The 57,671-nt window shown below is 71.7% G+C and carries 47 protein-coding genes and 1 pseudogene (1 of these 48 cut by a window edge); 21 read left to right on the top strand and 27 right to left on the bottom strand.

What is annotated here, in order from left to right; genetic code table 11:
- Positions 1-1,188, top strand: partial view of a class I adenylate-forming enzyme family protein gene (locus JAO81_RS20120; RefSeq protein WP_199549271.1) — the 3' portion only. 357 nt of this gene lie to the left of the window's left edge; only the last 1,188 of its 1,545 coding nucleotides appear in the window; the start codon falls outside the window, past its left edge; the stop codon is at positions 1,186-1,188.
- Positions 1,189-1,279: 91 nt separating this feature from the next.
- Here JAO81_RS20120 and JAO81_RS20115 read toward each other — a convergent pair whose 3' ends face one another.
- Positions 1,280-1,801 (bottom strand): EF-hand domain-containing protein, encoded by a 522-nt coding sequence (locus JAO81_RS20115; RefSeq protein ID WP_199549270.1) that lies wholly within the window; start codon positions 1,799-1,801, stop codon positions 1,280-1,282.
- Between the two features lie 164 nt (positions 1,802-1,965).
- Between JAO81_RS20115 and JAO81_RS20110 the strand changes: the two genes are divergently transcribed.
- On the top strand, positions 1,966-2,430 hold the full coding sequence (locus JAO81_RS20110) for a hypothetical protein (RefSeq protein WP_199549269.1): 465 nt from the start codon (positions 1,966-1,968) through the stop codon (positions 2,428-2,430).
- Positions 2,431-2,443: 13 nt separating this feature from the next.
- Here JAO81_RS20110 and JAO81_RS20105 read toward each other — a convergent pair whose 3' ends face one another.
- The gene (locus tag JAO81_RS20105) at positions 2,444-2,818 is read right to left on the bottom strand and encodes an STAS domain-containing protein (protein WP_199549268.1); all 375 of its coding nucleotides are present in this window, start codon (positions 2,816-2,818) and stop codon (positions 2,444-2,446) included.
- Positions 2,819-3,150: 332 nt separating this feature from the next.
- Between JAO81_RS20105 and JAO81_RS20100 the strand changes: the two genes are divergently transcribed.
- Entirely contained in the window at positions 3,151-3,738 is a 588-nt protein-coding gene (locus tag JAO81_RS20100; protein ID WP_199549289.1) for an RNA polymerase sigma factor, read from the top strand.
- Positions 3,735-4,994, top strand: coding sequence for a maleylpyruvate isomerase N-terminal domain-containing protein (locus tag JAO81_RS20095; RefSeq protein ID WP_199549267.1), 1,260 nt, complete (start codon positions 3,735-3,737; stop codon positions 4,992-4,994). Before JAO81_RS20100 ends, JAO81_RS20095 begins: the two co-directional genes overlap by 4 nt.
- Before the next feature lie 86 nt (positions 4,995-5,080).
- On the opposite strand, the gene JAO81_RS20090 is transcribed toward JAO81_RS20095, so the two are convergent.
- A complete protein-coding gene (locus JAO81_RS20090; protein ID WP_307813503.1) occupies positions 5,081-5,842 on the bottom strand; it encodes a CPBP family intramembrane glutamic endopeptidase in 762 nt (253 codons plus the stop codon).
- A 119-nt stretch (positions 5,843-5,961) separates the two neighbouring features.
- Here JAO81_RS20090 and JAO81_RS20085 point away from each other — a divergent pair, with 119 nt between their 5' ends.
- Complete coding sequence (locus JAO81_RS20085) at positions 5,962-7,710, top strand: alpha/beta-hydrolase family protein (protein WP_199549266.1); 1,749 nt, start codon at positions 5,962-5,964, stop codon at positions 7,708-7,710.
- An 87-nt stretch (positions 7,711-7,797) separates the two neighbouring features.
- Here the strand turns inward: JAO81_RS20085 and JAO81_RS20080 are convergent, their stop codons facing one another.
- Genes JAO81_RS20080 through JAO81_RS20065 form a run of 4 tightly spaced genes read right to left on the bottom strand, consistent with a single transcriptional unit; the run spans position 7,798 to position 12,170 of the window.
- Positions 7,798-8,244 (bottom strand): SRPBCC family protein, encoded by a 447-nt coding sequence (locus tag JAO81_RS20080; RefSeq protein ID WP_199549265.1) that lies wholly within the window; start codon positions 8,242-8,244, stop codon positions 7,798-7,800.
- 32 nt (positions 8,245-8,276) lie between these two features.
- The gene (locus tag JAO81_RS20075) at positions 8,277-9,371 is read right to left on the bottom strand and encodes a chemotaxis protein (protein ID WP_199549264.1); all 1,095 of its coding nucleotides are present in this window, start codon (positions 9,369-9,371) and stop codon (positions 8,277-8,279) included.
- Between the two features lie 37 nt (positions 9,372-9,408).
- Entirely contained in the window at positions 9,409-10,668 is a 1,260-nt protein-coding gene (locus tag JAO81_RS20070; protein WP_199549263.1) for an arginine deiminase, read from the bottom strand.
- Positions 10,669-10,715: 47 nt separating this feature from the next.
- Positions 10,716-12,170, bottom strand: coding sequence for a basic amino acid/polyamine antiporter (locus JAO81_RS20065; protein WP_199549262.1), 1,455 nt, complete (start codon positions 12,168-12,170; stop codon positions 10,716-10,718).
- A gap of 196 nt (positions 12,171-12,366) precedes the next feature.
- Between JAO81_RS20065 and JAO81_RS20060 the strand changes: the two genes are divergently transcribed.
- Positions 12,367-12,993: an FxLYD domain-containing protein gene (locus tag JAO81_RS20060; RefSeq protein WP_199549261.1), complete on the top strand. Its 627-nt coding sequence runs from the start codon at positions 12,367-12,369 to the stop codon at positions 12,991-12,993.
- A gap of 77 nt (positions 12,994-13,070) precedes the next feature.
- On the opposite strand, the gene JAO81_RS20055 is transcribed toward JAO81_RS20060, so the two are convergent.
- Positions 13,071-13,871, bottom strand: a complete 801-nt coding sequence (locus JAO81_RS20055; RefSeq protein WP_199549260.1) for a putative protein N(5)-glutamine methyltransferase — start codon at positions 13,869-13,871, stop codon at positions 13,071-13,073.
- Positions 13,872-13,948: 77 nt separating this feature from the next.
- On the opposite strand from JAO81_RS20055, the gene JAO81_RS20050 reads away from it, so the two are divergent.
- The 3 genes from JAO81_RS20050 to JAO81_RS20040 are packed head-to-tail and all read left to right on the top strand — an operon-like array spanning position 13,949 to position 20,610.
- Positions 13,949-17,950 carry a tetratricopeptide repeat protein gene (locus tag JAO81_RS20050; RefSeq protein WP_199549259.1) on the top strand — a complete coding sequence of 1,334 codons (4,002 nt, stop codon included), beginning with the start codon at positions 13,949-13,951 and terminating at the stop codon, positions 17,948-17,950.
- Between the two features lie 54 nt (positions 17,951-18,004).
- Complete coding sequence (locus JAO81_RS20045) at positions 18,005-19,177, top strand: hypothetical protein (RefSeq protein ID WP_233415635.1); 1,173 nt, start codon at positions 18,005-18,007, stop codon at positions 19,175-19,177.
- Between the two features lie 56 nt (positions 19,178-19,233).
- Complete coding sequence (locus tag JAO81_RS20040; RefSeq protein WP_233415634.1) at positions 19,234-20,610, top strand: ABC transporter substrate-binding protein; 1,377 nt, start codon at positions 19,234-19,236, stop codon at positions 20,608-20,610.
- 12 nt (positions 20,611-20,622) lie between these two features.
- Here JAO81_RS20040 and purU read toward each other — a convergent pair whose 3' ends face one another.
- Both purU and JAO81_RS20030 read right to left on the bottom strand, forming a co-directional pair.
- On the bottom strand, positions 20,623-21,495 hold the full coding sequence (gene purU, locus JAO81_RS20035; protein WP_199549257.1) for a formyltetrahydrofolate deformylase: 873 nt from the start codon (positions 21,493-21,495) through the stop codon (positions 20,623-20,625).
- 89 nt (positions 21,496-21,584) lie between these two features.
- Positions 21,585-22,031 carry a hypothetical protein gene (locus tag JAO81_RS20030; RefSeq protein ID WP_199549286.1) on the bottom strand — a complete coding sequence of 149 codons (447 nt, stop codon included), beginning with the start codon at positions 22,029-22,031 and terminating at the stop codon, positions 21,585-21,587.
- Positions 22,032-22,202: 171 nt separating this feature from the next.
- Here JAO81_RS20030 and JAO81_RS20025 point away from each other — a divergent pair, with 171 nt between their 5' ends.
- Complete coding sequence (locus JAO81_RS20025) at positions 22,203-23,513, top strand: ABC transporter substrate-binding protein (RefSeq protein ID WP_199549256.1); 1,311 nt, start codon at positions 22,203-22,205, stop codon at positions 23,511-23,513.
- A 26-nt stretch (positions 23,514-23,539) separates the two neighbouring features.
- Here the strand turns inward: JAO81_RS20025 and JAO81_RS20020 are convergent, their stop codons facing one another.
- Both JAO81_RS20020 and JAO81_RS20015 read right to left on the bottom strand, forming a co-directional pair.
- Positions 23,540-25,303 (bottom strand): hypothetical protein, encoded by a 1,764-nt coding sequence (locus JAO81_RS20020; protein ID WP_199549255.1) that lies wholly within the window; start codon positions 25,301-25,303, stop codon positions 23,540-23,542.
- 286 nt (positions 25,304-25,589) lie between these two features.
- Positions 25,590-26,999, bottom strand: coding sequence for a transcriptional regulator (locus JAO81_RS20015; RefSeq protein WP_199549254.1), 1,410 nt, complete (start codon positions 26,997-26,999; stop codon positions 25,590-25,592).
- Positions 27,000-27,246: 247 nt separating this feature from the next.
- On the opposite strand from JAO81_RS20015, the gene JAO81_RS20010 reads away from it, so the two are divergent.
- Positions 27,247-27,915 (top strand): bifunctional DNA primase/polymerase, encoded by a 669-nt coding sequence (locus JAO81_RS20010; protein WP_199549253.1) that lies wholly within the window; start codon positions 27,247-27,249, stop codon positions 27,913-27,915.
- A gap of 13 nt (positions 27,916-27,928) precedes the next feature.
- Here the strand turns inward: JAO81_RS20010 and JAO81_RS20005 are convergent, their stop codons facing one another.
- Positions 27,929-28,801, bottom strand: a complete 873-nt coding sequence (locus JAO81_RS20005) for an alpha/beta fold hydrolase (RefSeq protein WP_199549252.1) — start codon at positions 28,799-28,801, stop codon at positions 27,929-27,931.
- Between the two features lie 681 nt (positions 28,802-29,482).
- Entirely contained in the window at positions 29,483-30,175 is a 693-nt protein-coding gene (locus JAO81_RS20000; protein WP_052579321.1) for a metal-dependent transcriptional regulator, read from the bottom strand.
- 323 nt (positions 30,176-30,498) lie between these two features.
- Between JAO81_RS20000 and JAO81_RS19995 the strand changes: the two genes are divergently transcribed.
- Positions 30,499-31,263 (top strand): SIS domain-containing protein, encoded by a 765-nt coding sequence (locus tag JAO81_RS19995; RefSeq protein WP_199549251.1) that lies wholly within the window; start codon positions 30,499-30,501, stop codon positions 31,261-31,263.
- Positions 31,264-31,491: 228 nt separating this feature from the next.
- On the opposite strand, the gene JAO81_RS19990 is transcribed toward JAO81_RS19995, so the two are convergent.
- Positions 31,492-32,928: a PAS domain-containing protein gene (locus tag JAO81_RS19990; protein WP_199549250.1), complete on the bottom strand. Its 1,437-nt coding sequence runs from the start codon at positions 32,926-32,928 to the stop codon at positions 31,492-31,494.
- A 166-nt stretch (positions 32,929-33,094) separates the two neighbouring features.
- Between JAO81_RS19990 and JAO81_RS19985 the strand changes: the two genes are divergently transcribed.
- The 3 genes and pseudogenes from JAO81_RS19985 to JAO81_RS42585 all read left to right on the top strand — a co-directional run bounded on the left by JAO81_RS19985 (position 33,095) and on the right by JAO81_RS42585 (position 34,623).
- Positions 33,095-33,667 carry a GNAT family N-acetyltransferase gene (locus JAO81_RS19985; protein WP_199549249.1) on the top strand — a complete coding sequence of 191 codons (573 nt, stop codon included), beginning with the start codon at positions 33,095-33,097 and terminating at the stop codon, positions 33,665-33,667.
- A 162-nt stretch (positions 33,668-33,829) separates the two neighbouring features.
- A pseudogene (locus JAO81_RS43995) lies at positions 33,830-34,069 on the top strand (RRXRR domain-containing protein); the annotation flags it as partial.
- Positions 34,070-34,386: 317 nt separating this feature from the next.
- Positions 34,387-34,623, top strand: a complete 237-nt coding sequence (locus tag JAO81_RS42585; RefSeq protein WP_233415633.1) for a hypothetical protein — start codon at positions 34,387-34,389, stop codon at positions 34,621-34,623.
- 297 nt (positions 34,624-34,920) lie between these two features.
- Here JAO81_RS42585 and JAO81_RS19975 read toward each other — a convergent pair whose 3' ends face one another.
- From JAO81_RS19975 to JAO81_RS19965, 3 genes are all read right to left on the bottom strand, one after another.
- Positions 34,921-36,546 (bottom strand): transporter, encoded by a 1,626-nt coding sequence (locus JAO81_RS19975; protein ID WP_199549247.1) that lies wholly within the window; start codon positions 36,544-36,546, stop codon positions 34,921-34,923.
- Positions 36,543-37,328, bottom strand: a complete 786-nt coding sequence (locus JAO81_RS19970; protein ID WP_307813500.1) for an ABC transporter ATP-binding protein — start codon at positions 37,326-37,328, stop codon at positions 36,543-36,545. The genes JAO81_RS19975 and JAO81_RS19970 overlap by 4 nt, the downstream gene beginning before the upstream one ends.
- Before the next feature lie 153 nt (positions 37,329-37,481).
- The gene (locus JAO81_RS19965; RefSeq protein ID WP_199549245.1) at positions 37,482-38,573 is read right to left on the bottom strand and encodes a citrate synthase 2; all 1,092 of its coding nucleotides are present in this window, start codon (positions 38,571-38,573) and stop codon (positions 37,482-37,484) included.
- A 341-nt stretch (positions 38,574-38,914) separates the two neighbouring features.
- Between JAO81_RS19965 and pdxH the strand changes: the two genes are divergently transcribed.
- The gene (gene pdxH, locus JAO81_RS19960; protein ID WP_199549285.1) at positions 38,915-39,538 is read left to right on the top strand and encodes a pyridoxamine 5'-phosphate oxidase; all 624 of its coding nucleotides are present in this window, start codon (positions 38,915-38,917) and stop codon (positions 39,536-39,538) included.
- 39 nt (positions 39,539-39,577) lie between these two features.
- On the opposite strand, the gene JAO81_RS19955 is transcribed toward pdxH, so the two are convergent.
- The 8 genes from JAO81_RS19955 to JAO81_RS19920 all read right to left on the bottom strand — a co-directional run bounded on the left by JAO81_RS19955 (position 39,578) and on the right by JAO81_RS19920 (position 49,967).
- Positions 39,578-40,180 carry a TetR/AcrR family transcriptional regulator gene (locus tag JAO81_RS19955; RefSeq protein ID WP_199549244.1) on the bottom strand — a complete coding sequence of 201 codons (603 nt, stop codon included), beginning with the start codon at positions 40,178-40,180 and terminating at the stop codon, positions 39,578-39,580.
- Positions 40,168-40,902, bottom strand: a complete 735-nt coding sequence (locus JAO81_RS19950; protein WP_199549243.1) for an enoyl-CoA hydratase family protein — start codon at positions 40,900-40,902, stop codon at positions 40,168-40,170. Before JAO81_RS19950 ends, JAO81_RS19955 begins: the two co-directional genes overlap by 13 nt.
- A 19-nt stretch (positions 40,903-40,921) precedes the next feature.
- Complete coding sequence (locus tag JAO81_RS19945; RefSeq protein WP_199549284.1) at positions 40,922-42,493, bottom strand: 4-coumarate--CoA ligase family protein; 1,572 nt, start codon at positions 42,491-42,493, stop codon at positions 40,922-40,924.
- 57 nt (positions 42,494-42,550) lie between these two features.
- Entirely contained in the window at positions 42,551-43,714 is a 1,164-nt protein-coding gene (locus tag JAO81_RS19940) for an acyl-CoA dehydrogenase family protein (protein ID WP_199549242.1), read from the bottom strand.
- On the bottom strand, positions 43,711-45,723 hold the full coding sequence (locus tag JAO81_RS19935; protein WP_199549241.1) for a biotin carboxylase N-terminal domain-containing protein: 2,013 nt from the start codon (positions 45,721-45,723) through the stop codon (positions 43,711-43,713). The genes JAO81_RS19940 and JAO81_RS19935 overlap by 4 nt, the downstream gene beginning before the upstream one ends.
- Positions 45,724-45,740: 17 nt before the next feature.
- A complete protein-coding gene (locus tag JAO81_RS19930; RefSeq protein ID WP_199549240.1) occupies positions 45,741-47,339 on the bottom strand; it encodes an acyl-CoA carboxylase subunit beta in 1,599 nt (532 codons plus the stop codon).
- A gap of 124 nt (positions 47,340-47,463) precedes the next feature.
- Positions 47,464-49,170, bottom strand: coding sequence for an acyclic terpene utilization AtuA family protein (locus tag JAO81_RS19925; RefSeq protein ID WP_199549239.1), 1,707 nt, complete (start codon positions 49,168-49,170; stop codon positions 47,464-47,466).
- On the bottom strand, positions 49,167-49,967 hold the full coding sequence (locus JAO81_RS19920; protein ID WP_199549238.1) for a TIGR03084 family metal-binding protein: 801 nt from the start codon (positions 49,965-49,967) through the stop codon (positions 49,167-49,169). Before JAO81_RS19920 ends, JAO81_RS19925 begins: the two co-directional genes overlap by 4 nt.
- 203 nt (positions 49,968-50,170) lie before the next feature.
- Between JAO81_RS19920 and JAO81_RS19915 the strand changes: the two genes are divergently transcribed.
- The gene (locus JAO81_RS19915; RefSeq protein WP_199549237.1) at positions 50,171-50,743 is read left to right on the top strand and encodes a dihydrofolate reductase family protein; all 573 of its coding nucleotides are present in this window, start codon (positions 50,171-50,173) and stop codon (positions 50,741-50,743) included.
- Between the two features lie 72 nt (positions 50,744-50,815).
- On the opposite strand, the gene JAO81_RS19910 is transcribed toward JAO81_RS19915, so the two are convergent.
- Positions 50,816-51,592 carry an alpha/beta fold hydrolase gene (locus JAO81_RS19910; protein ID WP_199549236.1) on the bottom strand — a complete coding sequence of 259 codons (777 nt, stop codon included), beginning with the start codon at positions 51,590-51,592 and terminating at the stop codon, positions 50,816-50,818.
- A gap of 161 nt (positions 51,593-51,753) precedes the next feature.
- Here JAO81_RS19910 and JAO81_RS19905 point away from each other — a divergent pair, with 161 nt between their 5' ends.
- The 4 genes from JAO81_RS19905 to serC all read left to right on the top strand — a co-directional run bounded on the left by JAO81_RS19905 (position 51,754) and on the right by serC (position 57,615).
- Positions 51,754-52,350 carry a PadR family transcriptional regulator gene (locus JAO81_RS19905; protein ID WP_199549235.1) on the top strand — a complete coding sequence of 199 codons (597 nt, stop codon included), beginning with the start codon at positions 51,754-51,756 and terminating at the stop codon, positions 52,348-52,350.
- Between the two features lie 94 nt (positions 52,351-52,444).
- Positions 52,445-55,255, top strand: a complete 2,811-nt coding sequence (locus JAO81_RS19900) for an FAD-binding and (Fe-S)-binding domain-containing protein (protein WP_199549283.1) — start codon at positions 52,445-52,447, stop codon at positions 55,253-55,255.
- Positions 55,256-55,389: 134 nt separating this feature from the next.
- Positions 55,390-56,355 carry a DMT family transporter gene (locus JAO81_RS19895; RefSeq protein ID WP_199549234.1) on the top strand — a complete coding sequence of 322 codons (966 nt, stop codon included), beginning with the start codon at positions 55,390-55,392 and terminating at the stop codon, positions 56,353-56,355.
- Positions 56,356-56,496: 141 nt separating this feature from the next.
- A complete protein-coding gene (gene serC / locus JAO81_RS19890; RefSeq protein WP_199549233.1) occupies positions 56,497-57,615 on the top strand; it encodes a phosphoserine transaminase in 1,119 nt (372 codons plus the stop codon).
- Positions 57,616-57,671: the final 56 nt, after the last annotated feature.

The following is a 57,671-nucleotide window of genomic DNA, read 5'->3' as shown; positions in this document are numbered from 1 at the left end:
TCGCCCGGCGTGTGGCGGGACTTCGACCACAGCGAGATGGCCCGCCGCCTGGGCGCGCGCGGCATCTTCGAGGCGTACGAGACGCTCCCTGACGGCGACCCGCGGATCCTGCCCCCGCCACCCTCCGAGGGCACGTCGGTGCGCTGGATCTACTGGACCTCGGGCACGACCTCCGACCCCAAGGGCGTGCTGCACACGGACCGTTCGCTGATCGCGGGCGGGTCGTGTCTGGCGCACGCGCTGCACCTGTCGCCCGACGACGTGGGCTCGATCGCCTTTCCGTACGCCCATATCGGCGGGCCGGACTATCTGGTGATGCTCTTCCTGTACGGGTTCCCGGCCGTGCTCTTCGAGAAGTTCGCGCTGCCGGGCGCGCTGGACGGTTACCGGCGGCACGGGGTGACGACCGCGGGCGGTTCGACGGCCTTCTACTCGATGTTCCTCGCCGAACAGCGCAAGAACCCCGACGAGAAGCTCATCCCCACCCTCCGTCTGCTCGCCGGCGGTGGCGCCCCCAAACCGCCCGAGGTCTACCACGCCGTCGTACGGGAGATGGGCTGTCAGCTCACGCACGGGTACGGCATGACGGAGGTGCCCATGATCACCATGGGCGCTCCCGACGACAGCGTCGACAACCTCGCCACGACCGAGGGCAAGCCGCCCTCCGCGATGTCCGTCCGCATCACGGACGCGGACGGCAAGGAGCTGCCGGCCCGGGTGGACGGCGAGGTGCGGCTCAAGGGCGAGGCGGTCTGCCAGGGCTATCTGGACCCGGCCCGGACGGCCGAAGTCTTCGACGCGGACGGGTACTTGATCACGGGCGACCTGGGGCATGTGACGGAGACGGGCCATCTGGTCCTGACGGGCCGCGCCAAGGACGTGATCATCCGCAAGGGCGAGAACATCTCGGCCAAGGAGATCGAGGATCTGCTGCACCAGCACCCGTCGGTGGGCGACGCGGCCGTGATCGGGCTGCCGGACGAGGTGCGGGGCGAGCGGGTGTGCGCGGTGGTCGAACAGCGCGCGGGATCCGGGCCGTTGTCGCTGGCCGAGCTGACGGACTATCTGCGCGCGAAGGGCCTGTCCACCCACAAGCTGCCGGAGCAGCTGGAGGTGGTGGACGCGCTGCCACGCAATGAGACCTTGCGGAAGGTCCTCAAGTACAAGCTGCGGGAGCGGTTCTCCTAGACGGGGAGCAGTGCTCCTGGACGGGAGCGGTTCTCCTGGAACGGCATCGGGGCGGGTCCCGTGCGAGACCCGCCCCTCCCGTACAGAAGCTCTACGCCTCCGGAGCCGGAGTGGTGAAGTACGCGGCGAACGCGGCGAGCAGCTGCTCCTCCGAAGGGACGCGGCCCGTTCCGTCCGGGTCGAGCGCCGCGGTGGCCAACGGGAGCACGTCCGGCGCGACACCGAGGACCCGCAGCACCCGCTCCGCGGCCGGCACCGTCACGCCCGAACCGTCCGTGTCCGCCACCGCCACCACCGCCCGCAGGAACGGCCGCGCGATCTCGGCGAACCGCTGCGGGCTGTCCCGCAGCCGCTTCACCGCCCCGGTCACGAACTCCTCGCGCGTCACCCGCTGGTCCCCGTCGACATCCGCGATCCCGGCCATGCCCTGCCAGAACGCCTCGGCACCGATGTACAGCGCCTGCCCCTTGTCGCAGCGCGCGGTCACATCGAACTCGGCGAGCAAGGCCTTGGCCGCGGAGGAGAAGTCCTCGCGGTCGATATAGCCGTTGCCGTCCTGGTCGAAGCTGGCGAAGCGGGCGGCAATCCTGCGCTCGTACTCTGCGCTCTCCATCTCGGCGGCCTCACTCGTGATTGGTCGGGGCGGTTGCCATCTCGTCAGGGGCGAGCGTACGTCGGCGTATGGGCCGAGGACCCGAAAAGTTCCCCTCCGTATCAGGACTATTGAGAATCTGCGACATGCCGCAGCGGTGCGTGTCTGCGTGATCGACTGTGCGTATGGAGGCAGTCACCAGTGTCATAGCCGTGCTGGGAACTCTGCTCGGCGTCGGGGTCTCGCACCTCTTCCAGGGCCGCTCGCTGCGACGCGCCGAAGTGTTCTCGCGCGGCGAGCGGTTGCGGCAGGAGCGGATGGAGGCGTACACGGCGTTCGCGGCGGCGCTGGTCGCGTTGCGGCGCGCGCAGACGGAACGCTGGTTGCTCGACCGCGGCAAGCCCTTCGACGAAGGCGAGCCCGCCATGCGCGCCCGCGCCTTCGATCTGCGCAACGAGGCGTACGACGCGTTGTTCCGCGTGCAGCTCGTCACCGAGCGGCCCGAACTGGTGCGTCGGGCGGAGGAGGTCCTCGAAGGGGTCGGACGCATCAAGCAGGCCTGCGACGAAGCGGAGTTCGACGTGCGTCGTGCCGAGGCCAAGCAGCAGATCCACGCGTTCGTGGCAGAAGCCAAAGGGCACCTCGACTGAAACGTCCGCTCCGTTACGCCGACAGCGGCTGGGCCGCGTCGTCGGAGGCGGAGACCGCGTCCGGGTAGACCTCGAAGAGGCGGCGTACGCCGAGGGCCGCGAGGACCCGGTTGACGTGGGAGCCGTCCTCGGCGCCGCGGGCCGGCAGGATCAGGCGCAGCCGGCCCGAGCAGGAGCGCAGCAGCCGGCGGGACGCGATCAGGACGCCGACGCCCGAGGAGTCGCAGAAGAGGACCTCGGACAGATCGAGCACGACGTTGCGCCGGCCGTCGGCGACCGCCTCATGGACACGCTGACGCAGAGCGGGGGAGGTCACCAGGTCCATTTCACCGCTGACCTGGATGACGGCCCAGCCGCCCCGTTCTGCCTCGGTCACTTTGAGCGCCACGCCATGCCTCTCGTTCGCTCGCCCGGGCTTCGGTCCCGTACAGCTTCGGAAAACGGGAAGCCCCGAAGATCCGGAAGCACTTCCTTCGCTTCCTGTTCTCGCGGCTGCCCCGCACCTTCCTGCTGAAACACAGGAAAGCCCTATCACAATTCGCCGGATTCGATCTATCTAGATCGACTTCGATCAGGTTCGTTCAGTTGCTCTGCGCAAGGGAAGGTGACGCATTCGTTACCATCCCCGGCCCGCGCGTGGGCGCACATTGCCGCAAAGGGGCGTACGCCGACCGCGCCTGCGACTACATTCGAAGCTCAGGGAAGCAAGGCGGAGGGGGCCTGATGGCGAAGGACGCACCACCCCGCTGGGACCGCAGGATGCAGCAGCGGCTCGCGCGCGGGGAGGCCGCGGCGCTCGGCGAGCTCTACGACCGCTTCGCCTCACTCGTCCACAGCCTCGCCCACCGCGTACTCGACGACGAGGACGCCGCCGACCGGGTCACCCGCGAAGTCTTCGCCCACGTCTGGGAGAACCCGGAGGCGTACGAGCCCAAGCAGGGCTCGATGCGCTCGTGGATCGCATCGCTCGCCCACCGCCAGGCCGTGCAGCGGCTGCGCAAGCAGGGCGCGGCGGCGCTCGCCGAGGGCGGCGAGGGCAGCGCCGAGGACCTGGAACGCAAGGTGCGCGAGGCATCGGCGGCCGCGCGCGCCGACTACATCGTGACCTCGATGCCCGCGCCGCTGCGGGCCGCCCTCGAGCTCGCGTACTTCCAGCGCCGCGACTACCGCCAGACCGCCGCCGACCTCGGCGTCACCGGGGACGAGGCGCGGCGCCGGCTGCGGCTCGGGGTGCAGCTCCTGTCCTCGGGCCACGACCAGAAGAACGCCGGCAGCCCCTGGCGCCGGGGGTACGGGAGAGCCACATGAATCCCGATCCGTTCGGCCCGGGCGAGGCCCGCCCGGGGGACGACGAGCGTCCGGGGGCCTCGTCCCAGGCGCGGATACCGTCCCCGCGCGAGTCCGTCGAGGACAGCGGGCTGCCCCTGCCCGAACCGGAGGCTCCCCCGCCCCCGGTCCTCGAACACGACGTGCTGAAGTCGCTGCTCGGCGCCTGGGCCCTCGCGGCCTGCGCGCCCGAGGAGGCGGCCGCGGTCGAGCTGCACCTGGGCACCTGCGGCCCCTGCGCCGACGAGGCGCTGCGGCTGCGGGACGCGGTGGGACTGCTGCAGCCGGAGGAGAGCCTCGACCTCGATCCCGGGCTGCGCTCGCGGGTCCTGGCCGGCTGCCTCGACAAGCGGCCGCCTCGGATACCCGTACCCGACTGGGCCGTTGCGTACGACGCGGAGACCGCGCGGCTGGACGCGCTGCTCCAGGACATCGGCGACGGCGAGTGGCACGCCCCCGTACGTCTGAAGTGGTACGACGGCGAAAGCGACCGCCCCGTGAACCGGCGGACCACCGTCGCCGGGGTGATCGCGCATCTGCTGACCGTGGACGGTCTGGTCGCGGTCGCGCTCGGCCTGGAGGATCCGCTCGGGGAGCTGGCACCCGAGGAGCCCTCGCCGCGGGCACGGACCGAGACGTACTGGAAGGCCTCGCACTTCCCGCCGACCCGTACGGTGCGGATGCCGTGGCGGGAGCAGTCGCACGCGCTGGTGCGGACGGTGTCGTTCGCGGGTGGTGGATCCGGCCAACTCTCGGTGCCGTACGGGGCGTTCAGCCTCCCGCTGCGCGACTCCCTGGTGGACCGCGCCTTCGAGTGCTGGGTGCACGCCGGGGATATCGCGGATGCAGTCGACTACCCGTACGAGCCGCCGGCGCCGCGCCATCTCAACCGGATGATCGACCTCGCGGCCCGCATGCTGCCCTCGGCCCTGGCCGAACGCCGCCGCGAAGGACGTGCCGCGCCGCCCAAGAGCCTGGTCCGCGCGGGCTCCCCCGGCCGGAGCCTGCGGCTCGAGGTCGAGGGCTCGGGCGGCGGCGAGTGGCTGATCGCCCTGGACTCACCGGGCGCGGTGGGCTCCGCCGAGCACGAAGTGGCCCATGTCGCCCTGGACGGCGTGGAGTTCTGCAGACTCGCGGCGGGGCATGTGCTGCCGCAGGAGGCCGCCGCCGGTCAGGACGGGGACCGGGAAGCGATCAGAGATGTGCTGTCCGCCGCGGCTTCTTTGAGCCGGATGTAGAACGCCGCGGCCTCATTGAGCCGGATGCAGCACGGGCCTCAACGGCGCGGCAGGGCGCGGATCGCACGCCGCTCACGGCCTCCTGGTCATCTCAGGAAGAAGCCGAAGAGGTGCCCGAGGGCATTGGTGGCCCAGTGCAGCCCCATAGGTGCGAGCAGGCTGGTGCTGCGGCGGCGCAGCTCGCAGAAGAGGCAGCCCGCCGCCGCCGTGAACAGCACCGCACCGGCGTCGATCAGGATCATGCCGAGGAGGGTGTCGCCGAAGGCGCTGCCCAGGGCGGGCTTGGCGTCGGCGAGTCCGAGCGAGGGCAGGATGTGCCAGACGCCGAAGAGCCCGGACGAGATCAAGGTCGCGGCCAACGGCCCCCGGCTGCGCAGGATCAGTCCGTACAGGACGCCCCGGAACGCCACTTCCTCCAGGAGTACGGTCCCGAGCGGAACGGTGAGCAGGACGCGCACGGCCACCTCGCCGCCGCTCGATCCGCTGGTGCGCTGGTCGGTGAAGAACTGGCGGGTGAACGGCAGCAGAGCGCCGACCAGATAGACGAGGGCCACGACGGCGATCAGCGCGAGCGCCCAGCGCAGTCCGCGGGCGAGCGTGTCACGCGCGAGACCCACCTCGGACCACTGTCCGCCGGACCAGGGGACGATCGCGAGCAGCACCCCGGTGGCGGCGAGGGAGAGCAGCAGCGTCCACGGCTGGGACCACTGGTGGGCGGCGACATTGGTGAGCAGCAGGACGAGGAGTACCGCGGCGACGGCCGTCGGCGTGGGGACGGGACGCCGCAGCGACCAGCGCCGGGGCTGCGGACCGTACGGCACGGAGGTGCGGCCTCCCAACGTGCTCACCTGCACGGACAAGTGCTGACCTGCCCATCGTGAGCCCTGCGGCGGGCCGGGGCGAGCGCACGCGGGCGCCCCGGCCCGCCCGAAGGGCCGACCGTCCGGTGCTCGACTAGCGTGAGATCATGCACCGCGCCATGCCGCGCTGGACCGCCGTCCGGGAGCGGCTCGCCCGTATCGCCAAGGAGCCGTACTGGGACCGGCCCGACAGCTCCTACCTGGTCCGGCGCTGGCCCGACCTCACCGCGCTCTGCTGCGCGACCGTCTTCTTCTGGCTGTCCCTGACCCCGTCGCTCGTGCCCCGGCCCTGGCTGCTTCAGGGCGTGGTCGGCGGGATCAGCGCGGCGCTCGGATACGGGTTCGGCGCGGTGGTGAGCACCGTATGGCGGGCTCTTTCCGCCCGTCGGCCCACCGAGCGCGTGCGGGCGCATCTGTGGCAGGCGTACTGGGTGCTCGGTCTCCTCGTCACCGTGTGGCTGATCACCCGCAGCGCCCACGCGCAGATCCGGCTGCGTGAACTCCAGGGCCTGCCACCCTCGTTGACCTGGCACGTGCCCGCCATCATGCTGATCGCCCTCGTCCTGTGGGCTCTTCTGCTGCTGTGCGCCCGCGGGATCCGGCTCGGGACGCGGACGCTGATCCGGAGGCTGCACCGCTACGTTCCGCGGCCGGTGGCCATCGCCGTCGGGGTCGTGCTCAGCGCGCTGATCGTCACGGTGGGGCTGCGCGATGTCGTCTTCCAGCGCGGCGTCATCGGTCTCGCGGACCGCATCGCGTACGCGACCAACGGCGGTACGAGGGAAGGGATCCGGCCGCCGGTCTCCCCGCTCGTGTCGGGCGGTCCCGGATCGCTCATCTCCTGGGACGACCTCGGATTCCAGGGGCGTGTCTTCGCGGGGTCCACGCTGACCAAGGAGCGGATCGGCGCGTACACCGGCAGGCCCGCCAAGGATCCGGTCCGCGTCTACGTCAGCGCGTCGGTGCCGGAGGTCTTCGGCAGCGACACCCCGTTCGAGACCAAAGCCCGGCTCGCCGTACGGGAGTTGGAACGCACCGGTGCCTTCGACCGGGACGTGCTCGCGATCGCCGGGACCACGGGGACGGGCTGGGTCAACGCCGACATCGTCGAACCGCTGGAGTACATGCACGACGGCGACACCGCCACCGTCGCGGTCCAGTACTCCTACCTGCCCAGCTGGGTCTCCTTCCTCGTCGACAAGGAACGGGCCGGTCAGGCCACCCGCACCCTCGTCGAGGCGGTGCTCGCCAAGGTGTCCGCGCTGCCCGAGGAGGACCGGCCCAAGGTCGTCGTGACCGGGGAGAGCCTGGGCGGTTTCGCGATCGAGTCGTCCTTCGACGGCCTGCGGGACCTCCTGGCCCGTACGGACGGGGCCCTGCTCGTCGGTACGCCGAACTTCGCGCCGATCTCGCAGGAGATCCGGGACCACCGCGAGTCCGGCAGTCCGGTCTGGCGCCCCGTGCTCGACGCGGGCAGGAACGTACGGGTCGGGCAGTTCGTCCCGCAGGACCTGAAGCAGCCGCCCTCGGCCTGGGGGGACCCACGGGTCGTCTATCTGCAGAACGCCTCCGACCCGGTCGTGTGGTGGTCGAGCGACCTTCTCCTGCACCGGCCGCAGTGGCTGCGGGCTCCGCTGGGCCCTGACATCACCCCGGCGATCCGCTGGTTCCCCCTCGTCACCTTCTGGCAGACCACCATCGACATGGCCGTCTCGTACGGCGTGGAGGCGCCCCACGGGCACCGGTACGGGGCGGCGCCCGTGGACGCCTGGGCGGCGATCGTGCCGCGCGCGGGCTGGACGGACCAGGACACCGATCGGCTGCGGGCGCACATCACCGCACGTCCGTCGCCCTGAACGACGGGTCGGGTTCTGAACGACCGGTCGGGTTCTGAACGAGCGGCCGGGTTCTGAACGGGCGGTCGGGTGGGGCCTCGCAGCGGATCAAACGGCGTCGCTGTGCTCGCGCTCGGCGATCCGGGCCAGCTTCGTCAGCATCATGCCGTTGCGGACTTTGACGAGGTAGTCGACGGGCATGCCGTGCATCCGGCTGCCGGGGCCCCTGATGGGGTGCCAGTCGAGGATGAACAGCGTGTTCTCGCCCCACGGGATCAGCTTCATGGCGATACGGGCCGCACCGAACTGACCGGCCTGCGCCTCCAGTTCGAGGCGCCGCAGCGGTTCGCAGACGCGGACGGTGCTGGTGTCGTCGAGGGTCACGGGACCCATGCCGACCCGGACCTTGAGCTGGGCGCCGACGTCCGGCCAGTGCGGGTCGGCGGCCAGGACCTGCTGGGTTCCGGTGACCCACTCCCCGTAGCGCGGGCCGCTGGACAGCAGGTCCCAGACCTCCGGCGGCGAGCTCAGGATCAGACAGCGATTGCGGGCCATGGGGTGCTCCTGGTGCTGGTGGTCGGCGCTGCTCAGTAGCGCAGGACGCCGGCGATCCGGCCCGCGTCCGACAGGGTGCCGTCGGGGACGAAGCGCACTTCCGCTCCGGTCTCCAGGGCCTGCTCGACGAGTTCGTCCACGATGTCGTCGCGGGCGTCGAGGTCGGTGGGCTCGGCCGGTTCCAGATGGTCGAGGTAGTCGCGTACGACGGCACGGAAGTGCTCTTCCACCGCGAGCAGCCGGATCCGGCCGTCCCGCGCGGCCTGGGCGACCTCGTCGAGACCGCCGGCGAACTCCCGTCGGCCCCGGGCCGCGTCGAGTTCGGAGACGGTCGCCGCGCGGTCCGCCGCCGCCTTGTCCGCCCGCAGCGGTTCGACGGCCCGCCACACCTGGGCGGCCGGTCCTGCGGCGAGGCCCTCCTGCTGCACGGTCGTCGTGTCCTTGCCCAGCGGTCCGGTCTCCTCCAGGAGGGAGAGCGCCGCGGACCCGCCGAGCACGTACAGCGGGCGGGGGGACGAAGCGAGCACCACGCGCAGCGCCTCGTGCGCCTGACGCAGGAACTGGCGGGTCTGCTCGTCGCGGAAGGTGCTCGGCAGATCGCCGATGCGCTCCTTGCGCTCCGCGTCGGGATCCTCCAGGCTCCGCTCCATCGGAAAGCCGTCCCCCGTGTGCTCGGTGACCTGATCGCCCTCGCCGCTCCACAGCGAGACCCGGTCGGCCGCCACGGCCAGCGCCCAGAAGGGCTGCGCGGCCGCGCGGGCCGCGACGAGGTTGCGGGTGAGGAAGGTGTCGGAGAGCACGACGCGCTCCGGCACCTCACGGGCCACGGACCAGACCTGGTGCTCGCCGGGCGCCGCGTAGATCACGAGGCCGTCGCGTGCGTGGACGAGATCCACTTCCGCCGCGGCCTGGTCCAGCTGGTCCAGGACGTCCGCACGCCGTTCGCGGGTCACGGCCGGGTCGGCCTGGAGCAGGTCGCGGGCCCGGGCCAGGAGGTTGCGCAGCCGTACGGGGTCCTGGGCGTTGTCGGGCTCTCGCCGGTGGGTCGGCATGAGCAGGGACACGGCCGGATACGGGCGGGGCTGGCGCAGCTTCGCCAGCGCACCGCTGCTGTGGGCGGAATCCATGGGACGGCCTTTCGGAGTGCTCAGGGGTGCCTCGACGTCAGAACGCGACGGGCTCGCGGATGATCGGGCAGGTCATGCAGTGGCCGCCGCCGCGGCCGCGGCCGAGTTCCGCGCCGACGATGGTGATGACCTCGACCCCGGCCTTGCGAAGGAGCGTGTTGGTCTGGGTGTTGCGGTCGTACGTGAAGACCACGCCCGGCTCCAGGGCGACGGCGTTGTTGCCGCTGTCCCACTGCTGGCGCTCGGAGGCGTAGACGTCGCCGCCCGTCTCGATGACCTGGAGCCGCGGCAGCCCCAGGCCCTTGGCGACCACGTCGACGAAGGGGGTGCTGCCCTCGTCGGTGATGTCGAGGCCCGGCGCCTTGTCGCTCGGGCGCAGCGAGAACGTGTGCACCGAGTCCATGATCCGGGGGTAGAGCGTGACGATGTCCCGGTCGGCGAAGGTGAACACGGTGTCGAGGTGCATCGCGGCCCGCAGTTTGGGCATGCCGGCGACGATGACCTGCTCGGCGGCCCCCTGCTCGAACAGGGCCTTGGCCACCTGGGTGACCGCCTGGCGCGAGGTGCGTTCGCTCATGCCCATGAGGACGACGCCGTTGCCGACGGGCATGATGTCGCCGCCCTCGAACGTGGCCTGCCCCCAGTCGTGTTCGGGGTCGCCCCACCACACCCGCGATCCCACGAAGTCCGGGTGGAACTGGTGGACCGCCTTCATCAGGAGTGTCTCGTCGTGGCGCGCGGGCCAGTACAGCGGGTTGAGGGTGAGGCCGCCGTACAGCCAGCAGGTGGTGTCGCGGGTGTAGAGGGTGTTGGGCAGCGGGGGCATCAAGTACTCGCGTACGCCGGTCGATTCACGTGCGAGCGATACGTATCCGGAGCGGAACTCGTCCGGCAGGTCGGTCGTGGCGAGGCCGCCGATGAGGTACTCGGCGAGCTGTCGCGGCTCCAGGGTCTCCAGGAAGGCGCGGGTGTCCTCGATGAGGCCGACGCCGACCTGGTTGGGCACGATCTTCCGGTCGAGCAGCCAGGATCTCGCCTCGCCGATGGCCATGGTCTGCGCGAGCAGCTCGTGCAGTTCGACGACCTCCACGCCGCGCTGCTGCAGCTTGTTGACGAAGTCGGCGTGGTCGCGCTGGGCGTTCTCCACCCACATCACGTCGTCGAAGAGCAGGTCGTCGGAGTTGGTCGGGGTCAGCCTGCGGTGCGCGAGTCCCGGAGCGCAGACGAGGACCTTGTGGAGACGTCCCACCTCGGAGTGGACGCCGTAGGCCTGGGACGGAGTGCTCGGACCGGTCATGGTGACCTCTCTGGGAGGAGTGCGCTGGGGACGGGAGCGGTGCGACGTCAGAGGCTGATCCAGCCCGCGGCCAGCGCGATGACGCCGATGACCGCGCCGATGACGGAGACGGCGAGGATGACGAGCTCACGGGGCGAGAAGAGGCGTCGGCCCTGCTCACGGCGGGCCATGACGAACAGGATCGTGGCGGGCGCGTACAGGATGAACGACATGAGCAGGAACCTCAGCCCGGCCGCGTAGAGCATGAACGCCGTGTACACCAACGCGATGATCGCCATGGTGAGTTCGCGGTTGGAGGTCTTGCCGCCGCCGGCCGTGAGGGGGTCGGTGCGCGTGCCGATCTTCACCGCGAAGGCGGCGGCCAGCAGGTACGGGATGAGCGACAGGGCGCTGGTGAGGTCGAGCGCGAAGTTGAACGCGTCGTCCGAGAACGCGGTGACGACCAGGACCACCTGCGAGAGCGCCGTCGTCATGATCAGCGCGGGCACGGGCACATCGGCGTGGTTCGCGCGCCCCAGGAAGCGGGGCATGTCGTCGTCCTTGGCGGCGACGTACAGGACTTCGGCCGACATCAGCGTCCACGCCAGATAGGCGCCTAGCACGGAGACGATCAGGCCGACGCTGATGAAGACCTTGCCCCAGGTGCCAACCGCCGCCTCGAGCGCTCCCGCCATGGAGGGCTGGCGCAGTTCGGCGAGCTGTTCCATCGGCATGATCCCGTACGAGACGACCACGACGGACGCGAAGACGGCGAAGACGCTGAGGAAGCCGAGGATCGTGGCCCGGCCCACGTCCGAGCGCTTCTTGGCGTGCCGCGAGTAGACGCTCGCGCCCTCGACGCCGAGGAACACGAAGACGGTGGCCAGCATGGTGCCGCGGACCTGGCTGAACAGGGAGCCCGCGTAGTCGGCGCCGCCCCAGTTGTCCGCGAACACCTTGGGGTCGAAGTAGAACAGCGCCAGGACGATGAAGACCAGGATGGGCACGATCTTCGCCACGGTCACGATCTTGTTGATCGCCGCGGCTTCCTTCACCCCGCGCCGGATCATGAAGTAGAACGCCCACAGGCCGGCCGAGGACAGAACGATGGCCAGGGCGGTGTCGCCGTCGCCCAGTGCGGGCCAGATCGCGCCCACCGTCGACATGATCAGCACCCAGTACGTCACGTTGCCGACGCAGGCGCTGGCCCAGTAGCCGAACGCGGAGAAGAAGCCCAGGTATTCGCCGAAGCCGGCCTTCGCGTAGGCGTACACGCCCGCGTCCAGGTCGGGGCGGCGTACGGCCAGGGACTGGAAGACGTAGGCCAGCATCAGCATGCCGGTGCCCGCGATGCCCCAGGCGATCAGCGCGCCCGCCACCCCGGTCTCCTCGGCGAAGCGCCGCGGCAGCGAGAACACGCCGGCGCCCACCATGGAGCCGATCACCATCGTGGTCAGGGTGAACAGCGACAACTTCACGGCCGCGGACGACTGGGTACCCGCTCCGTCGGTGACCTGTGACATGACGTCCTTCCCGGTGCACCAAACCCGTATTCACACTTTTGCTGCATTTCGCGCTGAAGGCATCTTTTGCACGATTCGGGGCGCCGGCCCCCGGAGCGCGCTGCGATGGCCGACCTCGCGCTCATCGCGGATCCTGGATCTGTCGGGCGCCCACCGTGTGGGGGTTCGGCCTCGTCCGAGCAGGAGGCCACGTTCCATGAGCTCAGCCAGAATCCCCGGCGGTCCGCGCCGCGGCCGGGTCGCCCTGATCGCCTTCGTCGCGCTCACCGGTGCGGTGCTGGCCGGCTGCAGCACCGAAGGCAGCGGTGATGCCGCCACAACCTTCAGCAACCGGGCGTCCCCTCCGGCCACCGAGAACTTCTCCGGGGAGCCGCCCTCGCCCATGGCCTCCGCGGCGGAGTCGATGAAGGCCGAGGTGAAGGCATCGGCCTCGGCCGCCGAAGCCTCCGCATCGGCCCGGGCGTCCGCGTTCGAGGAGTCCGTCTCGGACGCCACGGAACGCACCCGGCAGGAGTTCAAGGAGCAGCTGGACGGCGCCGAGGGCCAGGGCAACGCGATGTCCGAGGTCGGCCTCACCGGCAAACCGCTGGCGGAGACCAACGGGGTGCGCGCGCTCGTCGTCAATATCCGCAATCGCACGGACGCCCCGGCCTCGTATGCGGTGCAGGTCGACTTCAGCGACGCCGACGGCAAGGTGGTCGAGACCCGTATCGTCGGTGCGCAGGATCTCGCGCCCGGCGAGCGGGCCCAGCCGCTCGCGATCAGCCGCAAGCCGGTCGAGCCTCAGCTGACCGCGAAGATCGTCAAAGCCCAGCGCTACTGAGCCGGGGCGCCGGCGGGCCGGGCGGCGCCCACCACGGGCTGCCGACCCCGGACGGGCCGGGCGGTGCCCACTACGGGCTACTGCCCCCGGATGGGCCGGGCGGTGCCCACCACGACCCGCGCCTCCCACTCCTCGTCCACCGCCACCCGCGCCGAAAGCCCGGCGTCCGTGAACGCCCGCTCGGCGAGCGGGACTTGGGCCTCGGTGGCCTCGATCAGGACGTGGCCGCCCGGAGCGAGCCACTCCCGCGCGCCCTGGGCCACGCGGCGGGCCACCGCCAGACCGTCGTCGCCGCCGTCGAGGGCCGAGAGGGGCTCGTGGTCGCGGGCCTCCGCGGGGAGGAACGGGATGTCCGAGGTGGCGACGTAGGGGACGTTCGCGGCCAGGACGGAGATCCGGCCGCCCAGTCCGGCCGGGAGGGGTGCGAACAGGTCGCCCTCGTATACGGGTGAGGGCGGGAGGTTGCGGCGGGCGCAGGCGACCGCGGCCGGCTCGATGTCGGCCGCGTACAGGTCGCATCCGGGCAGCGCGGACAGCAGCGCCGCACCCACCGCGCCCGAGCCGCAGCACAGGTCGACGACCACCGGGGCCGGGCCGAGCGGCAGCCCGAGGGCCACCGAGACGAGGAACTCCGTACGGCGGCGCGGGACGAAGACACCCGGGTCGAGGAGGATGCGCAGACCGGCGAACTCCGCCCAGCCGACGACCTGTTCCAGGGGTTCGCCCGCGATACGGCGCACCGCCATGGACTCCAGACCTTCGGGCGAGGAGGCCGCGTCCATCAGCAGTTCGGCCTCTTCCTCCGCGAAGACGCAGCCCGCCGCCCGCAGGCGCACCACCAGCGGGTCGAAGGAGTCGATACCTGCCGTGCGCGTCATGTAGGGGCCACCTTTCACCACCACCGCACCCTACGTGACCATGCCCGGACCCCCCGCCCGCCGATACCCTGAGCCCCATGGGGACATCCCGCCGCACGCCCAACTGGACGCCTGGCCACGAGAGTTGGCGTGTCCGGCTGTTCCGGGCCGAGGGGCGGACCGAGCCGCTGGGGGCCGGTGTGCTGCTGCACCGGCGGTACGTGGTGAGCTGCGGTCATGTCGTCCTGCCGGCGGAGCCGAGTTCCGGCCGGCCCTACGGGGACCTGTACGTCGATTTCCCGGGCGCGCCCGGGCCCGCCGAGCCCCGCCGTGCGCGGGTGGTCGAGGGGCGGCTGATTCCGCCGCGGGCCGGGCGCGGCGGTGATCTCGTTCTGCTCGAACTGGAGCAGGAACCCGAAGACGGGGTGGAACCGGCCCAGTTGCACCGGCAGATCCCCGCCCGCGGCGCCCCCGTCCAGGTCACCGGATACCCCTCCGATCTGCTCGGCGGCGAGCTCGCCGAGACGGTGCTCCTCGGGCTCGGCGATCCGGAGAGCCTGGCCGGGGCGAGCCGCCCGGCGAGCGGACCCCGGCCCGCCTCCGGCTGGGTCGCCCTCGACATCGAGGACGTCCCCATACGGCACGGCTACAGCGGCTCCGGCGTCGTCCACGGCCGCTCCGGCAAGGTGATCGGGCTGCTCACCCACCGGCGCGGGCGGCGCGGCACCACGCACCCGGCGGACCGGCTCGACCACGCCTCGCTGATCCCGACCGAGACCATCCAGCGCGAACTCGGGCTCGAGGAGCTGGGGATCACGGTCACGGGGGTACGGGCCGTCGCGGGCGACATCGCCCGGCCGGTGCGCGCCTCCGCCCGCGAGGAGCCCGATCCGGGTCTGCGCCGGCGACTGGTGCGCTGGCTGGACGGAGAGATGGACGCGCTGCCGGTGGAGGTCGTGTTCGTACGGCAGGGCAGGGCAGGGGATCTGGACACGCTGCGCGGGACCCTCCTCGCCGCGGACCGCGAGCAGCAGGCGCGCGAGGAGGCGTCCACAGTCGGGCAACCCGCGGGCGCCGACGGGCCGTTGACCGGTGCGATCGACTTCGCGGTCGACGCGACCACGCGCACCGTCTCCAGCCTGATCCAGCGCTTCGCCGAGCGGGCCGGGCTCGATTCCGCACCCGCGCCGGGGCACGAAGGCTTCGTCCCCGGGCCGAGGCACAAAGGCTTGGGACCGGAGCACGGAGGCTGGGGGCCGGGGCACGCAGGGTTGGGGCCGGAGCACACAGGCTTGGGACCGGGGCACGAGGGCTTCGTCCCCGAGCGGGGACACGAAAGCCCAGGGCCGGACCAGGAGGGCCCCGGATCCCTCGCACAAGAAGGCCCCGGTGCGGCGCGAAACGTCCCGGGTGCGGCACAAGACCTCCCCGGCGCGGCACAGGGCAGCGGGCGCGACCGCCTCCTGCTCTCCCGTATCGCCGCGGACTGTCCCGGCATGACCGCCGCGTTCCTCTTCCCCGACGACTGCGCCTCCGCACCCGAGGACGTGCTCGCGCTGCTGCTCGCCGTACGGTCCCGCCGGCAGGCCCGGCTGCTGCTCGCGTTCCGCGACCCCGGCGCGCCGCTGCTGCGGCTCCTTTACGAGCAGCTGCTCGGCCGCGAGTGGCCGGCCGCCGTCGGCGAGCGGATCGAGCAGCGGCTGCACGAGCTGCGGCGGGTGCGGCAGCGGCTGTCCGAGCGCACCCACGAGACCCGCGCGCGGGACGCCGACGAGCTCCTCGGGCGCCTCGACCGGCACCGCCGCGCGGCCCTGAGCGATCCGCTGCGTGCCGCGTACGAGCTGTATCTGCTCGAACTCGACGTGGAGAACCTACTGTTGGCGCTGCGCGCCCGCGAGGCGCGTCTGGCCGCACCCCTGGAGATCAGCATCGAGCCCCCGGGCGAGGGCCTCGAGGAGCTGCCGCGGGTGAACGTGCAGGGTCCGGAGCTCACCGGCCCCGCGCCCCGGAGCACGCCACGGCCGCGCTCGGGGAGCGCGGAGGGTGTGCCGCGGTTCGTGGAGCCCGAGCAGCAGTACCACGTGGTGGGGAAGCTGGCGAGCGGCAGTTACGGGCAGGTGTATCTCGCGCACGACCGCGCGCTGCTCAACCGGCTCGTGGCGCTCAAGCGGCACAATCCGCGGGACGCGGGCGCGGTCGAGCAGGCCGCCGCCGAGCGCGTACGTCTGGTGGACCTCAACCACCCGTTCATCGTGAAGGTCCACAACGCGATCCTGGACAACGACGGCGCGGGCCCCCTGCTCGTCATGGAGTTCGCCGACGGGCTGACCCTGGAGGAGATCCGGCAGCGGATGCTGCGCCGCGAGCCGCCGTTCCACGACGAGCGCGTCTTCGAGTTCATCGCCGTGTACGGGGTCAGGATCCTCGACGCGCTGCACTATCTGCACACCGGCAAGGAACTGGTCTACGGCGATCTGTCGCTCAACAACGTGCTGCACTGCGGCGACACCATCAAACTGATCGACGTCGCGGCGGTACGCGGCTTCGGCGAGGCGGGACCCGCCACGGTCAACCCGCCGGAGGCGGGCGGCGAGGGGCGGATGGGTCCGGCCGGGGACCTGTACTGCCTCGGCGAGGTCCTGCGCTGCCTCCTGGAGGCCGCACCCGCGGTGCACGGCCTCGGGGCGCACTCGCTGCGGCTCACGGTCGCGCGGGCCACCCGCCGCGATCCGGCGGAACGCTTCGCGTCCGCCGAGGAGATGGCGGGCCAACTGCACGCCGTCCTACGGGAGTTACGCTCCCTGCGCCTGAACGAGGAGACCTTCGCTCCCTCGCTGCACTTCGGAACGGTCGCCGACACCTTCGACGGCGGGCTCGGCGCCGCCCCGCCGCTTGAGCAGTGGGCCACCGGCGGCTCGCACAAACGGCTGCTCGGCCCGCAGCGGCCGCCCACCCCCGCGGACGCCGCCGCGGATCTGCCGGCGCCGCATCCCGACCGCATGGACCCCAACTGGCAGCGGCTGCAGCGCACTTCGTACAACGACCCGAAGGGTCTTCTCGGGCGGATCGCCCGCTGGGAGGCCACCCCCGAACTGCTGCTCCTGCGCTGCCGGCTGCACATCCACCAGGCCCGCGCCGCCCGCAACGCCCTGGCCCAGCCGCGCGAAGCCGGCGGCTCCCGCGAGGGCGCCCGGATGCCGCTCGACGAACTCGTCCACCAACTGGAGGCCGCCGCCGGGGCATTGCGCGATGCCCGCCGACTGATCGGCACCGAACGCTCCGCGTACGACTGGCGCATCCCCTGGCACGAGGGCCTGCTCCACCTCGCCAACCAGCGGGTGGAGCGGGCCCGTCCGCTGTTCACCAAGGTGTACGAGGACATCCCCGGCGAGTACGCGCCCAAGCTGGCCCTCGGCTACTGCCATGAGCATCTGGGCGAGACGGAGCGGGCCAAGGAGTTCTACCGGTCGGTGTGGTGCCGCAACCACGCGCAGGGCAGCGCGGCCTTCGGTCTGGCCCGGATGCATCTGGCCGACCGGCTGCCGCGCGAGGCGGTCGTCGCACTCGAAGGCGTACCGCCGGACTCCCGCCATCGCACGGCCGCGTGCACCGCTCTCGTACGCATCCACGCGGGCCTGCACGACCGCCGACCGGCTCCCACGCTCGGCGACTTCGCGCGCGCGTTCTCGGCGCTGCGGCGGCTCGTCGAGTACGAGGGGCTCACCGACGCGGCGGCCGAGGAGCGGCTCCGTACGGATCTGCTCGAACTCCTGGTGCTCGTGGTCGACACGCCCCGCCGCGCGGGGGGCGACCCCTGGTCGGAACTGGCCGCCCGCCCCCCGGTCCCCCCCGCCCGCGATCTGCCGCCGCCGCTGCGCGTCCCGCGCACGGAGGAGCAGCTCCTGCTGCGCCTGTCCGACAGCTACCGCCGCCTGGCCCAGCAGGTGCCGCGCAGGGGCCGCACCGCGGACGACGCACTGATCGAGGCGCTCCTGGACAACGCGCACCGGGTACGGCCGACGCGGGTGCGGCACCGGCCCGAGTCGGCGGGACCACGGCTGCCCCGCTGGCTGTCCGGAGGGCGGGAGCCGGATGCGTGAGGTGACGGTCGCGACGCACCGGGGACGGCGGAACGGTCTGAGGGGGCAAGGGAGTTGAGAATCGCGGGCGTCGACCGCACACGGCACGCGGCCGCGCGTGCCCGGGGCCGGCTGCGGGTGCGGGCGAAGTGGCTCGATCCGCGGCGGTCGGGGCCTGCGGTGTGGCGGTGGGCTTGCGGGGAGCCGTCCCGCGGCGGGGCGCCGAGGCGTACCTCGGAGTTCCTGCGGGAGCGCAGGGTACTTGTGCCGGCGCTCGCCCTCGTCGCGTTCGCGCTCAGCGCGGGCGCGTACTTCGACGTGCACGGCCGTACCGACCAGGTACGCGACCGTCTGGCCCCTGCGGTGACCGATCTCGCCACGGCACGGGTCCTGCTCCACGAGGCACAGGACGAGGCGGTACGCCGCTTCGGGCCCTTCGACAGGGAACAGGTGCCCGTGCGCGAGGGGCAGGTGGCGATCGGGGATCTCTACGAGACGCTGCTGAGCAGCGGCAGACAGGCCCTGGACAGCGTCGGCCGGTCCGCCGCACTCGACGCACGGCAGGCGCAGCAACTCGGCATCATCCAGGGCCTCGTACAGTCCTACAGCGACGCGATCTCGATGGCCGACCAGAACCGCGAGAATTCCGGGATGCGCAAGGCGGGGGTCAACTACGGGGCCGACATCCTGTGCGACGAGAGCACCGAGGAGCTCAGGTGTGCGGCGCCGAAGGATCCGGAGGCCGAACCCATCGCGCTGCTCGGCCGGATCTCCGCCCTCGAAGCGGAACTGCGGCAGGAGACCCGCGCCCAGCCGGCCGCACTCACCCCGCTGCTGCTCGCGCTCCTCACGCTGCCGGCTGTGGCCCTGCTCGCCGTCACGCTGTGGGGCACCCTGCGGTTCTGCCGCCGCCGGCTGCGGTTGATCAGCGCTCCCCTGTGGGCGCTGCTCGCGCTCGCGGCCTCCGTGTACGGGCTGCTCGCCGCGGGCGCGCTGGAGGAGCACGCCGCACAACGGGCCGTACGCGCCCAGGTCCTCGAGCTGTCCGCCCCGAGGTCCACACCGGAGCAACTGGCAAGGAAGGGCGGGCAGATCACGGACCGGCTGGACGAGGCGGGCCCGGTGGGCTGGGCCCAGACCGCACGGATCGCCCTGGGTGTGGGCACGGCGGGCGCGGTGTCGGCGGGGCTCGCCCTGTACAGCTACGGGCTGGGGTATCCGTCGGCCGGAAGGCGGGGAGCGGCGTGAGGGGCGGGCAGAAGGCGAGGGTGCGGACGAGGGGCGCGTGGAAGGCGGGCAGGGGCATGAAGGGCAGGTGGAAGGCGAGGGTGCGGATGAGGGCCGTACGGAAGGCGGACGGTCGGCGGGAAGGAGTGGTCCGCCGGGGAGCGGGCGGCCGGGCGCGGCTGCTGCGGACCGCCCTCGGTGCCGTGCTGTTCGCCGTGACCACCCTGTCCGCGGGCGCCTGCACGGGAGCCGAGGACCGGACCGTCACCGTCCTGGGGCCTTGGACGGACGGCGAGGAGAAGCCGTTCGTGGCAGCCCTGAAGAAGATCGAGAAGCGCACGGGCGTCCGCTACTTCTACTCCGGCACCCGCTCTCTGCGCGACACCCTCGTGGCACAGCTGCAGGCCGGCGCGCCACCGGACGTCGCGATCCTCAACAGCCTCGGCGAGCTGACCGATTACGCCACGCACGGCCACGCGCACCCCCTGCCCGACGACATCGCCGACCGGGCCATCGAACCCTGGGCTCCGGACGTCACGGTGACGGTCACCGGTGACCGTCAGCTGACGCGGCAGGCGTACTGGGCGCCGGTCCGTATCGACCTCAAGGGGATCGTGTGGCACGACCCCGACGACCGCTCGGAGGAGCCGCAGCAGTGGTGCCTCGGCATGAGTTCGGGCGCGACCTCGGGCTGGCCGGGTACGGACTGGATCGAGGACCTGCTGCTGCGGCGGCAGGGCCCCGATGTCTACGAGCAGTGGGCGCTCGGGGAGCGGTCGGTGCCGTGGACCGACAAGAGGGTGCGGCAGGCCTGGGAGGACTGGCGGGACCTGCTGCCGCAGGAGAAGGAGCGGGAGAAGGCGCTCACGCGCTCCTTCGAAGCCGACAGCGGGATGCTCGACTCCAGCGACGCGGAGTGCCGGCTGGAACACCAGGGTTCGTTCATACGGCGCCACTACGTCGACACGTATCTGCCCGCCCCCACCCCCCGGTTCGTGTCCGGGGTCGGCAAGAAGCACACGGACACCTATGAGGTCTCCGGTGACATGGCGGCGGTGTTCAAGGCGAGCGACGAGGCCTGGGACCTGGTCCGCGAGCTCACCGGCCCCGAAGCCCGCACGGCCTGGGCGGCCTCGGCCGAGAGCGAAGGCGAACGCCCGCTGTTCCCCGGGGCGATGGGCGTCGCTCCGACGCCCGGCAGCGCCACCGCGAAGGTGCGGGACCTGCTCTACGGCGCCGACAGGATCTGCTTCGACGCCTCGGACGCGATGCCGCCGTCCCTGCGCGACGCGTTCCAGCGGGCCGTGCTGAAGTTTCTCGAGGCCCCGGGCGACGACAAGGCGCTCGACGCGCTCCTTGCGGGCCTGGAGCGGGAGGCCGAACTGCAACGCGAGGACGGGACCTTCATCCTCGACGACCTCTGCGGCAGCCCGCCGCCGAGCCCCACCTCGTAACGGCGAGAGCCCTCAGGCGAAGACGACCGTCCGCCGGCCGTTCAGCAGAATCCGGTGCTCCGCGTGCCACTTCACCGCACGCGCCAGCGCCTGGCACTCCACGTCGCGCCCCACCGCGACCAGCTGCTCGGGCGTGACCTCGTGGCCGACGCGCTCGACCTCCTGCTCGATGATCGGGCCCTCATCGAGGTCCGCGGTCACATAGTGCGCGGTGGCGCCGATCAGCTTCACACCGCGGGTGTGCGCCTGGTGGTACGGCTTCGCGCCCTTGAAGCTCGGCAGGAAGGAGTGGTGGATGTTGATGATCCGGCCGCTGAGCTGCTTGCACAGATCGTCGGAGAGGACCTGCATGTAGCGGGCGAGGACGACCAGCTCGACGTCCTCCTCGCGTACGAGATCGAGGAGCCGCGCCTCGGCCTCGGCCTTCGTGTCCTTCGTCACCGGGATGTGGTGGAAGGGCAGGCCGTACGAGGCGACCAGCTCGGCGAAGTCCGTGTGGTTGGAGACCACGGCCGCGATCTCGACCGGGAGCGCGCCGGTGCGGGCGCGGAAGAGCAGGTCGTTCAGGCAGTGGCCGAACTTCGACACCATCAGGACGATCCGCATCCTGGCCTCGGCCTGATGCAGCTGCCAGTCCATCTGGAAGGAGTCGCCGACCGCCGCGAACGACGCGCGCAGCTTCTCCAGGGTGACGGGCGCCTCGGCCGAGAAGTGCACCCGCATGAAGAACAGACCGGTGTCACGGTCGCCGAACTGTTGGCTGTCCTCGATGTTGCAGCCCGTCATGAAGAGATACGACGAGACGGCGTGCACGATGCCCTGTTTGTCGGGGCAGGACAAGGTCAGGACGTACTGGTCACAAACGGCCGCGGGCTGCTCACTCATCCAGGCAGGATCGCATACGCGGGCCCGTGGGCGGTTGTGCGTACCGCCTCGTGGACGGGTGGGTTCCGGAGCTTTCGCGTGCCGGGCGCTCAGGCGGAGCGCGTCATGATCCGCAGCACCTCGAGGGAGCGCGGCTGCGTGTCCGGGTCGTCCCCGTCGCTCTGCGCCATGCGCACATGCGCTTCGCGCGCCGCGCGGACCGCCTCGGGCCAGCCGTGGTGGTCGAGATAGGTCTGGACGGGGGCGTCGGGGCCGACCTGGTGCATGATCCGCAGGACCCGGAGCACCGCGGTGTCGACCAGCGCGGCCTCCTGCGGGTCCCGGAAGATCGTGCCGACGTACTTCTCGGCGGACCAGTTGTCGAGCCAGGTGTCCTCGACAAGGCGGTACACGGCGTCGGTGACGTCCCCGTACTCCTCGCGTCCGGCCAGCCAGCACTCCTGCTGGAAGGCGGGGTCGGAGATCATGTGCAGCGCGGAGCGCACGTTGCTGCGCCAGCGCCACCATGGCATGTCGTTCAAGGGCATGCCTTCCATGGTGGAGGAGCGGCGGCCGCGACGGGAAGACTTCTCCGAGCTTTGCACGGTTGCCGATCGTACGTTCTTCGCCCAGGCGACCCTCCGGGCCCCCCATGTTCACCTTCAAGTCACTTTCCGTTGACTCAACTTCACTCAAAGATTCGGAACGTGACGCAAAAGTGCGTGTCCATGACCGATCGGCCGCGTGCCCTGCCCACCCGTCGCCTCAACCGTCTCCTGGCCTTGGCGGTCACCGCCTCCCTGGCCGCCGGGTGCGGTGCGCTCCCCGGATTCTCGTCGGACACGAAAGGCCCGGTCACCGTGATGACCTGGGCGCCCGAGAACACCAAGGGCACGGACGCGCCCGGCGTCCCGGCGATGGCCCGCGCGTACGCCCGCTGGGTCAATGCCAACGGAGGGCTCGGCGGACGTGACCTCAAGGTCATCACCTGCAACGAGCAGAACGACGTGAACGGCGCCGCGGACTGCGCCCGGCAGGCGGTCGACGCCGAGGTGACGGCGGTGGTCGGCTCCTACAGCCAGTACGGGCGGTCGTTCCTGTCCACGCTCGAGGCGGAGGGCATCCCGTTCATCGGGGGCTTCGGGCTGACCCAGGACGAGTTCACCAGCCCGTTCTCGTATCCCGTCAACGGCGGGCAGGTGGCGCTGATGGCGGGCAACGGGCGGCAGCTCGCCACGCACTGCGCGAAGGTCTCCCTGGTGCGCCCGGACACGATCGCCGGCGACGACCTGCCCGAGCTGCTCGACTTCTCGCTGAAGCAGGCCGGGCGGCCCGCGGCCACGGACATACGCGCCAAGGAGGACGCCAACGACTTCACGGCGCAGGCGGAGCACGCCCTCGCCTCCGCGGGCGCGCCCGCGTCGCTCGCGACCACGCTGGGCACCGAAGGCGCGCGCGAGCAGGCCCGCAAGGGGTGTGTGACGGCGGCGCTCGGCGACCAGACGACGACGTTCTTCGACTCGCTCCGCCGTGTGCGCGAGGACTTCCAGGACGTACGGATCGGTTCGGTGCTCGGCTCGCTCGACCAGACCTCGATCAACCGGGGCGGCGGCAAGTCCGGTGTCTACGAGGGCGCGTACGTCACCGGCTGGTACCCGGCGGCGAGCGATGACCGCTGGGAGCCGATGCGCAAGGTGATCCGCGAACAGGCCTTCAACGACAACCGCATCGACTCCGCGGACGCGGGCGTCCAGAACACCTGGATCGCGTACACGGTGCTCACGCAGGTCGTCGGCTCACTCGGCGAGGGCACGGTGGACGCCCGCTCCGTCACCCGCGCCCTGAACGACGGCGTCCGCATCAAGACGGGCGGCCTGACCCCCACCCTCAGCTGGCGTTTCGAGGACACCATCGCCGTCCGCGACTACCCCCGCATGGTCAACGCCCACGTCTGGTTCCAACAGGTCAAGCGGGGCCAGCTGACGGCGGTCGGCAGGACGTCGGTGAACATGGCGGACACGTTGGAGCGGACGATCTGACCCAGCCGCACCCGAAGAGCCGACCCTCAGAGCTGTTGAGGCGTGCGCTCCGGGAGGCCCCACTGCTCGGCGATCGTGTTCCACAGCGGTGCCGCCTCCCGCTTCGCCGTCGTCGCCTCGCCGCTGGCCCTGTTGCCGGCCGAAGTCTGGGGCGTCGTACGAGCCTTGCCCTTGGGGCAGCCCTTCTTGCCGGCCACCTGGTCGGCCCAGGCCGCGTAGTGGTTGTCGGCCGAAGCGGACGCCTTCCAGGCCTTGTTGAGCGCGTCCCGCAGCTGCTGGTTCTGCGGCAGCTTGTCCATCTGCAGCTCGGCGAGGCGCGTCACCAGGGAGTTCCGCTGCCCGGCCGCGTCGCGCAGATCCTGCGCGGCCTGCCCCAGGTTCTTGCAGCCCTTGATCGCCTCCACGGAACGGATCACCGCGTCCCGGCTGTTGTTGGAGTCCGCGAGCAGCTTGTCGAGCGCGACGGCCTGCGCCTTCGCCGGATCGGCGGCGGGCGCGGACGACTCCTTCTGCGCGGGTTCGGTGGCGGCGGCGGGCGCGGGATTCTCCCCGCCGTCGTCGTCGCCCCCGCCGAGCAGACCCATCAGGCCGCCGGCCGCGATCCCGACCACGGCGATCCCGACGCCGACCACGACGAGCACCCGGCCCCGCGTCGGCCCGCTGTCGCCACGACCGTCACCGCGGCGCGCGGCGGCCCGGCCGCCATGACCACCGTGACCGTGCGCACCGCCATGGCCGTGCGCACCACCGTGGCCGTGCTGAGCGCGCGCCGAGGGCGCCGGCTCCTGGAAGCGGGGCATCTGCTGCGTGGAGTCGGTGGGCCCCTCGGCGGGCTCACTGCGGAAGAGGCTGTCGAACTCGGCCGGCGGCTGCCGGTCCCCCGGCGCCCCGGGCCGTATCCCGTACGGCGCTCCGGCCGGCGCGGGCGGCATGGCGTTCTGCTCGGGAGGCACGGGCGGCAGGTACTGCGTGGCCTGGGCGTCGGGGCCCGCGGGCGCCTGCTGGCGTCCCAGGATGTACGTGGACTCGCCGGACTGCTCCGGGGGCAGGGCCCCGGGCGGCATCTGCGGAGGCAACTGCCGCGCCCCTGCGCCCATTTCCGGCGGATTGCCCATAACGGGCGGAATCATCTGCGTGGCGGCTTCGTCGCCCCCGGGCACACCGTGCGGACCCTGCGGCATGGGTGGCATGGGCGGCATCTGCTGATTCGGCTGCATCGGCGGCATCTGCTGATTCGCCTGCATCGGCTGCATCGGCTGCTGAGCCGGAGGCATCTCGGCCGAGGGCTGCCGAGCCGGAGGCTGCTGAGCCGGAGGCATCTCGGCCGAGGGCTGCCGAGCCGGAGGCTGCTGAGGTCCCGGCTGCTGAGCGGCCGGCATCCGGGGTATCGACTGCCCCGGCACCGGCGGTATGTACTGCGTCGCGTCGGCATCCGCCTGCACGGGCGGGAGCGACTGGGGCTGGGGCTGGGACTGAGGCTGGGACTGGGACTGGGGCTGAGGCTGCACCTGCGCGGCAGGCGGCAGCGACTGCCCACCGCCCGAAGGCGCCTGCGGCGCCCCCCAGGCCTGCCCCGCCATGGGTCCTGCCTCGGCCCCCGGCGCGGGCGCCGACTCCGGCCCCCAGGGCTGGCCCCACGGCTGTCCGCCCGTGGGCACCCCCGCACCGGCGGGCTCCGCGTACATGCCGGGCATCAGCGGCTCGCCGCCGTCCGCGGGCAGCACGACGCCTTCGTGGGCGGGCCGCGCCGCGGGAAGCTGCGGCTCCTCGCCCTGTCCGCTCTGCGTCACCGGGACTCCTACCAATGGGGGAACTCTGGAATCGTCGGGTAACGCTACCGGCTCCCCAGTCGACGGCGGTACACAGCTCCGCCCCACCGTCCCGGCTGTAACAAGTGCGGCCGCAACGACGCTGTTCCTGCCCGCCCGAGCCCGCCCCGCCCGCCGTTCACGACCACTTGTCCCGACGTACTCCCAGCTCCCGGCCCCGGTTCACGCCCCGCACGCGATCCCCGACCGCCCTGCACAGAACCCTTACGCAAGCCCGGACGCAGACCTGGGCGCAGACCTCGCCCCCTCACGCAGCCTGAACGTCCAGCCGTGCCCCGAACTCCCGGACCACCGCCTCCTCGCCGAACGGCTCGAGGCGTTGCTGCAGATCGTCCAGGTACTCGGCCCCGCGGTTCGACCGCAGCGTCCCGAGCAGTTCCACGGCGCGCATCCCCGTATGGCAGGCATGCTCCACCTCACGCCGCTGCACCTGCGCGGAGGCGAGCAGCACCAGACCGATCGCGCGCCGCCGCACCCGCGTTTCCGGGAGCCTGTCGAGCGCCTCGCGGGCCGCCCGCTCGGCCGCCTCCGCCTGACCCAAGTCCCGGTAGCAGTGCGCCAGTTCATCGGCGAGATACGCCCGGTCGAAGTGCCGGATCCACACCGGGTCGTCACCGGATCCGGACCCGGGACCCGAGCCGGACCCGCTCGACTCCGCCCGCTCCATCGCCGCCTCGGCCCGCGCGACCACCTGCTGGGTCGTCCGCGCGTCCCCGAGCAGCGCGTGCCCGCGCGCCTCCGCCGCGTAGAACATCGCCTCGGCCCGCGGCGTGACCCGCCCGCGCGCCCCCTCCTGCGCGGCGCGCGCCAGCTGTGCGATCTCGCGCGGATTGCCCAGCTGGGCCGCCAAGTGACTCATGGACGCGGCCAGTACGTATCCGCCGTAGCCGCGGTCACCGGCGGCCTGGGCCAGGCGCAGCGCCTGGATGTAGTACCGCTGCGCGAGCCCCGGCTGTCCCGTGTCGATGGCCATGTAGCCCGCGAGTTCCGTCAACCGGGCCACCGCGGCGAAGAGTTCGCGCCCCACCGCTTCCCGGTACGAGCCGGCGAGCAGCCCGGACACCACGGAGTTGAGGTAGTGCACGACGACCGGGCGCACGTGCCCGCTGCCGAACTGGTGGTCCAGCTGCGTGAGCGCGTCCGTCATGGCCCGTACCGCTTCGACATCGGCCGTGCCCACCCGGGCCCCGGCCGACCGCGCGACCTGCTGGTCCATGCCGGTGATCAGCCAGTCCCGGCTGGGCTCGACGAGCGCGGACGCGGCGACGGACGAACCGGACAGGAAGTCGCGCCGCCCCACATCGCTGCGCCACAACTCGCAGACCTGCTCGATCGCGCCGAGCACGGTGGGCGAGAACTGCAGCCCGACGCCCGAGGCCAGGTTCTTGCCGTTGGCCATGCCGATCTCGTCGATCGTGACCGTACGCCCCAGCTTGCGGCCGAGCGCCTCGGCGATGATCGCGGGGGCCCGGCCGCGCGGCTGCTGCCCGCGCAGCCACCTCGCCACGGATGTCTTGTCATAGCGCAGATCGAGCCCGTGCTCGGCACCGCACATGTTCACCCGGCGCGCGAGCCCGGCATTGGAACAGCCGGCTTCCTGGATCAGCGCCTGCAGCCGTTCGTTCGGCTGCCGCGCTACGAGCGGCCTTGCGGCCATGGCGTACCCCCTGTGTGCGCCGCGGTGTCCTGCGAAGAAGTGATCACTCGTGATGATCAATGCCCAGGTACGGAAGGGAAGATGCACAAGCCGTGACCGACCCCTCACAGCTGGCTACCCACCCCCGCTGCCGATCCGCTCGCGCGCCCCCGCCCATGCATCCATGCGCCCCGTATGCAGGATCGATGCGCCTGCGCGGCGCGCGGACAGCCCGTAACCCGCGGTCACGGCCGGAGTTGAACACTCCGTGGAAGAGACCATCACCCCCGCGACGGCCGACCGGATCCCTCAACAGCGCGGCGAGACGCTGCTCGACGCCGCCGTGCGGTATGCGGAGGAACGGCACTGGGACGTGTTCCCCGGCACCTGGCTCGAGATCCGCGAGGACTCCTCCGGCTCCGAGTCCTGCTCGTGCGGCGCGCACGCCTGCCCCCTGCCCGGCGCGCACCCGGCCCGGGAGGACTGGGCCACGCAGGCCACCGGCAGTGCCACGGTCGCGCGCCGGCTGTGGTCGAAGCAGCCGGGGTCCTCGATCCTGCTGCCGACCGGGCGCACCTTCGACGCGCTCGACGTGCCGGAGACCGCGGGCTTCCTGGCGCTCGCGCGCCTCGAGCGGATGGAGCTGACCCTCGGCCCGGTGACGCTGACACCGAACCGCCGGATGCAGTTCTTCGTCCTGCCCGGGGCCACGGCCAAGATTCCCGATCTCGTACGGAAGCTGGGATGGGCTCCCGCCGCGCTCGACCTGCGCACGCTCGGCGAGGGCGACTGGGTCGCCGCACCCCCGACCCGCTTCGGCTCGCAGGGTGCCGCGCAGTGGGCCCGCCGCCCCACCCCCGCCAACCGCTGGCTGCCGGACGCGGAAGAACTGATCAGCGCGCTGGCGTATGCGTGCGGCCGCGAGGCACGCAGGTAGCGAAAGGGTCCGGCTATCCGGTGAGGACTCCGTCCAGGAACGGTTCCACCACGGCCCGCCAGCCCTCCGGCTGGTCGTAGTGCACCAGGTGGCCGGCGTCGGGGACCTCCGCGTACTCGCCGCGGGGCAGTACGCGGACCATCTCCTGGGCCTCGGCCCGGCCCAGCTCGCCGTCGAGGCCGCGGACCACGAGCGTCGGGCACTGCACCTGGGCGAGCTCCTCCCAGTGGGCGTCGTACACCCAGGTCTCACGGGTGTTGAGCATCTGGTCGCGGTCGAAGACCGGTCCCCAGCCGTCGTCGGACTCGGTCATGACCTCGGCGTAGAAACTGCCGCGGGCCGGGTTGGGGCGCTCCACCCAGGGGTCGTCCTCGCCGAACCACTTGCGGACGTCGGCGAGCGTGGCGAAGGGGACGGGCCAGGCCTCGAACCAGTCGGACCATTCGCGCTGCGAGGCGGCGCCGAGCGCCGAGGCGCGCATATCGCAGATGACGAGGCCGCTGACGAGATCGGGGCGGCGGGCGGCGAGCTGCCACGCGGTGAGGGCGCCCATGGAGTGGCCGATGAGCACGGCGGGCGCGAGATCGAGCTGGACGAGGGCGGCCTCGGCGTCATCGACATAGGCCTCGCGGGTGAAGGGGCCGCCGGCCGGCTTCCCGCTCTGGCCGTGGCCGCGCTGGTCGAGGGCAACCGCGCGATGCCGCTCGGCGAGCCAGCGCGCCGTACCCGCCCAGTGCGAGGCGCGGCCCATCAGGCCGTGCAATAACAGCACCCCGGGTTCACATCCGAGCTCCACGCGCTCCTTGTCGTCCTTCGGGGGATCGGCGAACTCCCAGGCGGCAAGGCGCACCCCGCCTGCTCCGGTCACATCGATGCGCCGCACCATACGTCCTGGCACCCCCCTCGCTCGGGCCTGTTGCCGTAGTGCTCTGTGAAGCAATGCTCCGTACGCCTAACGTACGGCCACGCTATCGAACCCCCATTCGAAAAAGCCTTTTCGCCCGAAAACACCCCTCGTTCGAGTGACCACACTCAAGGATTGACCGGCGCGGCCGAGGGGAGATCTTCTGCGGGAGGCGGGCCGCTCGGGGAAACCGGTCCGGCGGGGTGACCTTGAGAGCTCGGGGCTCCAGGTCAGCACAGGGGAGGACAGGCCCCGGGGCCCCGCGGGGGCGGGGGCCCGTGCTCGGGGCCGGGGGGGGGGGGGCGCCCGCGCCCGCGGGGGGGGGCGGGTGGGTCCTCTGCTGTGCGGTGAGGGATCGCGACGGCCCCGCGGGGGCGGATCGAGGCCACACGGCGGCGGGCGGGCGCGCCCGTGGCAGGGCAGGCGTGCACCGTCTCATTACGGCGGGTTGTACGGCACATCCTCCCGCCCCTCCCTCGCCGGCGCCCACGCGGTCAAGAGCCCTCAGGTCATATGCCTCACCGACAGCCTCGCACTTAAATCACCCGGGCGGGGCGGTTCCGTCCGTGAATCTTGGAATCGCCGGCCCCAACTTCCGTGCCCCATGGGGCAGTTGGGGCACGACGGATGCGTGAGCCCACCCGGCACCGGGCGGCAGCGACCTCAGCGCTTGGCGACGAACACGTGCGACGCGACCTCGGCGTCCAGCTCCGCGGCCTCGCCGCTGCTGCCCACGAGGACACCGCCGGCGGCCTGGGTCACGCTGACCACCGCACCGGGCTGTACACCCGCGCGGCGCAGCGTGTACATCAGCTGGGCGTCGGTCTGGATGGGCTCGCCGATCCGGCGCACCACCACGGTCTTGCCCTCGGTGCCGGGCTCCAGGTCGGCGAGGCTGACCATGCCCTCGTCGAGGAACGGGTCGGCCTCGGCCTTCTCGCCCAGCTCTTCGAGACCGGGGATGGGATTGCCGTACGGCGACTCCGTGGGGTGCCGCAGAAGCTCCAGGACGCGGCGCTCCACGGCCTCGCTCATCACGTGCTCCCAGCGGCAGGCCTCCGCGTGCACCTGCTCCCACTCCAGGCCGATCACGTCGACGAGCAGGCACTCCGCGAGGCGGTGCTTGCGCATCACGCGGGTGGCGAGCCGGCGGCCCTCGTCGGTCAGCTCCAGATGGCGGTCCGCGGCCACGGAGACCAGTCCGTCGCGCTCCATGCGGGCGACCGTCTGGCTGACCGTCGGGCCGCTCTGATCGAGCCGCTCGGCGATCCGGGCACGCATGGGGACCACACCTTCCTCCTCGAGCTCGAGGATGGTGCGGAGATACATCTCCGTGGTGTCGATCAGTCCGGACATACGTGCCCCTCGATGCAGTCTCGATGCGTCTCGTCGCGTCAGGGCCTGTCTTCGCACTCCCGCCGACGCCCGGCGCCGGGCGGTCGGGGATGCCAAGAAAGGTCCTGGCCCTGAGTCAATTCTGACGCATCGCACCGACAACCGTGCCGCGCGGGCGAATCCGGGCCCGCGAACACGGCCACGGCGGTGCTCCGAGGGCGCCTTTCGCGGTCCCGCGCGGCCCTCGCCGCGTCCCGAAAGGCCGTATTGACAGAGCACTGGTCCAGACCGCAACGTGATCCGCGGCACGTTGGCACCCACCCCCGGAAAGGGGCCTGAAGGCGATGAGCCCTACGCGCGAGAACAAGCTCGCCGACCAGTACTTCGACGCGGCCATCGGCCTCCTGGAGCGGGTGCGCGACGAGGAGGCCGCGAACATCGCGGCCGCGGGCGGTGTGATCGCCGACGCCGTCGAGGCGGGCGGGCGGCTCTTCGCGTTCGGAGCGGGCCACTCGTCGCTTGCCGCGCAGGACATCGTCTACCGCGCGGGCGGGCTCGCCCTGATGAACCTGCTCGCCGTCCCGGGCGTGGTCGGCGTGGACGTCATGCCGGCGACGCTGGGCTCGGCGCTCGAGCGGGTCGACGGGCTCGCGGGCGCCGTCCTGGACTCGTCCCCCGCACAGCCCGGGGACGTCCTGGTGATCATCTCGCTGTCGGGCCGCAACGCGCTGCCGGTCGAGATGGCCATGAACGCACAGGCCCTCGGTCTGCGCGTGATCGGTGTGACCTCGGTGGCGTACGCCACGGAGACGCGCTCCCGCCATGTCTCCGGTACGTATCTCAAGGACCACTGCGACGTCGTCCTCGACAGCAAGATCGCGATCGGTGACGCGGAGCTGACCCTGGACGGCATCGAGGCACCGTTCGCCCCGGCGTCCACGGTCGTCACCAGCGCGCTGCTCCAGGCCACTCTCGCCACGGCGGCGGGCGAACTCGTCTCCCGCGGCATCGAGCCGCCGCTCCTGCGCTCGGGCAACGTGGACGGCGGCCACGAGTGGAACGGCCGCATCCTGACCGAGTACGGGGACCGGATCTTCTACCGGCACTGACGAACGTCCGGTCTCCTGCCGGCACGAGCGAGGATCCAGGTCTTCTGCGGGCACGAGCGAGAATCCGGGGTCTTCTTGCCGGTACCAGCGAGGATCCAGGTCTTCTGCGGGCACGAGCGAGGATCCGGGATCTTCTTGCCGGCACCAGCGAGGATCCGGGTCCTCCGCCGGCACCAGCGACCGCCCAGGGCCTCTACCGGCACAGCGGCCGCCCGGCGGGACGGCCCCCTACGAGCCCCCCACCACTCCCGCCAGATCCACCGCCGCCGCCACCCGCACCGCCACGCTCTCCGCGTACGTGGCATCCGAGCGCTCGAACTGCGGGCGGCTGTCGCTGCGCAGGAACGTCACCACACCCAGCGTCCGGCCCCGGCTGCGCAGTACCGCGCACAGCGCGTGCACCGTGGATGGCGGCCACTGACGGGCCTTCGCCCAGCCGCGCGCCGCGTCCGGCGCGGCAGCACCGGCGGAGGCGCGGACCGAGCCCGCGCGCTGTACGCACTGCAGTGCTGGGTGCCCGTCCGGGTAGCGGACCGGGAGACCGGCCATCGGGACCGGCAGCACCGGGCCGGGGGAGCCGACCGGGCTCGCGGCCGCGCGGACCAGCCGCGGCGGCTCGAGCGACGTGGTCAGGTCGATCAGGGCGTGGTCCGCGAAGCCCGCGAGCGCGAAGTCGAGATGGGCCGTCGCCGCCTCCATCGGGTCCTCGCACTCCCCCGCCGCACGCCCGGCCCGGTGCAACTGGTTGCTGCGGAAGCGCAGTTGGGCCGCTTCCTGCTCGACCACCTTCGCGTCCGTCACATCCTGGAAGAGCCACCCCACGCCCAGCGGCACGGGCTCCTCGGCCAGCGGCGACCCCAGACGCAGGAAGCCACTGCGCCAGCAGCGCCGCTCCCCCGCGCCCTGCGCGTCACCGCGCACCGACACCCACAGCTCGGCCGGCGCGGGCGGCGCGCCCTCGGCCAGGACGTGCGTGAGCGCGCTCTCCAACTCCTCGACGCCCTGCGCGAGAAGCTCCCCGAGCGGCCGCCCGAGCACCGCCGTACGCCCCACGCCCAGGGCCCGCGCCGCATGCGCGTTGACCACGGCGGGCCGCAGATCCGCGTCGACCAGGACCACACCCCACGAGGCGTCGTCGAAGAGCGCCTCGCTCAACGCGATCGAACGCTCCAGATCGATCTGCGCGTGCACCTCGCTGAACGCGCAGTAGAGCCCCGCCGGTTTGCCGTCGGGACCGGGCACGGCCGCCGACTGCGTCCGTACGAGCACTCGCCCGCCGTCCTTGGTCACCAGCGCGAACTCGTGCACCTGCCGCCCGGGCGCGTGCATCGCCGCGAGCAGCCGCCCCTCGATCTCGTCCGCGTCCGCGGTACGCACCGCCCAGCCCGCGAACCCCCGCCGGCCCACAGCCTCTTCGGGGCTCCAGCCGAGGATCCGGGCCGCCTCACGGTTCCAGTGCGTGACGACACCGTCCGCGTCGAACGCGCACAGCGCCGCGTCCATCCCGTCGAGCAGCGCGGCGAGCAGATCGGCCGAGCCCGGCCCGCCGGTACCGCTCGACTCCCCGGAACCGCCGCCCGGCGTACCGGAGTCGGCGCCCGAGCCTTCGCCTGGGTTCTCGGGGTCCGTGGGCTGCGCAGTTCCGCTGCGCCGGGAAGCACTCACCTGGCCACCCCCTGCAGGACGAGTCCACCTGCCGGACGGCACAGACCGTCCGACTACAGATCATTGAACTCGAACGTGACGCAGCCCACAGCAAGTTCGCCGAAATCGTTGCGCCCCGGAAACGTCCCGGCCACACCTGAGCGGCCCCCGTGCCAGTCTGGGCGCCATGACCATCGCCGTCCGCCCGGCCTCGGTTTTCGAGGACGTCACCGCCGTCATCGGCCCCAAGTCACCCACCGCGAACGTGTGTTTCTGCCTGAGCTACCGCATCGGCTCGAAGCTCAACAACGAGCTCCGCGGCCCGGCGCGCGCCGAGTACGTCGCCGGGCTCTGCCGCGCCGTCCCGCCCCCCGGCGTCCTCGCCTACGACGGCGACGAACCGGTCGGCTGGGCAGCCGTGGCCCCTCGCTCGGACACCTCCTTCGCCCGCAACCGCAAGATCCCGCACGTCGACGACCTTCCGGTCTGGTCCCTGTGGTGCATCCGCGTCCGCCCCGGCCACCGCAAGCAGGGCATCTCGCACGCCCTGATCGAGGGCGCGGTGGACTTCGCCCGCGAGAACGGGGCCCCGGCGATCGAGGCGTACCCCCTCGACAACGGCGAAGCCCGCGTCGACCTGACGATGGCGTACGCGGGCCTCCGCAAGAACTTCGAACGCGCCGGCTTCACCCACGCGTCCGACACCACCTCGGTCCTGGCGGGCCACCCGAGGGTGGTGATGCGGCTTGGCCTGCGGTGACGCTCGGGACCTTCCGGATCACACCACCCCGGCGAGATCTCCTTCACGGGGCGCCGGCAGGTGACATGAGCGAGGGGAGACCGACGCGGGCGCGCACCCAGTCCCGTCGGCGGTACGTGGGAGTTGCGCCCGTCGCGGCAACGACCGCAGAGACAGAGGCCGGTGACGGCCTCACCACTCCCGGCGTCGCAAGCGGTGGTGCGCAGGGCGCCCTTCACCATCCGGCTTCGGGACCGGGAGCGGACCGACTCCCAAGTCGACGGTCCTCAGCTGCGTATCGATCCCGGATCCAAGATCACTGGGTTCGCTCTCACACAGGACACGCACAAGACCGCGCAGGATGGGGCGGGCACAGTAGTCCGCCGCGGGCTCATCGCGGTCGAGCTGCACCATCGCGGCGCCCGGATCCGTGCCGGTCTGGTGCAACGGGCCGCGTACCGCCGTCGGCGCCGCGTAGCCAACTGCCCTGCTTGCATCCCTTGCAACCAGGCCAAGGGGTCCCTGCCGGTCGAGGTCTTCCTCGCCCACGATCCCGAACGGCTCGCCGAAATCCTCAAGCAGCTCAAGGTCCCTTTGGTCGACGCTGCAGCAATGAACTCGACCGGGAAGCAACTGATGGCCGCCCTGGACCTTCTCGGAAAGCCCATTCGTGCATGGTCAGGGTCGCGAGGGCGTGGCTCGTACGCGCGTACCACCCCTGACCGCTTCGGCTTCCCCGCTTGTATCGCACGCGCTCGAAGCAGCTCCACGGCTTCATCAGCGGCGACTTGGTGCGCGCCACGATCCCGCGGGGCAGGTGGGCGGGCGTCCGGACGGGGACCGTCGCGGTCCGCGTTCGCGGACAGCATCGGGTCACGACGGCAACGGGCCGCATCGACGTCTCGTACAAGCATCTGACGCTGCTCCAGCGTGGTGACGGCTACACCTACGCGCTGGGACCCGAGCCCGGGATGTAAACAGGTGGGAAAACCGGTTGAAGGCTCGCGGCGAGGTTCCTAGGGTGGGTCTCAATTCGGAGAGGAGGTGGTTCGGCAGATGAATTCACACCGGACGGAAGAGGTGGCTGCGGGCTAGTGGCCCGTTGTCGCATTCAGTGCGGTGCCGGACCAGTGCGGGAGTGATCCGCACAGCCGGCCAATCTCACGCAGTCACCCGACCCACGGGCCGCCGGTACGTCCGGCCGGCTTCCTGCCGTAGTCACGGCGGGAACCATGGCCCGTGGGTCGTCTGCGTTACCGGGCGCCCAAGCACCCTCAGCCCTTGCTCACCGCCGTGAGGATTTCCGGCAGGCGGGCCGCCGCGCGCGGGGCCGAGAGGCGGAGGCCGAGCTGGGTGATGGCCCAGCCGTAGAGGGCCCCGCCGGGGAGCAGGAGCCACAGCAGGTGGTCGTTGCCCGAGGCGTGCAGCCAGATCGTCAGGGTCAGGAGTGGGGCGCAGAGCAGGGCAGAGGCGAGCATGCCGCCGAAGATGGAGATCCAGGCGAGGCCCGCCTGGCCCGGGGCCACGTTCTTGTAGCCCTCCTGGGGGATCGAGTAGGGGAAGCGGGCCGAGCACCAGGCGCCCGTGGCCAGCATCGAGCCGAGGAGCGCGAAGGACAGGCCGAGCGCTTCGGGCAGGGGGCGCCAGTCCCCGATGATCGCTGTGGTCACCAAGGTCACGAGCACGGCGTACGGGATGGTGATCAGCGCCAAAGCGAGGGCCCTGGCCCGGAGTTCGGTGTAGGCGTCGCGGGTCGTGGAGATCGTCTGGGCGACCATCCAGAAGGCCGAGCTGTCCTGTCCGAACTGGTTGTACATCAGGATGCCGAGCATCCCCGCGGCGAAGCAGGCGAAGTAGACCGAGCCGGTGCCCTGGAGGGCGTTGAAGACGGGGACGATCAGGCCGATGGCGAGGGAGGTGACCCAGGCGGCCTTGGTCTTGGGGTCGCGCCAGACGTAGCGCAGGGTGCGTTCCATGACGGTGCCGGTGCGGCCCTCGGGCAGGAAGCGGGTGAGGCCCTGGGTGCGTGCGCGGGTGCGGGTGGGCTCGGCCGCCTGGAGGGTGGAGCCGTCGGGTGAGGTCATGAGGCGGGTGAGGCTGCGTTGCCAGTACGTGAGCAGGGCGGCCAACAGCGCGATGCACAGGGCGAGTTGGGCGAGACCTGTGGCGTACGAGCCCTGGGAGACGGAGTCGACCGCGCCGAGTGCGGAGGCGGGCGGGATCCAGCGGATGATGTCGGCGGCCGGGTCGAGGCGGGAAAGGCCGCCGGAGCGGCCGAGGCTCTGGGCGCCGAAGTTGACGACCTGGATGCCGACGGCGATCACGAGGCCGCTGAGTACGGCGAGGTCGCGGCCCTTGCGGCTGGAGAGCAGCCGCAGGTTCGCGGAGGCGACGCTGCGGGCGAGCGCGACGCAGACGAGCAGGGTGAGCGCGATCGCGACGAGGCCGGTGAGCGCGGCGGCGGTGCCGTGCGCGACGGCGACGACCGAACCGGCCGCGAGGCAGAGCGTGAAGAGCGGTCCGATGCCGACGAGGGACGAGGCGAGCAGCGCGCGGACGAGCGGGCGCGGGCGCAGCGGCAGCATCACGAGACGGGTGGCGTCGAGGGTTTCGTCGCCGCTCGGGAAGAAGAGCGGCATGAAGGTCCAGCCGAGCGCGAGGACCGCGGCGAGCAGGACCACGAGGGTGGCGGCGTGTTCGTTGCCGCGCAGGGCGATCAGGCCGATGAGCTGCAGGGCGGCGAAGAGCAGGGTGACGACGACGGAGGCGATGTAGGCGGCGCGACGTCCCGCGGACTGGCGCAGGCCGTTGCGCAGCAGGGCGAGCTTGAGGCTGACGAAGGTGGGCGTGAGGCTCGGGGTGCGGGCGGGGCGCGGGGCCTTGGTGGCCGTGGCGGTCATGACGCGGTGCCGCCGGTCGAGCCGAGCCAGTCCAGGGTGTCGCCGCCCGCGCGGTCGTGCGCGCCGACGAGTTCGAGGAAGGCGCTCTGCAGGCTGGGGGCGTCTCCTCGTACCTCCGCGAGGGGTCCCTGCGCGCGGATCCGTCCGGCGGCCATGACCGCGACCCAGTCGCAGAGGGACTCGACGAGTTCCATGACGTGGCTGGAGAAGACGACCGTGGCGCCGGAGGCGGTGTAGCGCTCCAGAACGCCCCGGATGGTCTGGGCGGAGACCGGGTCGACGCCCTCGAACGGCTCGTCGAGGAAGAGGACTTCGGGGTTGTGCAGGAGGGCGGCGGCGAGGCCGATCTTCTTGCGCATGCCGGTGGAGTAGTCGACGACGAGTTTGTGCTGGGCGCCGGTGAGGTCGAGGACGTCGAGGAGCTGGGTGGTGCGCCGGTCGACGTCCTCGGCCGGCAGGCCGCGCAGGCGTCCGGTGTACGTGAGGAGTTCGCGTCCCGAGAGGCGCTCGAAGAGGCGGAGGCCTTCGGGGAGTACGCCGATTCTGGCCTTGACCTCGGCGGGGTCCTGCCAGACGTCGTGGCCGACGACGTGGACGGTGCCCATGTCGGGGCGGAGCAGGCCGGTGATCATGGAGAGGGTGGTGGTTTTGCCGGCTCCGTTGGGGCCCACGAGGCCGATGAACTTTCCGGCGGGAAGGGTGAGGTCGATGCCGGCTACGGCGATCTGTTCGCCGAACCGCTTCCAGAGTTGGGTTACTTGTACGGCTGCCGTTTCGGGCACGGGGCGCCTTTCCGGGTGGGGTGCGGGCTTGTGGGTCCGAGTATCCCGGGGTTTCCGGGGGCTCCTATTCGTCGCCCCCGGCGCCCCCGGCGCCCCTTCCCGAAACCGGGGCTCCGCCCCGGACCCCGGCATCCGAACTTCGTTCGGATCTCCTCAAACGCCGGAGGGGCTGAGTTGCTCAGGCTTTCGTGGGGCCGGCCCCACATACCGAGCCGAAGGACGTACCAACCGCCCCGTCCGCTTCTGTTCGAGGATGTGGGCCGACCAGCCCGCCGTACGGGCACAGGTGAACATCGAGGTGAACATGTTCGCCGGGACCTCGGCGAAGTCCAGGACGATCGCCGCCCAGAACTCGACGTTGGTCGCGAGGACACGGTCGGGCCGACGGGCGTGGAGTTCGGCGAGGGCCGCCTTCTCCAGGGCTTCCGCGACCTCGAAGCGGGGCGCGCCCAACTCGCGGGCGGTACGGCGCAGTACACGGGCGCGCGGGTCCTCGGCACGGTAGACGCGGTGGCCGAAGCCCATGAGCCGCTCACCCCGGTCGAGGGCACCCCGGACGTACGCGTCCGCGTCCCCCGTACGCTCGATCTCCTCGATCATGCCGAGGACACGCGAGGGCGCGCCGCCGTGCAGCGGTCCTGACATCGCGCCGACCGCGCCGGAGAGCGCTGCGGAGACGTCGGCTCCGGTGGAGGCGATGACACGGGCCGTGAACGTCGAGGCGTTCATGCCGTGTTCGGCGGCCGAGGTCCAGTACGCGTCGACGGCCGCGACGTGCTTCGGGTCGGGCTCGCCGCGCCAGCGGATCATGAAGCGCTCGACGACGGAGGTGGCCTTGTCGATCTCGCGCTGCGGCACCATCGGCTGCCCCTGGCCGCGCGCCGACTGGGCGACGTACGAGAGGGCCATCACGGCGGCGCGCGCGAGGTCCTCGCGGGCCTGGGCGGCATCGATGTCGAGCAGCGGTTTGAGGCCCCAGACCGGCGCGAGCATGGCGAGCGCGGACTGGACGTCGACGCGGACGTCGCCGGAGTGCACGGGGATCGGGAAGGGCTCGGCGGGCGGCAGGCCCGGATTGAACGCCCCGTCGACCAGCAGACCCCAGACGTTGCCGAAGGAGACCTTGCCGACCAGATCCTCGATATCGACACCGCGGTAGCGGAGCGCGCCCCCTTCCTTGTCCGGTTCGGCGATCTCCGTTTCGAACGCGATGATCCCTTCGAGCCCAGGGACGAAGTCGGACATCAGGCGGCTCCTCATGATGGGTGCGACGAGACGGTTACGGGTCGGCCGCCCGTGGTGACGGGTGGCCGGTGGTGATGGTGGGGCGGTGGTGACCAGAGGTCAGATGCGGGTGTCCACGAGCCGGTTCCGCGGTCACTCACGACTCGCGGTCCGTTCATGGCCACCCCGGTGATGCCCCGTGCGGCAGGACGATATCCCTCGGTGCCACGGAAGGGGAGAGTTCACGGCACTGAGTGCCGCGAACCACACTCGTCCGGGGCCGCCGGGTGCGACAGGATGACGTGGTGAACCCTCAGCACCTCGACCCGGCCGACGGGATCGACGGGCCCGACCCGTCCGCCATGCGCGAGCAGTACCGCACCGCTCCGCTGCTCGAAGCCGACCTCGCCGACGATCCGATGAGCCAGTTCGACCGCTGGTTCACCCAGGCGGTGCGCGTCGAGCTCCACGAGCCGAACGCGATGATCGTCGCGACCGCCGACGCGGACGGCCGTCCGAGCTCACGGACCGTCCTCCTCAAGGCGTACGGCGTCCGCGGCTTCGTCTTCTACACGAACTACACCTCGCGCAAGGGGCGGGAGATCGAGGCGAACCCCGCGGTCTCGCTGCTGTTCCCGTGGCATCCGATGGCCCGCCAGGTGATCGTCAGCGGCCGTGCGGAGCGGGTGGGGCGCGAGGAGACGGCCGCGTACTTCCGCTCGCGGCCGCACGGCTCGCAGCTCGGGGCGTGGGCCAGCGCCCAGTCCTCGGTGATCGGGGCGCGCGAGGAACTCGAGGGTGCGTACGAGGAGTTGGCGGCGCGCTACCCGCAGGGCGAGCAGGTGCCGGTGCCGCCGCACTGGGGCGGGTTCCTCGTCGTACCGGAGGCGGTGGAGTTCTGGCAGGGGCGCGAGAACCGGCTGCACGACCGGCTGCGGTACGTGGCCGAGGGCGGGGCCTGGAACGTGGAGCGGCTCTCTCCCTGAGCCACCCGTGGGCCCCTGAACCATCCGAAGATCCGCGAGCTACCCGAGAGCCTCGTCGAGCAGGTGCCCCCACTGCCGTACGACCCGTTCGCGGCGGCCCGTGTCGTCGGTGAGGACATTGGCGAGGCCGAGACCGCGCGCCATGTCGAGCAGGCCCTGGACGGTTTCGCGGACGCCGGGCCTTGACTCGTCGGCGTCGAGGAGGCGTACGGCGATGCGGTGGGTCTCGCGGCCGACGCGGCCCTCGAGTTCGGCGACGCGGGCGTGCAGCGCCGCTTCGTGCGAGGCCGCGACCCACAGGTGGAGCGCGGCGCGGAACAGCGGTCCGGTGTAGAGGTCGACGAGCGCCGCGACCACCTCGGCCCGGGTCTTGGCGGACAGCTCGCGCAGGGCGTGCGAGCGCTGTTCGGCGACGTACTCGACGGCGGCCGTGAACAGGTCCTCGCGGGTGGGGAAATGGTGCTGGGCGGCACCGCGCGAGACACCGGCGCGCTCGGCGACGACGGAGACCGTGGAGCGCGCCCAGCCGAGTTCGGCGAGGCAGGCCACGGCGGCCTCCAGGAGCCGCAGGCGGGTGGCACGGCTGCGGTCCTGCTTGGGTGCGCGCTCACTCCGTGCGGCGGCCGGTGTCAGAGCACCCATGCAGCATCCCGTCGCTCGAAGAAGGCGGTCATGCCCTCGCGCGCGGGGCCGGACGCGAACAGGGTCGCCGACCGCTGCACCAGGTCCTCGGCATCGCGCTCGAAGGCTTCCAGGACTCTGGCCGTGACCAGCCGTTTCGCCTCGGCGAGGCCCTGCGGGGCGGCCTTGCGGAAGGCCTCGCAGACGCCTTCGACGGCCGGGCCCACCTCGTCCACGGCCTCGGTGATCAGGCCGATCCGGGCGGCCTGGGCGGCGTCGAAGCGCTCGCCCGTGAGGTAGTAGCGGGAGGCGGCTCGGGCGTCCAGCCGCGGCAGCAAGGTCAGCGAGATGATCGCGGGCGCCACCCCGATCCGTACTTCCGTGAACGCGAAGGTGGATCCGGTGGAGGCGAGCACCAGATCGCAGGCGCCGAGCAGTCCGAGCCCGCCGGCCCGCGCGGAACCGTCCACGCGGGCGACGACGGGCTTGGGCAGCTCGACGATCGCGCGCAGCAGATCGACGAAGGCATACGGATTGGCGGGTGACTTGAGGTCGGCGCCCGCGCTGAAGGTGGGTCCGGTGTGGTCGAGCACGACGGCCCGTACGTCCTGGTCGACGGCGCACCGCCGCAGGGCGTTCGCCAGTTCGGCGACGAGGTCCGCGGAGAGCGCGTTGCGGTTCTCCGGGGAGTTCAGGGTGAGGGTGGTGATGCCGCGCTCGTGTTCCCGCCCCACGTACTTCATCGGTCTGTCTCCTGGTTCCTCAGGCGCCGGTCGCCCGGTCGCGGTCCCGCAGCTGCCGCCGCAGGATCTTTCCGGTGGCCGCGCGCGGCACCGTCTCGATGAACTCCACGGCCCGCACCTTCTTGTGCGGCGCCACCTGCTCGGCCACGTACGCCTGGACGTCCTCGGCCGTGAGGCCGGGGTCCGCGCGGACCACGTACGCCTTCGGGTATTCGTTGCCGTCGGCGTCGTACACCCCGATCACCGCGGCGTCCGCGATCCGCGGGTCCCCGATGAGGACGGCTTCAAGCTCGGCGGGCGCGACCTGGAAGCCCTTGTACTTGATGAGCTCCTTGACGCGGTCGACGATGAACAGCCAGCCGTCCTCGTCGACCCTTCCGACGTCGCCGGTGTGCAGCCAGCCGTCCTCGTCGATCATCGCGGTGGTCGCGTCGGGCCGGCCGAGGTAGCCCTTCATCACCTGCGGCCCGCGGAAGACCACTTCGCCCTCCTGGCCCGGGCCGAGGTCCTTGGCCGGGTCGTCGAGCGAGACGATCCGCATCTCGGTGCCGGCGAGCAGTTTACCGACGCTGCCGTGCGGGATGGGCCGGTCGACCGGGGTGACGTGGGTGGCGGGTGAGAGCTCCGTCATGCCGTAGCCCTGGCCGACGGGGACGCCGCCGAGACGGGCCGAGCAGGCGGCGGCGAGTTCGCCGTCGAGCGGGGCGGCCGCGCTGATGACGTAGCGGACGGAGGAGAGGTCGAAGCGCTCGACCACCGGGTGCTTGGCGAGGGCGAGGGCGATCGGCGGGACCACGTACAGGCCGGTGATGCGGTGCTTTTCGACGGCGGTCAGAAAGCCTTCGAGGTCGAACTTCGGCAGCACGACGACGGTGGCGCCATGGCTGAGCGGGGCGTTGAGCAGTGCGGTGAGGCCGTACGCGTGGAAGAACGGCAGGACGGCGAGGATGCGGTCGCCGGGGCCCATCGGCATCGTCGGGTAGAGCTGTGCGAGGTTGGTGGCGACCGAGCGGTGGGTGAGCATGACGCCCTTGGGGACGCCGGTGGTGCCGGAGGAGTACGGCAGGACGGCGAGGTCTTCGGACGGGTCGAGCTCGACGGCCGGCTCCGGGAGGTCCGCGCCGACCATGTCGAGCAGCGAGCGTTGCCCCTCGGCCTGGTCGCACACGATGATCTCCCGTATCCCGCCCGCGAGTTCGGCCGCGGCCTGCGCGACGGGCAGGAGCAGTGAGACCGTGACGATCCAGCTCGCGCCCGCGTCGCGCAGCTGCTGGGCGAACTCCTCGGGCGTGTACAGCGGGTGCACCGTCGTGACGGTGGCGCCGGCCCGCGTCGCCCCGTAGAAGGCGACCGGCCACAGGATGGTGTTGGGGCTGTGCAGGGCGACGACGTCCCCCTTGCGCACCCCCGCGTCCGCGAGCCCGGCGGCCACCTTGCGGTGGAAGCCGTCGAGCTGCGCGTACGAGAGCGACCTGCCCTCGACACCGTCGATCAGGGCGGGCGTCTCGCCGAACTCGGCGGCCCGGCCGAGGACGGCCTCGTGGATGGGCAGTTCTACGGGCGGCACTGCTGCGTACTCACTCTGGAACACCATGTCGGGCCTCCGGAAAGCTGGGCGGTGCCTGCGGCCTGTCCTGTGGATCAGGTCCTAGTACGACTTGGGCAGACCGAGGGTCTGGTGGGACACGAAGTTGAGGATCATTTCCCGGCTCACGGGGGCGATACGCGTGACGCGGGCCGCGGTCACCAGTGAACCGAGACCGTACTCCCGTGTCAGCCCGTTGCCCCCGAGTGTGTGCACGGCCTGGTCGACGGCCCTCACGCAGGCCTCGCCCGCCGCGTACTTGGCGATGTTGGCGGCTTCCCCCGCTCCGAAGTCATCGCCCTGGTCGTAGAGATGGGCGGCCTTCTGCATCATCAGACGCGCCAGTTCCAGTTCGATGTGCGCCTGCGCGAGGGGGTGCGCGATGGCCTGGTGCGCGCCGATGGGCGCCTTCCATACGCTGCGGTCCTTGGCGTACGCGACGGCGCGGGCGAGTGCGTAGCGGCCCATGCCGATCGCGAAGGCGGCCGTCATGATCCGCTCGGGGTTGAGCCCCGCGAACAGCTGGAGCAGCCCCGCGTCCTCGTCGCCCACGAGCGCGTCCGCCGGCAGGCGCACATCGTCGAGTACGAGCTCGAACTGCTTCTCGGCGGCCTGGAGCTCCATGTCGATGACGTTGCGCTGGAATCCCTCGGTGTCCCGCGCGACGATGAAGAGGCAGGGCTTGAGCTTCCCGGTCCTCGCGTCCTCGGTGCGGCCGACGATGAGGGTGGCGTCGGCGATGTCGACGCCGGAGATGAACACCTTGCGCCCGGTGAGGATCCAGTCGTCGCCGTCCCTGCGGGCGGTGGTGGTGATCCGGTGCGAGTTGGAGCCGGCGTCGGGCTCGGTGATCCCGAACGCCATGGTCTTCGTGCCGTCCGCGAGACCGGGCAGCCACTGCCGCTTCTGCTCCTCGGTGCCGAAGCGGGCGATCACGGTGCCGCAGATGGCGGGGCTCACGACCATCATGAGCAGAGGGCTCCCGGCGGCGCCCAGCTCCTCCAGGACTATGGACAGTTCGGCGATCCCGCCGCCGCCTCCCCCGTACTCCTCGGGCAGGTTGACCCCGAGGTATCCGAGCTTCGCGGCCTCGGCCCAGAGCTCCTCGGGGTGGCCGCCGCCCCGTACGACCTTGGTGAGGTACTCCCGCCCGTAGCGGACGCCGAGCGCGGCGACGGCGGCGCGCAGGGCCTTGTGCTCTTCGGTCTCTATGACGGCGGCGCTCATGGGGTCTCCTCGTTCGGTACGGGGTGTACGACGGCGAGCAAGGTGCCCGGCTCGACCTGGCGGCCGGGTGTGACGTGCAGAGCGGTGAGGATGCCGTCGGCGGGGGCGGCGATCCGGTGCTCCATCTTCATCGCCTCCAGCCACAAGAGGGGCTGTCCGGCATGGACTTGATCCCCTTCGGCGAGTCCTTCCGCGATCCGGACGACCGTGCCGGGCATGGGAGCGAGCAGGCTCCCCGGGGTGAGGGCGCGCTCGGGCTCCGGGAACCGGGGCTGGGGGGCGAGGGTCCAGGTGTGGGTGCCGTGGTCGACGTGAACGGCGCCGCCCTCGTACGCGTGGATCTCGAAGTCCCGTCGCATGCCGTCGACTTCGAGCGTCACGCGGTGCGCGTGCGCATCGAGCGTCCCGCGGTGCGCGTGCGCATCGAGCGTCCCGCGGTGCGCGTGCGCATCGAGCGCGTGCGCATCGAGCGTCACCCGGTGCGCATGTGCCTCGATCACGTGCGCCTCGACGACACGCGCCTCGGGAAGGCCGACGAGCTCGAATCCGGTACGGGTGCGGTGGTAGCGGATCTCGTGCCGGTCGCCGCCGACGTAGACCTTCAGCTGGGGTTGGGAGGGAAGGTTCCGGTAGGCGCCGGACCTCGGCCCGGCCGGTGTGCGAGGCAGAGAACTCGCCACCGCGGCAGCCGCGGCCGCGTACACCTCCGCCACCGGAGCGTCGCCCGCGACCAGCGACGACAGGTGACGGTCGAAGAACCCGGTGTCCATGCGGCCGGACGCGAACTCCTCGTGCCCGAGGGCACGGACGAGGAGGTCCCGGTTGGTCACGACCCCGTGGACCCGCGTCCGCCCCAGCGCCCCGGCCAACCGCCGAACCGCCGAAGAACGCGTGGGCGCCCACGCCACGACCTTGGCCACCATGGGGTCGTAACGCACCCCGACCTCATCCCCCGACGCGAAGCCCGTGTCCACCCGTACCCCTGAAGGGAAGCCGAGAAGGTGCAGGGTGCCGGCCTGCGGGGCCCAGGCGGCGGACGGGTCCTCCGCGTAGAGGCGGGCCTCCACCGCGTGCCCCCGCGGCCCGGGCGGCTCCGGATCCAGCGCCTCGCCCTCCGCGACCCGCAGCTGCAGCTCGACGAGATCCACCCCGAACACCGCCTCGGTCACAGGGTGTTCGACCTGCAGCCGCGTGTTCATCTCGAGGAAGTGCGCCCGGTCGCCGGCGACGAGGAACTCCACCGTGCCGGCGCCCACATAGGACACGGCCCGCGCGGCCCGTACGGCCGAGGAGCGGATGTCCGCGTCCAGCGCGGGGGACAGCCCGGGCGCGGGCGCCTCCTCGATCACCTTCTGATGCCGGCGCTGCAGCGAACAGTCCCGCGTCCCCAGCGCCCACACCGTCCCGTGCGTGTCGGCGAGGATCTGCACCTCGACGTGCCGCCCGCCCTCGACATACGGCTCGACGAAGACCTCACCGTCCCCGAAGGCGCTCAGCGCCTCGGCGCGCGCGGCCGTCAACTCCTCTTCCAGTACGGCGAGTTCGCGCACCACCCGCATACCGCGTCCGCCGCCGCCCGCGGCGGCCTTCACGAGCACCGGCAGAGCGTCCGCCGTGACCTCCGTGAGCGGTTCGATGCCCATCAAGGACTTCGCGCGCGTCTTCGACGCCATCGCCTCGATGGCCTCCGGTGGCGGCCCGATCCACACCAGGCCCGCAGCCTGCACGGCCCGTGCGAACTCGGCGTTCTCGGAGAGAAATCCGTACCCGGGATGCACGGCGTCCGCCCCGGCCGCGAGCGCCGCCTTGACGATCAGCTCACCGCGCAGATACGTCTCGGCGGGCGTCGCGCCCGGGAGCCGTACGGCCGCGTCGGCCTCGCGTACGTGGAGCGCGGACGCGTCCGGATCCGCATACACCGCGACCGTCGCGATGCCCAGTTCGCGGCAGGTCCGGAAGATCCGGCAGGCGATCTCTCCCCGGTTGGCCACAAGAACAGAAGTGATCACGTGAACTTCAACCCCACTCACATCCGGAAGACGCCGAAACCGCCACGCGCGCCCTCGTAAGGCGCGTTGTGGATCACCGACAGGCACAGGCCGAGGACCGTGCGCGTATCGCGCGGGTCGATGACGCCGTCGTCGTAGAGCCGCCCGGACAGGAACATCGGCAGGGACTCGGACTCGATCTGCTGCTCCACCATCGCCCGCAGCGCCGCGTCGGCCTCGTCGTCGTATGGCAGCCCCTTGGCGGCGGCCGACTGGCGGGCCACGATCGACAGGACGCCCGCGAGCTGCTGCGGGCCCATGACGGCGGACTTGGAGCTGGGCCAGGCGAAGAGGAAGCGCGGGTCGTACGCCCGCCCGCACATCCCGTAGTGCCCGGCGCCGTACGACGCGCCCATCAGGACGGACAGATGCGGGACCCGTGAATTGGACACCGCGTTGATCATCATCGCGCCGTGTTTGATGATCCCGCCCTGCTCGTACTCCTTGCCGACCATGTAGCCGGTGGTGTTGTGCAGGAAGAGCAGCGGGATGTCCCGCTGGTTGGCGAGCTGGATGAACTGGGCCGCCTTCTGGGACTCCGCGGAGAAGAGCACGCCCTGCGCGTTGGCCAGGACGCCGACCGGATAACCGTGCAGGGACGCCCAGCCGGTGACCAACGACGGCCCGTACAGCGGCTTGAACTCGTCGAAGTCCGAGCCGTCGACGACCCTGGCGATGACCTCGCGCGGATCGAAGGGGATCTTGAGGTCGCCGGGGACGATGCCCAGAAGTTCGTCCTCGTCGTACTTCGGCGGCTCGGCGGGGCCCGGATTCTCGTACGCCTTGCGCCAGTTGAGCCGGGAGACCACGCGCCGCGCCTGCCGGAGCGCGTCGTGCTCGTCGGCCGCGAGGTAGTCGGCGAGTCCGGACGTACGGGCGTGCATCTCGGCGCCGCCGAGTTCCTCGTCGCCCGACTCCTCACCGGTGGCCATCTTGACCAGGGGCGGTCCGCCGAGGAAGACCTTGGCGCGTTCCTTGACCATGATCACGTGGTCGCACATGCCGGGGACGTACGCACCGCCGGCGGTGGAGTTGCCGAAGACGACCGCGACGGTCGGGATGCCGGCCGCGGAGGACTGGGTGAGGTGTTTGAACAGGGCGCCGCCCGGGATGAAGATCTCCTTCTGGGAGGGGAGATCCGCGCCGCCCGATTCCACGAGGTGGATCGACGGGAGGCGGTTGGCGTGGCCGATCTCGTGGGCGCGGAAGGCCTTCTTCAGGGTCCAGGGGTTGGACGCGCCACCGCGTACCGTCGGGTCGTTGGCCGTGATCAGGCACTCGACGCCCTCGACGAACCCGATCCCGGTGACCATCGAGGCACCCACGGGGTAGTCGCTGCCCCAGGCCGCGAGCGGCGACAGCTCCAGGAACGGGGTGTCGGGGTCGACAAGCAGCTCGATCCGCTCGCGTGCGAGCAACTTGCCGCGCTTGCGGTGCCGTTCGGTGTACTTCTCGCCACCGCCCGCGAGGGCCTTGGCGTGCTCGGCGGCGAGCTCGTCGAGTTTGGCGAGCATGGCGGTGCGGTGGGCTGTGTAGTCGGGGGATGCGGTGTCAAGGGCTGTGGACAAGAGGGTCATCGGGGTTCTCCGCTGGTATCGGCGTTATCCACAGGCGGGGGCGAGGGGGGTGGTGGTGTGGATAGCCTGGAAAGGGCTTCGGCCCCCGGGAGGGAGGGGACTGTCCGGCGGGGAAGCGGCAGGCTCACAGCAACACCTCCGGTATCTCCACATGCCGCGACCGCAGCCACTCCCCCAGCCCCTTGGCCTGCGGGTCGAAGCGGTGCCGGGACGCGACGCCCTCGCCGAGCAGGCCCTCGATCACGAAGTTCAGGGCGCGCAGCTCGGGCAGCAGGTGCCGGGTGACGGTCAACCCCTCGGTCTCCGGCAGGAGTTGGGCGAGCCGTTCGACGGTCAGCTCATGCGCCAGCCACCGCCACGCGGCATCCGAGCGCACCCACACCCCGACATTCGCGTCCCCGCCCTTGTCGCCGCTGCGTGCGCCGGCGATCAGGCCGAGCGGTGCACGGCGGGTCCCCTGATGAAGCAACGGCGGTGGCAAATGCGGAGGTTGTACCGGTTCGAGCGCCCTGGTCACCCCTGGCAGGGGGACTTTTTGTCGCGTCCCCTCCGGCAGTACGGCCACCTGCTCGACCTCGCCCTGCGGAACGTACGCGGCCTCGAACACCCCGTACGGCGCACCGCGTCCGGGCGGTGCGGTGAGCGTGAACCCCGGATAGCCGGACAGACCCAGCTCCACCGCCGCCCCGCTGAGCCGTCGCCCCACCAGCTCCGGATCGGCGTCCCGTACGACCAGGCGCAGCAGCGCACTCGCCGTCTCCTGGGTGTCGGCGTCGGGCCGGTCGGTGCGCACCAGCTCCCAGCGGACTTCCCGCGGGCGCTGCTTGCCCCGCGAGAGGGCGTCCTCCAACTGCGCCTGCACGTAAGCGGCTTTCGCCTCGATGTCGAGTCCGGTCAGTACGAATTCGACCTGGCCCCGGTGTCCGCCGACCCTGCACAGCCCCACCTTGAGCGTGGGCGGCGGCGCCTCCCCCCGTACGCCCTCGATCCGCACCCGGTCAGGACCGTCCTGCGCGAGCCGTACGGAGTCGAGGCGGGCGGTGACGTCCGGGCCCGCATAGCGCACCGGGCCGGTCTCGTACAGGAGTTGAGCGGTGACGGTGCCGAGGTCGACGACGCCGCCCGTGCCCGGGTGCTTGGTGATGACGCTGCTGCCGTCCGCGTGCACCTCGGCGAGCGGGAAGCCGGGCCGGAGCATCGTGCGCGGGTCGTGCTCGCCGAAGAAGGCGTAGTTGCCGCCGGTCGCCTGCGCCCCGCACTCCAGGACGTGCCCGGCGACGACGGCGCCCGCGAGCGCGTCGTGGTCCTCGGCGCTCCAGTCGAACCACCAGGCGGCGGGCCCGGTGACCAGCGCCGCGTCCGTCACGCGACCGGTGACGACCACGTCCGCGCCGGCCCGCAGACAGGCGGTGATCCCCTGTCCGCCGAGGTACGCGTTGGCGGTGAGCACGCCCTCGCCCCAGCCCGGCCGGGCGCGCAGATCGTCGCCCTCGACGTGGGCGACGCGGGTGTCGATGCCGAGCCGGGCCGCCAACTCCCGTACGCGCGAAGCCAGTCCGGCCGGATTGAGTCCGCCCGGGTTGACCACGATCTTCGTGCCCTGCTCCCGGGCGAGTCCGAGACACTCCTCGAGCTGCCGCAGAAAGGTCTTGGCGTACCCCGCCGACGGGTCCTTCATCAGGTCCCGGCCGAGGATCAGCATGGTCAGCTCGGCGAGGTAGTCGCCGGTGACGACATCGACCGGGCCGCCGGTGAGCATCTCGCGCAGTGCGTCGTGGCGGTCGCCGTAGAAGCCGGACGCGTTGGCTATACGGAGGGGGGAGCGCGTCACCGTTCGCCGCCTCCCGCGGGAGCCCGCCCCTTTCCGGGCGGCCCCGCGAAGGCCTGTGCGATGTCCAGCCAGCGGTCGGCGTCCGGGCCCTCGGCGCGGACGTCGAGGTCACGGCGGTGGGCGCGCTGGGTCACCAGGAGGCAGAAGGCGTACGCGTCACCGGTGACGCGCTGAGCAGCGTCATCCGGCCCGTAGGTCCACAACTCGCCGTCAGGAGAACTCAGTTCGACCCGGAACTCCTCACCCGGCGGCTCGATCCCCCGCACCAGGAAGGAGTAGTCCCTGGCCCGCACCCCGATCCGTACGACATGGCGCAGCCGCGCCGTGGGCACCCGGAGCACCCCCAGCGCGTCGGCCACGTCCTGGCCGTGCGCCCAGGTCTCCATCAGCCGGCCGGTCGCCATGGACGCGACGCTCATCGGCGGCCCGTACCAGGGGAACTTGGCTCCTTCGGGAGCGGCCCGCAGCGCCTCCTGGAGCCGTTCGCGGCCCGCCCGCCAGCCGGCGAGCAGCTCCGCGGGCGGGACCCGCGCGCCCTCCTCGGCGCCCTCGTCGACGAAGCTGTCGGGCGCGGCGAGCGCCTTCTCCACCTCCGCCCCGAAGGCTTCGGCATCGGTCACGGCGATCAGCGCGGCGCGGTCCGTCCACGCGAGATGGGCGATCTGATGCGCCACGCTCCAGCCTTCGGCGGGCGTGCCGCGCGCCCAGTCCGTGTCGCTCAACCCCCCGACCAGGGCGTCGAGTTCACGGCTTTCCTCGAGCAGATCGTCGAGCACTGCCCGTACGACTTCGGACACGGCACGCACTCCCCTCGGGGGATGTCGGTATGACGCTGTGACGGTGTGACGGTGTGACGGTGTGTGCGGCGAGCATGGCAGCGGGCCGAACAGGAAACAAGCACGCGTGCTTGAAAATCTGCGCTCCGGGGACCGATTAATTTCGCTGTGGCCCACGGTCAGACAGTGTGTAATCAACGAACACCAACCCTGGAGATCTTGAAATGCGCACCCTGATCAGCACCTCTTTCGTCTCCCTCGACGGCGTCATGGAGGCACCGGGCGGCGAGCCCGGCCACCGCAGCTCGGGCTGGACCTTCAAGGACATCGAGTTCCTGCCCGAGGCATACGAGATCAAGGGCCGTGAGCAGGAGGAGGCCGGGGCGATGCTCTTCGGCCGGGCCAGCTATGAGGCGTTCAGCCCCGTGTGGCCGGGCATGGAGGAGTTCGCCACGTACAAGACGCTGCCGAAGTACATCGTCTCGACGACCCTCAAGCAGGAGGACCTGGTCGAGGGCTGGGGCGAGCAGACGATCCTGCGCTCCCTGGAGGACGTCGCCGCCCTGAAGGAGACCGAGGGCGGCCCGATCAGCATGCACGGCAGCACCGAACTGGGCCGCAACCTCTCGGACGCCGGCCTGATCGACCGCTACCACCTCCTTGTCTTCCCCGTGCTGCTCGGCGCGGGCAAGCGTCTGTTCAGCGACACGGACAAGGACAAGCAGATGCTGAAGCTGGTCGAGCAGGAGACGTACGCCAACGGCATCCAGAAGATGGTCTTCGACGTGGTGCGGTGATCCGTGGGCCGGTGCGGTGGAGCGGTATCGGCCGCTCCACCCGGCCGCGATGCCCGGCCGTGAGGCCGCACCTCACACCCCGGCCACCGCCCGCGCGAACGCCGCCGGGTTGTCGAACATGACGTTGTGCCCGGCTCCCGGCACGGTGCGGACGTCCACTCCGGCGGCCTCCAGAGCCTTCCGTCCGCTCAGTTCGCCGCTCAACTCGCCCTGGAGATAGACCCGCTCCATGGCGGCCTGCTCGAACATCTCGCGCATCACCGGCCGGCTGCCCCGCACCAGCTGCGTGGCCGAACGATGCAGCGCGAGCGGATCGGCCAGCCGCATGGTCGCGGCCCATACCGGGCCCACCCGGTCAAGGACCCGCGCGAAGCCGCCTCCGCGCACGAACTCCTCCTCCGCGTACGAGGAGATCCCACTGCTGCCCGTCCCGGCCTCGGGATAGGGATCGAGGTTGCCCTCGGTGACCACCAGCCGCCCCACCAGCTCGGGCCTGCGGTGGGCCAGGACGATGGCGACCGCACCACCCATGCTGTGCCCCGCGATGACACCGGCCCGCACGTCCGCCTCGTCGAGCACGGCGGCCAGTGCGTCCGCGTGCTCCTCCAGTGTGTACGCGAAGTCGGCGGGCCGGTCGCTGATGCCGTGCCCGGGCAGGTCGACGAAGAGCGCGCGGCGGCCGGTGAGTTCGGGGCGGGCGGCGACATGGGCGTGGTAGACGGCAGAGGACGCGCCCAGGCCGTGCACGAACACGAGGGGCGGCCCGCCGCGCTCCCCGGCCGGCCCGCCCCCGTCGGCCTCGGTCCACCGGATCATGCTGCCCCGCGTATCGAATCGGACCTGCCGCATCACGCGCCCCCTTCTCCGCCGTCCACCTCCGGAACGCGGAGCTCTCCCGCCTCCAGAACCCGGAGCTCTCCGCCTCCGGAAAGCAGACCATACCTCGGTGTCGTAGTACTACGTCAACGAGGTACTCCGACACGGGAGAGCGCGTACGGGAGAATGGCCGCATGCTGGAGCTCTCGATCCTCGGTTTTCTCTACGACGCCCCGCTGCACGGCTATGAGCTGCGCAAACGCATCACGGCGCTCACGGGGCACGTGCGCCCGGTCGGGGAGTCGACGCTGTATCCGGCGATCAAGCGCCTGGAGAAGGCCGGGCTCCTGGCGCGCGAGACCCAGCAGGGTCCGGCCGCCGCGCCTCGCCACGTCCTCAGCCTCACCGAGTCGGGCAGGCGGGAGCTGCTGCGCCGCCTCGCCGAGGCCGAGGGCCCCGAGGTGACGGACGAGAACCGCTGGTTCACCCTCCTCAGCTTTCTGCGCCACCTCGACGACCCGGCCGCCCAGGCTGCCGTCCTGCGCCGCCGCCTGACGTTCCTGGAGGAGCCCACGAGCTTCTTCTACGACGGTGAACACCCGTTGAGCGCCGAGGAGTTGGCCGACCCCTTCCGTCACGGGGTGCTGACGGTCGCCAGAGCCACCACCAAGGCCGAGTCGAAGTGGCTGCGGGAGACGCTGGCGGACCTCGAAGACCCGGCGAAGCCGCAGGACGGCAAGGCACAGGACGGCAAGCCAAAGGACGGCAAGGCGAGGCGTGCCACGTCGTAGCGACCTTCCCCACCGCGAACGCCGTAGCAACCGCCCCACCCGCGAGCCCCCACGTATACCGCCGCACGCCCCGGGCACCCTGGACCCCATGGACATGCAGGAGTTGGGCAGCCGGAAGCCGGACAGCCGGGAGCTTCAGCAGGCGCTGGGCGCAGTCGTCCGAGGGGACATCGAGTTCACAGCCGGGCAGCGGGCGTTGTTCACGATGGACGCGTCCAACTATCGGCGGGTGCCCGTCGGGGTCGTGGCGCCGCGGGATGCCGCCGACGTCGAGGCCACGCTCGAGGTGTGCAGGGAACGGCAGGTGCCGGTCGTGGCGCGCGGGGCCGGGACCTCGATCGCCGGGCAGGCCACGGGGGTCGGGGTGGTGCTCGACTTCACCCGGCACATGGACCGGATCGTCCGCCTCGACCCCGAGGCGCGTGAGGCCGTCGTCCAGCCCGGGGTCATTCTGGACCGGCTGCGCGGCGAGGCCGGACGGCACGGGCTCACCTTCGGGCCCGACCCGTCCACCCACAGCCGCTGCACGCTCGGCGGGATGATCGGGAACAACTCCTGCGGCTCCCACTCCGTGGCCTGGGGCACGACCGCCGACAACACCAAGGCGCTCGAGGTCCTCTCGTACGGCGGGGAGGCCTTCACCCTGGGGCAGGGCTGGGACGGTGCGCCCCAAGGGTTGCGCCCGCTCGTCGACGCCCGACTCGCCCTGCTGCGGACCGGGTTCCCGGACCTGCCACGCCGCATCTCCGGATACGCACTCGACGCCCTGCTCCCCGAGAACGGCGTCGACCACGCGCGCGCCTTCTGCGGCAGCGAGGGCACGCTCGGCGTGCTCACCGAGGCGACGGTCAAGCTGGTCGAGGCGCCCGGTGCGCGGGCCCTCGCCGTGCTCGGATACGCCGACGAGAGCGCCGCCGCCGAGGCCGCGCCCGGGCTCCTCGCCCACGGGCCGCTGACCGTGGAGGGCATGTCCGCCGATCTCGTACCCGGGCCGAAGCGGCAACTCCCCAAGGGGGCCGCGTGGTTGTTCGTCGAGACCGGGGGCGCGAGTCCGGCCGAGGCGCGGGCGCACGGCGAGCGGATCGTGCGGGCCGCCGGGGCCCTGGACGCGAGCATCGTGACCGATCCGGCCGGGCAGCGCGCCCTGTGGCGGATCCGCGAGGACGCCTCCGGCACCGCGACCCGGATGCCCGACGGGTCGGAGGCCTGGCCCGGCTGGGAGGACTGCGCCGTGCCGCCCGCGCGACTGGGCCCGTATCTGCGGGAGTTCCGGGTGCTGCTCGGCGAGCACGGGCTGCGCGGCACGCCGTACGGGCACTTCGGTGACGGCTGCATCCATGTGCGGATCGACTTCGATCTGCTGAGCACGCAGGGGATCGGCCGCTTCCGCCGCTTCTCGGAGGAGCTCGCCGAGCTGGTCGTCGCGCACGGCGGGTCGCTGTCCGGGGAGCACGGGGACGGGCAGGCGCGGGCCGAGCTGCTGCCGAAGATGTACGGGGATGAGTTGGTACGGGTCTTCGAGCAGGTCAAGGGCGTGTGGGATCCGGCCGACGGGCTCAACCCCGGGATGCTGGTGCGCCCGGACCCGCTGGACACCAATCTGCGTTTCGCGCCGCTGCCGCGTGAGCCGGTGCCGGTCGCGTTCGGCTATCCGCACGACGGCGGGGACTTCTCGGCGGCGGTACGCAGGTGTGTCGGGGTCGCCAAGTGCCGTAATACGACGGCCGGTTCGGAAACCGTCATGTGCCCCTCCTTCCGTGCCACCGGCGCCGAGGAGCACTCCACGCGCGGCCGCGCCCGGCTCCTTCACGAGATGCTCGCCGGCGAGGTGATCACCGACGGGTGGCGGAGCGAAGAGGTGCGCGACGCGCTCGATCTGTGTCTGTCCTGCAAGGGCTGCCGCTCCGACTGCCCGGTCGGGGTGGACATGGCCACGTACAAGAGCGAGTTCCTGCATCAGCACTATGCCGGGCGCCGGCGGCCCCGTGCCCACTACACGCTCGGGCGGCTGCCCAGGTGGCTGCGGATCGCCGCGCCCTTCGCCCGCGTGGTGAACGCCGCCGCTTCCGTGCGGCCGCTCGCCGCGCTCGCCAAACGGATCGGCGGGATCGCACCGGAGCGCGACATCCCGCGCCTGGCACCCCGCACCTTCCGCCGCTGGTTCGCCAAGCGGCCGCAGAGCGGGACCCCCACCGTCACGCTCTGGCCCGACACCTTCACCAACCACCTCTCCCCTGCCGTCGGCGAGGCGGCCGTCCGCGTGCTCGAGGACGCCGGGCTCGGTGTCGCGCTGCCGCCCGAAGGAGTCTGCTGCGGGCTCACGTACCTCTCGACCGGGCAGCTCGACCAGGCCCGCACGATCCTGCGCCGCACGCTGGACCGCGTCCCGCTGGACCGGCCGCTCGTCGTCCTCGAGCCCAGCTGCGCCGCCGCGCTCAAATCCGATCTCCCGGAACTCCTCGGTGACGACCCGCGCGCCCACCGCCTCGCCGCGGCCGTCCGCACCTTCGCCGAGGCCCTCGCCGAACTCGCCCCCGGCTGGACGCCCCCGCGGCTCGACCGCCCGGCCGTGGGACAGACGCACTGCCATCAGCACGCGGTCCTCGGCGAGCAGGCGGACAAGGAGCTGCGCGGGCGGGCCGGGCTCACGGGCGAGCTGAGCGGCGGCTGCTGCGGGCTCGCGGGGAACTTCGGGTTCGAGCCCGGCCACCACGAGGTGTCCACGGCCTGCGCCGAGGACCAGCTGCTGCCCGCCGTACGGGAGGCCCCGGCCGACGCGGTACTGCTCGCCGACGGCTACTCCTGCCGTACACAGCTGGAACAGCTGGCGGGACAACGGGGTTGGCATCTGGCAGAGGTGCTGGCCCGCGGCCTGGACGAGACGCCGGAGCCGAAACGGACTTGAGATTCGGCTTCCGTCAGCTGCAAAGTGGGGTTATGGGCCTGACGTAGTGCAGTACATTGGACGCATCGGTTTAGGATGATGCACCGAAGGTCCAGTAGAGGCCACCACACCGCACAGACACAGGGAGCCGCACCGTGACCGCACACCCGGGGACCGGGGCCCAGGTCGCCGACCGCGCAGTCGCCGCCGGGGCCGCCGTCACCGAACCCGAGGCGGTCGGTGCGCTCGGCCGGCTCCGCAGGCGGGGCGGTCAGGGCTCGGTCGGTGCCATCGGTCTGGTGCTCGCGGCCGGGTTCTCGGTGCAGTTCGGCGCGGCTATCGCGGTGATGCTGATGCCGCGCGCCGGCGCGATCGGTGTGGTCACGCTGCGGCTCGTCGCCTCCGCGCTCGTCCTGCTCATCGTCTGCCGCCCCAAGGTGCGCGGGTACACGCGCGCCGACTGGGGCACGGTGTTCGCGTTCGGGCTCGCGATGGGCGCGATGAACACGCTGTTCTACCAGGCGGCGGACCGGATCCCGCTCGGCATCGCGGTCACCCTCGAGGTCCTCGGACCGCTGGCCCTCTCCGTGATCGCCGCGCGCCGCGCGGTCAACGCGGTGTGGGCGGGGCTCGCGCTGATCGGTGTGTTCCTGCTCGGCGGCGCGGGCGGCCTCGGCTCGCTCGATCTCGTCGGCGCGGCGTTCGCGCTCGCGGCGGGCGCGATGTGGGCGGCGTACATCGTCTTCAGCTCGAAGACCGGACGGCGCTTCCCGTCGGTGGACGGGCTCGCGCTCGCGATGGCCGTCGCGGCCGTGCTCAGCCTTCCGCTGGGGATCGCCGAGGCCGGCTCGAAGCTGCTCGTGCCGAGCACGATGCTGCTCGGTCTGGGTGTGGCGCTGCTGTCCTCCGTGCTGCCGTACACGCTCGAACTGTTCGCGCTGCGGCGCCTGCCCGCCTCCACGTTCGCGATCATGATGAGCCTGGAGCCGGCGATCGCGACGGCGGCGGGCTTCTTCGTCCTCCACCAGGGCCTGTCGCTCACGGACGCGATCGCCATCGCGCTGGTGATCGCGGCGAGCATGGGTGCGGTACGGACGCAGGCGAGGTCCGCGTCGCTGTAAGGCGGGGGCCTGGGGGCGTCAGCCCCCGGAACAACCACCCGCCGCCGGAGCGGCGGAGCAACATCGGCCGCAGGCCGCAACGCCCATCTCGCGGGATGGACCAGCCGACAACGCCGACAAAGATGCCGCTAGGCTCGCGCCGTGGCTGAGATCCAGATCCCGAATGACATCAAGCCCGCCGACGGCCGTTTCGGCGCGGGCCCCTCCAAGGTGCGTACGGAAGCGCTCGACGCTCTGGCCGCCACCGGCACCTCCCTGCTCGGCACCTCCCATCGCCAGGCCCCGGTGAAGAACCTGGTCGGCCGGGTGCGCGACGGCGTGAGCGACCTGTTCCAGCTCCCCGAGGGCTACGAGGTCATCCTCGGCAACGGCGGCTCCACCGCGTTCTGGGACGTCGCGACCCACGGGCTCATCGACACCAAGTCCCAGCACCTGAACTTCGGTGAGTTCTCCTCCAAGTTCGCCAAGGCCGCGAAGCTCGCGCCCTGGCTGGCCGAGCCCACCGTGATCGCCTCCGAGCCCGGTACGCACCCTCAGCCGCAGGCCGAGGCGGGCGTGGACGTGTACGCGTACACGCACAACGAGACCTCGACCGGTGTGGCCGCCCCGATCAAGCGGGTCGCGGGCGCCGACGAGGGTTCACTCGTCCTGGTGGACGCCACGTCCGGCGCCGGCGGTCTCCCGGTGGACATCACCGAGACCGACGTCTACTACTTCGCCCCGCAGAAGTCCTTCGCCTCCGACGGCGGCCTGTGGATCGGCGTGTTCTCGCCCGCCGCGATCGAGCGCGCCGAGCGGATCCACGCCTCGGGCCGCCACGTCCCGGAGTTCTTCTCGCTGCCCACGGCGATCGACAACTCCCGCAAGAACCAGACGTACAACACGCCCGCCCTCTCCACGCTCTTCCTGCTCGCCGAGCAGCTGGACTGGATCAACGGGCAGGGCGGTCTCGCCTGGTCGACCGCGCGCACGAAGGACAGCTCGGACCGCCTGTACGGCTGGGCCGAGGAGTCCAAGCACGCCACCCCGTTCGTCACCGACGCGGCCAAGCGCTCGCAGGTCATCGGCACGATCGACTTCGACGACGACGTGGACGCGGCCGCGGTCGCCAAGGTGCTGCGCGCCAACGGGATCGTCGACACCGAGCCGTACCGCAAGCTGGGCCGCAACCAGCTGCGGATCGCGATGTTCCCGGCGATCGACCCGGCGGACGTGCAGGCGCTGACGGCCTGCATCGACTACGTGATCGAGAAGCTGTAACCGAACGACCGAACCTCGCACTCAGTGGAAAGGGCCGACGCGCAATGCGTCGGCCA

The organism is Streptomyces sp. N35, from assembly GCF_016464295.1.
GTDB lineage: Bacteria > Actinomycetota > Actinomycetes > Streptomycetales > Streptomycetaceae > Streptomyces.
The sequence above is the reverse complement of the archived record's forward strand: the minus strand, read 5'-3'. Positions and strand labels throughout refer to the sequence as shown.

Bases quoted from the DNA above. Each gene is read 5' to 3' on its own strand.
- JAO81_RS20025 (WP_199549256.1), top strand. From the start codon at position 22,203: ATGACCGATCGGCCGCGTGCCCTGCCCACCCGTCGCCTCAACCGTCTC.
- JAO81_RS19930 (WP_199549240.1), bottom strand. From the start codon at position 47,339: ATGACCCTCTTGTCCACAGCCCTTGACACCGCATCCCCCGACTACACA.
- JAO81_RS19915 (WP_199549237.1), top strand. From the start codon at position 50,171: ATGCGCACCCTGATCAGCACCTCTTTCGTCTCCCTCGACGGCGTCATG.
- JAO81_RS20005 (WP_199549252.1), bottom strand. From the start codon at position 28,801: ATGGTGCGGCGCATCGATGTGACCGGAGCAGGCGGGGTGCGCCTTGCC.
- JAO81_RS19910 (WP_199549236.1), bottom strand. From the start codon at position 51,592: ATGCGGCAGGTCCGATTCGATACGCGGGGCAGCATGATCCGGTGGACC.
- JAO81_RS20015 (WP_199549254.1), bottom strand. From the start codon at position 26,999: ATGGCCGCAAGGCCGCTCGTAGCGCGGCAGCCGAACGAACGGCTGCAG.
- JAO81_RS20065 (WP_199549262.1), bottom strand. From the start codon at position 12,170: ATGTCACAGGTCACCGACGGAGCGGGTACCCAGTCGTCCGCGGCCGTG.
- JAO81_RS20070 (WP_199549263.1), bottom strand. From the start codon at position 10,668: ATGACCGGTCCGAGCACTCCGTCCCAGGCCTACGGCGTCCACTCCGAG.
- JAO81_RS19900 (WP_199549283.1), top strand. From the start codon at position 52,445: ATGCAGGAGTTGGGCAGCCGGAAGCCGGACAGCCGGGAGCTTCAGCAG.
- purU (WP_199549257.1), bottom strand. From the start codon at position 21,495: ATGAGTGAGCAGCCCGCGGCCGTTTGTGACCAGTACGTCCTGACCTTG.
- JAO81_RS19955 (WP_199549244.1), bottom strand. From the start codon at position 40,180: ATGGGTGCTCTGACACCGGCCGCCGCACGGAGTGAGCGCGCACCCAAG.
- JAO81_RS20095 (WP_199549267.1), top strand. From the start codon at position 3,735: ATGAATCCCGATCCGTTCGGCCCGGGCGAGGCCCGCCCGGGGGACGAC.
- JAO81_RS20110 (WP_199549269.1), top strand. From the start codon at position 1,966: ATGGAGGCAGTCACCAGTGTCATAGCCGTGCTGGGAACTCTGCTCGGC.
- JAO81_RS20000 (WP_052579321.1), bottom strand. From the start codon at position 30,175: ATGTCCGGACTGATCGACACCACGGAGATGTATCTCCGCACCATCCTC.
- JAO81_RS19985 (WP_199549249.1), top strand. From the start codon at position 33,095: ATGACCATCGCCGTCCGCCCGGCCTCGGTTTTCGAGGACGTCACCGCC.
- JAO81_RS20055 (WP_199549260.1), bottom strand. From the start codon at position 13,871: ATGACGCGCACGGCAGGTATCGACTCCTTCGACCCGCTGGTGGTGCGC.
- JAO81_RS20050 (WP_199549259.1), top strand. From the start codon at position 13,949: ATGGGGACATCCCGCCGCACGCCCAACTGGACGCCTGGCCACGAGAGT.
- JAO81_RS19940 (WP_199549242.1), bottom strand. From the start codon at position 43,714: ATGAGCGCCGCCGTCATAGAGACCGAAGAGCACAAGGCCCTGCGCGCC.
- JAO81_RS19905 (WP_199549235.1), top strand. From the start codon at position 51,754: ATGCTGGAGCTCTCGATCCTCGGTTTTCTCTACGACGCCCCGCTGCAC.
- JAO81_RS20080 (WP_199549265.1), bottom strand. From the start codon at position 8,244: ATGGCCCGCAATCGCTGTCTGATCCTGAGCTCGCCGCCGGAGGTCTGG.
- JAO81_RS20085 (WP_199549266.1), top strand. From the start codon at position 5,962: ATGCACCGCGCCATGCCGCGCTGGACCGCCGTCCGGGAGCGGCTCGCC.
- JAO81_RS20075 (WP_199549264.1), bottom strand. From the start codon at position 9,371: ATGGATTCCGCCCACAGCAGCGGTGCGCTGGCGAAGCTGCGCCAGCCC.
- JAO81_RS19995 (WP_199549251.1), top strand. From the start codon at position 30,499: ATGAGCCCTACGCGCGAGAACAAGCTCGCCGACCAGTACTTCGACGCG.
- JAO81_RS20030 (WP_199549286.1), bottom strand. From the start codon at position 22,031: ATGGAAGGCATGCCCTTGAACGACATGCCATGGTGGCGCTGGCGCAGC.
- JAO81_RS20115 (WP_199549270.1), bottom strand. From the start codon at position 1,801: ATGGAGAGCGCAGAGTACGAGCGCAGGATTGCCGCCCGCTTCGCCAGC.
- JAO81_RS20040 (WP_233415634.1), top strand. From the start codon at position 19,234: ATGAAGGGCAGGTGGAAGGCGAGGGTGCGGATGAGGGCCGTACGGAAG.
- JAO81_RS19950 (WP_199549243.1), bottom strand. From the start codon at position 40,902: ATGAAGTACGTGGGGCGGGAACACGAGCGCGGCATCACCACCCTCACC.
- pdxH (WP_199549285.1), top strand. From the start codon at position 38,915: ATGCGCGAGCAGTACCGCACCGCTCCGCTGCTCGAAGCCGACCTCGCC.
- JAO81_RS19965 (WP_199549245.1), bottom strand. From the start codon at position 38,573: ATGTCCGACTTCGTCCCTGGGCTCGAAGGGATCATCGCGTTCGAAACG.
- JAO81_RS19975 (WP_199549247.1), bottom strand. From the start codon at position 36,546: ATGACCGCCACGGCCACCAAGGCCCCGCGCCCCGCCCGCACCCCGAGC.
- JAO81_RS20060 (WP_199549261.1), top strand. From the start codon at position 12,367: ATGAGCTCAGCCAGAATCCCCGGCGGTCCGCGCCGCGGCCGGGTCGCC.